At 63.5% G+C, this 56,783-nt stretch carries 52 protein-coding genes and 3 pseudogenes; 16 read left to right on the top strand and 39 right to left on the bottom strand.

The window, feature by feature from the left end:
* Positions 1 to 64 precede the first annotated feature (64 nt).
* Complete coding sequence (gene clpB / locus DXK93_RS02555; RefSeq protein WP_119449278.1) at positions 65 to 2,671, bottom strand: ATP-dependent chaperone ClpB; 2,607 nt, start codon at positions 2,669 to 2,671, stop codon at positions 65 to 67.
* A gap of 137 nt (positions 2,672 to 2,808) precedes the next feature.
* On the opposite strand from clpB, the gene DXK93_RS02550 reads away from it, so the two are divergent.
* The 8 genes from DXK93_RS02550 to DXK93_RS02515 all read left to right on the top strand — a co-directional run bounded on the left by DXK93_RS02550 (position 2,809) and on the right by DXK93_RS02515 (position 8,791).
* On the top strand, positions 2,809 to 3,243 hold the full coding sequence (locus tag DXK93_RS02550) for a gamma-glutamylcyclotransferase (protein ID WP_054452511.1): 435 nt from the start codon (positions 2,809 to 2,811) through the stop codon (positions 3,241 to 3,243).
* A gap of 97 nt (positions 3,244 to 3,340) precedes the next feature.
* Entirely contained in the window at positions 3,341 to 4,069 is a 729-nt protein-coding gene (locus tag DXK93_RS02545) for a helix-turn-helix domain-containing protein (RefSeq protein WP_013394848.1), read from the top strand.
* 14 nt (positions 4,070 to 4,083) lie between these two features.
* Positions 4,084 to 5,268, top strand: coding sequence for an alpha/beta fold hydrolase (locus DXK93_RS02540; protein ID WP_119449277.1), 1,185 nt, complete (start codon positions 4,084 to 4,086; stop codon positions 5,266 to 5,268).
* 162 nt (positions 5,269 to 5,430) lie between these two features.
* Entirely contained in the window at positions 5,431 to 6,735 is a 1,305-nt protein-coding gene (locus tag DXK93_RS02535) for an MFS transporter (RefSeq protein ID WP_119449276.1), read from the top strand.
* A 61-nt stretch (positions 6,736 to 6,796) separates the two neighbouring features.
* On the top strand, positions 6,797 to 7,249 hold the full coding sequence (locus DXK93_RS02530) for a helix-turn-helix transcriptional regulator (RefSeq protein WP_119449275.1): 453 nt from the start codon (positions 6,797 to 6,799) through the stop codon (positions 7,247 to 7,249).
* The gene (locus DXK93_RS02525; protein ID WP_119449274.1) at positions 7,135 to 7,599 is read left to right on the top strand and encodes an SRPBCC domain-containing protein; all 465 of its coding nucleotides are present in this window, start codon (positions 7,135 to 7,137) and stop codon (positions 7,597 to 7,599) included. The genes DXK93_RS02530 and DXK93_RS02525 overlap by 115 nt, the downstream gene beginning before the upstream one ends.
* Positions 7,600 to 7,653: 54 nt before the next feature.
* A complete protein-coding gene (locus tag DXK93_RS02520; RefSeq protein WP_119449273.1) occupies positions 7,654 to 8,355 on the top strand; it encodes a DUF899 domain-containing protein in 702 nt (233 codons plus the stop codon).
* A complete protein-coding gene (locus DXK93_RS02515; protein WP_225590300.1) occupies positions 8,306 to 8,791 on the top strand; it encodes a hypothetical protein in 486 nt (161 codons plus the stop codon). The genes DXK93_RS02520 and DXK93_RS02515 overlap by 50 nt, the downstream gene beginning before the upstream one ends.
* Here the strand turns inward: DXK93_RS02515 and DXK93_RS02510 are convergent.
* From DXK93_RS02510 to DXK93_RS02500, 3 genes are all read right to left on the bottom strand, one after another.
* Positions 8,772 to 9,107, bottom strand: coding sequence for a 2Fe-2S iron-sulfur cluster-binding protein (locus DXK93_RS02510; RefSeq protein WP_054452532.1), 336 nt, complete (start codon positions 9,105 to 9,107; stop codon positions 8,772 to 8,774). The two genes, DXK93_RS02515 and DXK93_RS02510, sit on opposite strands and share 20 nt — an antisense overlap.
* A 25-nt stretch (positions 9,108 to 9,132) precedes the next feature.
* Positions 9,133 to 9,720: an NUDIX domain-containing protein gene (locus tag DXK93_RS02505; protein WP_054452535.1), complete on the bottom strand. Its 588-nt coding sequence runs from the start codon at positions 9,718 to 9,720 to the stop codon at positions 9,133 to 9,135.
* Positions 9,721 to 9,813: 93 nt separating this feature from the next.
* The gene (locus DXK93_RS02500) at positions 9,814 to 10,833 is read right to left on the bottom strand and encodes an NAD(P)-dependent alcohol dehydrogenase (RefSeq protein ID WP_119449272.1); all 1,020 of its coding nucleotides are present in this window, start codon (positions 10,831 to 10,833) and stop codon (positions 9,814 to 9,816) included.
* Positions 10,834 to 11,069: 236 nt separating this feature from the next.
* Between DXK93_RS02500 and DXK93_RS02495 the strand changes: the two genes are divergently transcribed.
* Positions 11,070 to 11,990: a LysR substrate-binding domain-containing protein gene (locus DXK93_RS02495; RefSeq protein WP_119449362.1), complete on the top strand. Its 921-nt coding sequence runs from the start codon at positions 11,070 to 11,072 to the stop codon at positions 11,988 to 11,990.
* A 5-nt stretch (positions 11,991 to 11,995) separates the two neighbouring features.
* Here the strand turns inward: DXK93_RS02495 and DXK93_RS02490 are convergent, their stop codons facing one another.
* The 13 genes from DXK93_RS02490 to DXK93_RS02430 all read right to left on the bottom strand — a co-directional run bounded on the left by DXK93_RS02490 (position 11,996) and on the right by DXK93_RS02430 (position 22,688).
* Entirely contained in the window at positions 11,996 to 13,249 is a 1,254-nt protein-coding gene (locus DXK93_RS02490) for an Hsp70 family protein (protein ID WP_054452538.1), read from the bottom strand.
* Between the two features lie 65 nt (positions 13,250 to 13,314).
* Entirely contained in the window at positions 13,315 to 14,493 is a 1,179-nt protein-coding gene (locus tag DXK93_RS02485; RefSeq protein ID WP_054452541.1) for a RhtX/FptX family siderophore transporter, read from the bottom strand.
* A 25-nt stretch (positions 14,494 to 14,518) separates the two neighbouring features.
* On the bottom strand, positions 14,519 to 14,947 hold the full coding sequence (locus DXK93_RS02480; RefSeq protein ID WP_119449271.1) for a cupin domain-containing protein: 429 nt from the start codon (positions 14,945 to 14,947) through the stop codon (positions 14,519 to 14,521).
* Positions 14,948 to 15,003: 56 nt separating this feature from the next.
* On the bottom strand, positions 15,004 to 17,121 hold the full coding sequence (locus tag DXK93_RS02475) for a TonB-dependent siderophore receptor (protein WP_370126301.1): 2,118 nt from the start codon (positions 17,119 to 17,121) through the stop codon (positions 15,004 to 15,006).
* A gap of 115 nt (positions 17,122 to 17,236) precedes the next feature.
* Positions 17,237 to 18,115 carry an AraC family transcriptional regulator gene (locus DXK93_RS02470; RefSeq protein WP_175164269.1) on the bottom strand — a complete coding sequence of 293 codons (879 nt, stop codon included), beginning with the start codon at positions 18,113 to 18,115 and terminating at the stop codon, positions 17,237 to 17,239.
* Positions 18,116 to 18,215: 100 nt separating this feature from the next.
* A complete protein-coding gene (locus DXK93_RS02465; protein ID WP_054452546.1) occupies positions 18,216 to 18,545 on the bottom strand; it encodes a hypothetical protein in 330 nt (109 codons plus the stop codon).
* Between the two features lie 168 nt (positions 18,546 to 18,713).
* Complete coding sequence (locus DXK93_RS02460) at positions 18,714 to 18,938, bottom strand: DUF3820 family protein (RefSeq protein WP_041655832.1); 225 nt, start codon at positions 18,936 to 18,938, stop codon at positions 18,714 to 18,716.
* Positions 18,939 to 18,943: 5 nt separating this feature from the next.
* Positions 18,944 to 19,495, bottom strand: coding sequence for a cysteine hydrolase family protein (locus DXK93_RS02455; RefSeq protein WP_119449270.1), 552 nt, complete (start codon positions 19,493 to 19,495; stop codon positions 18,944 to 18,946).
* 23 nt (positions 19,496 to 19,518) lie between these two features.
* Positions 19,519 to 20,076, bottom strand: a complete 558-nt coding sequence (locus DXK93_RS02450; RefSeq protein ID WP_119449269.1) for a GNAT family N-acetyltransferase — start codon at positions 20,074 to 20,076, stop codon at positions 19,519 to 19,521.
* Positions 20,057 to 20,986: a sigma-70 family RNA polymerase sigma factor gene (locus tag DXK93_RS02445; RefSeq protein ID WP_119449268.1), complete on the bottom strand. Its 930-nt coding sequence runs from the start codon at positions 20,984 to 20,986 to the stop codon at positions 20,057 to 20,059. The genes DXK93_RS02450 and DXK93_RS02445 overlap by 20 nt, the downstream gene beginning before the upstream one ends.
* Positions 20,987 to 20,997: 11 nt before the next feature.
* Entirely contained in the window at positions 20,998 to 21,444 is a 447-nt protein-coding gene (locus DXK93_RS02440; protein WP_054452557.1) for a carboxymuconolactone decarboxylase family protein, read from the bottom strand.
* A 111-nt stretch (positions 21,445 to 21,555) separates the two neighbouring features.
* Positions 21,556 to 22,203, bottom strand: a complete 648-nt coding sequence (locus DXK93_RS02435; protein WP_119449267.1) for a glutathione S-transferase family protein — start codon at positions 22,201 to 22,203, stop codon at positions 21,556 to 21,558.
* An 11-nt stretch (positions 22,204 to 22,214) separates the two neighbouring features.
* A complete protein-coding gene (locus DXK93_RS02430) occupies positions 22,215 to 22,688 on the bottom strand; it encodes an OsmC family protein (RefSeq protein WP_054452562.1) in 474 nt (157 codons plus the stop codon).
* Between the two features lie 163 nt (positions 22,689 to 22,851).
* On the opposite strand from DXK93_RS02430, the gene DXK93_RS02425 reads away from it, so the two are divergent.
* On the top strand, positions 22,852 to 23,277 hold the full coding sequence (locus DXK93_RS02425) for a copper resistance protein NlpE (protein WP_054452565.1): 426 nt from the start codon (positions 22,852 to 22,854) through the stop codon (positions 23,275 to 23,277).
* Positions 23,278 to 23,357: 80 nt separating this feature from the next.
* On the top strand, positions 23,358 to 24,095 hold the full coding sequence (locus DXK93_RS02420; RefSeq protein WP_119449266.1) for an ABC transporter substrate-binding protein: 738 nt from the start codon (positions 23,358 to 23,360) through the stop codon (positions 24,093 to 24,095).
* Between the two features lie 74 nt (positions 24,096 to 24,169).
* Here the strand turns inward: DXK93_RS02420 and DXK93_RS02415 are convergent, their stop codons facing one another.
* Together DXK93_RS02415 and fmdA are read right to left on the bottom strand one after the other, a co-directional pair.
* On the bottom strand, positions 24,170 to 24,502 hold the full coding sequence (locus DXK93_RS02415; RefSeq protein ID WP_054452570.1) for an FmdB family zinc ribbon protein: 333 nt from the start codon (positions 24,500 to 24,502) through the stop codon (positions 24,170 to 24,172).
* A 10-nt stretch (positions 24,503 to 24,512) separates the two neighbouring features.
* Complete coding sequence (fmdA, locus tag DXK93_RS02410) at positions 24,513 to 25,742, bottom strand: formamidase (RefSeq protein ID WP_054452573.1); 1,230 nt, start codon at positions 25,740 to 25,742, stop codon at positions 24,513 to 24,515.
* Positions 25,743 to 26,110: 368 nt separating this feature from the next.
* Between fmdA and DXK93_RS02405 the strand changes: the two genes are divergently transcribed.
* Positions 26,111 to 27,157: a glycosyltransferase family 9 protein gene (locus tag DXK93_RS02405; protein ID WP_054452574.1), complete on the top strand. Its 1,047-nt coding sequence runs from the start codon at positions 26,111 to 26,113 to the stop codon at positions 27,155 to 27,157.
* Between the two features lie 55 nt (positions 27,158 to 27,212).
* Positions 27,213 to 27,572, top strand: coding sequence for a hypothetical protein (locus DXK93_RS02400; protein WP_054452577.1), 360 nt, complete (start codon positions 27,213 to 27,215; stop codon positions 27,570 to 27,572).
* 28 nt (positions 27,573 to 27,600) lie between these two features.
* Here DXK93_RS02400 and DXK93_RS02395 read toward each other — a convergent pair whose 3' ends face one another.
* Positions 27,601 to 29,085 carry an aminotransferase class V-fold PLP-dependent enzyme gene (locus DXK93_RS02395; RefSeq protein WP_119449265.1) on the bottom strand — a complete coding sequence of 495 codons (1,485 nt, stop codon included), beginning with the start codon at positions 29,083 to 29,085 and terminating at the stop codon, positions 27,601 to 27,603.
* 108 nt (positions 29,086 to 29,193) lie between these two features.
* Here DXK93_RS02395 and DXK93_RS02390 point away from each other — a divergent pair, with 108 nt between their 5' ends.
* Together DXK93_RS02390 and DXK93_RS02385 are read left to right on the top strand one after the other, a co-directional pair.
* A complete protein-coding gene (locus DXK93_RS02390; RefSeq protein WP_054452588.1) occupies positions 29,194 to 29,667 on the top strand; it encodes an Lrp/AsnC family transcriptional regulator in 474 nt (157 codons plus the stop codon).
* A gap of 191 nt (positions 29,668 to 29,858) precedes the next feature.
* Complete coding sequence (locus tag DXK93_RS02385; RefSeq protein WP_119449264.1) at positions 29,859 to 31,016, top strand: porin; 1,158 nt, start codon at positions 29,859 to 29,861, stop codon at positions 31,014 to 31,016.
* A gap of 149 nt (positions 31,017 to 31,165) precedes the next feature.
* Here the strand turns inward: DXK93_RS02385 and DXK93_RS02380 are convergent, their stop codons facing one another.
* The 12 genes and pseudogenes from DXK93_RS02380 to DXK93_RS02335 form a co-directional block, all read right to left on the bottom strand.
* Positions 31,166 to 31,528 carry a winged helix-turn-helix domain-containing protein gene (locus tag DXK93_RS02380; RefSeq protein WP_119449263.1) on the bottom strand — a complete coding sequence of 121 codons (363 nt, stop codon included), beginning with the start codon at positions 31,526 to 31,528 and terminating at the stop codon, positions 31,166 to 31,168.
* Between the two features lie 26 nt (positions 31,529 to 31,554).
* Positions 31,555 to 31,863 (bottom strand): DUF4148 domain-containing protein, encoded by a 309-nt coding sequence (locus tag DXK93_RS02375; RefSeq protein WP_119449262.1) that lies wholly within the window; start codon positions 31,861 to 31,863, stop codon positions 31,555 to 31,557.
* A 124-nt stretch (positions 31,864 to 31,987) separates the two neighbouring features.
* Positions 31,988 to 32,650, bottom strand: coding sequence for a class I SAM-dependent methyltransferase (locus DXK93_RS02370; protein ID WP_119449261.1), 663 nt, complete (start codon positions 32,648 to 32,650; stop codon positions 31,988 to 31,990).
* Positions 32,651 to 32,978: 328 nt separating this feature from the next.
* Positions 32,979 to 34,388 (bottom strand): energy transducer TonB, encoded by a 1,410-nt coding sequence (locus DXK93_RS02365; RefSeq protein WP_119449260.1) that lies wholly within the window; start codon positions 34,386 to 34,388, stop codon positions 32,979 to 32,981.
* 28 nt (positions 34,389 to 34,416) lie between these two features.
* A complete protein-coding gene (locus tag DXK93_RS02360; RefSeq protein ID WP_119449360.1) occupies positions 34,417 to 36,147 on the bottom strand; it encodes a molecular chaperone HscC in 1,731 nt (576 codons plus the stop codon).
* A 114-nt stretch (positions 36,148 to 36,261) separates the two neighbouring features.
* A complete protein-coding gene (locus DXK93_RS02355) occupies positions 36,262 to 36,936 on the bottom strand; it encodes a class I SAM-dependent methyltransferase (RefSeq protein ID WP_119449359.1) in 675 nt (224 codons plus the stop codon).
* Positions 36,937 to 37,562: 626 nt separating this feature from the next.
* A pseudogene (locus DXK93_RS32585) lies at positions 37,563 to 37,724 on the bottom strand (IS3 family transposase); the annotation flags it as partial.
* A gap of 22 nt (positions 37,725 to 37,746) precedes the next feature.
* Entirely contained in the window at positions 37,747 to 38,709 is a 963-nt protein-coding gene (locus tag DXK93_RS02345) for an IS3 family transposase (protein ID WP_119449259.1), read from the bottom strand.
* 192 nt (positions 38,710 to 38,901) lie between these two features.
* On the bottom strand, positions 38,902 to 39,360 hold the full coding sequence (locus DXK93_RS31790; RefSeq protein ID WP_147400215.1) for a hypothetical protein: 459 nt from the start codon (positions 39,358 to 39,360) through the stop codon (positions 38,902 to 38,904).
* A gap of 204 nt (positions 39,361 to 39,564) precedes the next feature.
* Entirely contained in the window at positions 39,565 to 40,392 is an 828-nt protein-coding gene (locus DXK93_RS31785) for a hypothetical protein (RefSeq protein WP_147400214.1), read from the bottom strand.
* A 331-nt stretch (positions 40,393 to 40,723) separates the two neighbouring features.
* Positions 40,724 to 40,978, bottom strand: a complete 255-nt coding sequence (locus DXK93_RS32580; RefSeq protein WP_119449258.1) for a MafI family immunity protein — start codon at positions 40,976 to 40,978, stop codon at positions 40,724 to 40,726.
* A 5-nt stretch (positions 40,979 to 40,983) separates the two neighbouring features.
* Positions 40,984 to 41,166: pseudogene (locus DXK93_RS02335) on the bottom strand (hypothetical protein); the annotation flags it as partial.
* Positions 41,167 to 41,716: 550 nt separating this feature from the next.
* Between DXK93_RS02335 and DXK93_RS02330 the strand changes: the two are divergent.
* Positions 41,717 to 41,911: pseudogene (locus DXK93_RS02330) on the top strand (IS110 family transposase); the annotation flags it as partial.
* 31 nt (positions 41,912 to 41,942) lie between these two features.
* Here DXK93_RS02330 and DXK93_RS31780 read toward each other — a convergent pair.
* The 7 genes from DXK93_RS31780 to DXK93_RS31980 form a co-directional block, all read right to left on the bottom strand.
* The gene (locus DXK93_RS31780) at positions 41,943 to 42,314 is read right to left on the bottom strand and encodes a hypothetical protein (protein ID WP_147400213.1); all 372 of its coding nucleotides are present in this window, start codon (positions 42,312 to 42,314) and stop codon (positions 41,943 to 41,945) included.
* 1 nt (position 42,315) lies between these two features.
* Positions 42,316 to 42,525 (bottom strand): deaminase domain-containing protein, encoded by a 210-nt coding sequence (locus tag DXK93_RS32575; RefSeq protein WP_119449257.1) that lies wholly within the window; start codon positions 42,523 to 42,525, stop codon positions 42,316 to 42,318.
* Between the two features lie 46 nt (positions 42,526 to 42,571).
* Positions 42,572 to 43,138, bottom strand: a complete 567-nt coding sequence (locus tag DXK93_RS02320; RefSeq protein ID WP_119449256.1) for a hypothetical protein — start codon at positions 43,136 to 43,138, stop codon at positions 42,572 to 42,574.
* A 767-nt stretch (positions 43,139 to 43,905) separates the two neighbouring features.
* A complete protein-coding gene (locus tag DXK93_RS31770) occupies positions 43,906 to 44,310 on the bottom strand; it encodes a hypothetical protein (RefSeq protein WP_147400211.1) in 405 nt (134 codons plus the stop codon).
* A gap of 115 nt (positions 44,311 to 44,425) precedes the next feature.
* Positions 44,426 to 44,989, bottom strand: a complete 564-nt coding sequence (locus tag DXK93_RS02315; RefSeq protein ID WP_119449255.1) for a hypothetical protein — start codon at positions 44,987 to 44,989, stop codon at positions 44,426 to 44,428.
* Positions 44,990 to 45,132: 143 nt separating this feature from the next.
* Entirely contained in the window at positions 45,133 to 45,906 is a 774-nt protein-coding gene (locus DXK93_RS31765; RefSeq protein ID WP_147400210.1) for a hypothetical protein, read from the bottom strand.
* A 15-nt stretch (positions 45,907 to 45,921) separates the two neighbouring features.
* Positions 45,922 to 56,649: a hemagglutinin repeat-containing protein gene (locus tag DXK93_RS31980; protein ID WP_370126300.1), complete on the bottom strand. Its 10,728-nt coding sequence runs from the start codon at positions 56,647 to 56,649 to the stop codon at positions 45,922 to 45,924.
* Positions 56,650 to 56,783 lie beyond the last annotated feature (134 nt).

Below are 56,783 nucleotides of genomic sequence, written 5' to 3'. Positions count from 1 at the left end.
ACGTCAGTCCAGCTTCCGGGGGTTGTTTTCATGCGCGGCCGGGATCTCGCCGCGCCGGACCCGTTTACTGCAAGGTCCGCGTAAAGACGAACTGCCCGTCCTGCCAGTCCACCGGCACCACGTCGCGCGGGCCGAAGCGGCCTTCCAGGATCAGGCGCGCCACCGGGTTTTCGATCTGCTGCTGGATCGCGCGCTTCAAGGGGCGCGCGCCGAACACCGGATCGAAGCCGGAGCGGGCCAGTTCCGCCAACGCGGGTTCGCTCACTTCGAGGCGCATCTCCTGCTTTTCCAGGCGCTCGCCCAGGCGGCGCAGCTGGATGCGGGCGATCGACTCGATGTGCTGCGCTTCCAGGCCATGGAACACGACCACTTCGTCGATACGGTTCAGGAATTCGGGGCGCAGGGTCTGCTTGAGCTCGTCCCACACCACTTCCTTGACCACTTCGTAAGGCTTGCCGGCCAGGCTCTGGATATGGTGCGAACCCAGGTTGGACGTCATCACGATCACCGTGTTGCGGAAGTCCACCGTGCGGCCCTGGCCGTCGGTCAGGCGGCCGTCGTCCAGCACCTGCAGCAACACGTTGAAGACGTCCGGATGGGCCTTTTCGACTTCATCCAGCAGCACCACGCTGTACGGCTTGCGGCGCACGGCTTCGGTCAGGTAGCCGCCTTCTTCGTAGCCCACGTATCCCGGCGGCGCGCCGATCAGGCGGGCCACCGAGTGCTTCTCCATGAATTCGCTCATGTCGATGCGGATCATGTGCTCTTCGGAATCGAACAGGAACTCGGCCAGCGCACGCGTCAGCTCGGTCTTGCCCACGCCCGTGGGGCCCAGGAACAGGAAGGAGCCGTAGGGGCGCGACGGGTCCGCCAGGCCGGCGCGCGAACGCCGGATGGCGTCGGACACCAGGCGCACAGCCTCGTCCTGGCCCACCACGCGCTTATGCAGGTATTCCTCCATGTGCAGCAGCTTCTCGCGTTCGCCCTGCATCATCTTGGACACCGGAATGCCGGTGGCGCGCGACACGACCTCGGCGATTTCCTCGGCGCCGACACGGGTGCGCAACAGGCGCGGACGCCCTTCGCCGCCCTCGGCTTCCTCGGCCGCTTCCGCGGCGCCCACTTCGGCCGCCTTCAGGCGCGCTTCCAGGTCCGGCAGCTTGCCGTACTGCAGCTCGGCCAGCTTGTCGAACTGGCCCTTGCGCTGCAGTTCCGCCATTTCGGCGCGCACGCTGTCGATTTCTTCCTTGATGGCCTGCGTGCCCTGCACCGCCGCTTTCTCGGCCTTCCAGATTTCCTCGAAGTCGTTGTACTCGCGTTGCAGCTTTTCGAGTTCGTCCTCGATCACGCCCAGGCGGCGCTTGGAAGCGTCGTCGGATTCCTTCTTGACGGCTTCGCGCTCGATCTTGAGCTGGATGATGCGGCGGTCCAGCTTGTCCATCACTTCCGGCTTGGAATCGATTTCCATGCGGATGCGCGCGCCGGCCTCGTCGATCAGGTCGATGGCCTTGTCAGGCAGGAAGCGGTCGGTGATGTAGCGGTGCGAGAGCTCGGCCGCGGCCACGATGGCCGGGTCGGTGATCTCGACGCCGTGGTGGATTTCATAGCGCTCCTGCAAACCGCGCAGGATGGCGATGGTGGATTCCACGTCGGGCTCGTCGACCAGCACCTTCTGGAAGCGACGCTCCAGCGCCGCGTCCTTCTCGATGTACTTGCGGTATTCGTCCAGCGTGGTCGCGCCGATGCAGTGCAGCTCGCCGCGCGCCAGCGCGGGCTTGAGCATGTTGCCCGCGTCCATCGCGCCTTCGGCCTTGCCCGCGCCCACCATGGTGTGGAGTTCGTCGATGAAGACGATGTTGCTGCCGTCGTCCAGCGACAGCTCTTTCAGCACGGCCTTCAGGCGTTCTTCGAATTCGCCGCGGAACTTCGCGCCGGCCAGCAGCGCGGCCAGATCCAGCGACAGCACACGCTTGCCGCGCAGCGTTTCGGGAACTTCGTCATTGACGATGCGCTGCGCCAGGCCTTCGACGATGGCGGTCTTGCCCACACCGGGTTCGCCGATCAGCACGGGGTTGTTCTTGGTGCGGCGCTGCAGGATCTGGATGGTGCGGCGGATTTCGTCGTCGCGGCCGATCACCGGGTCGAGCTTGCCTTGGCGGGCGCGCTCGGTCAGGTCCATGGTGTACTTGGACAGGGCTTCGCGGTTGGATTCGCCTTCCGCGCCGGAGACGTTCTCGCCGCCGCGCACGGCGTCGATCGCGGCCTCCAGGGCCTTTTTCTGCAGGCCCGCGTCGCGCAGGATGCGGCCGGCGTCGCCCTTGTCGTCCGCCAGCGCCAGCAGGAACAGTTCGCTGGCAATATAGGTGTCGCCACGGCGCGCGGCTTCCTTGTCGGTGCGGGTCAGCACCGCCTGCAGGTCGCGGCCGACCTGGACGTTGTCGTCGCCCTGCACCTGCGGCAGGGACTTCAGGGCGCTGTCGATGGCCGACTGCACCCGGTTGACGGCCACGCCGGAGCGCGCCAGCAGGCTGCCCGCGCCGCTGTCGGAATCCGACAGCAAGGCGGAGAGCACGTGGATGGGCTCGATGTAGGGATGGTCGTTGCGGGCGGCCAGACTCTGAGCGTCGGCCAGGGCTTGCTGGAACTTGGTAGTCAGTTTGTCGAATCGCATAATGGTCGTTTGGCTTGTTGGGGAGCCTGACCGATACGTGCCGGCTGGCTCGATATCCTGAATATGCGGCCAGATGCGAGAATTTCAACACCCTGCCCGCGCCATGGTTTTTTCGACGTGCAGCAACAACCTGACCTATGAGCATATACGTTTTTGTCTACGGCACCCTACGCGCGGGCGAAATCAATGACCTGGCTCAAGCCGCCGCCCGGCGCGGCCTGCCGGCGGCCCGCCATGTCGGTCCGGCCAGCGTGCCGGGCCGCCTGGTGGACTTCGGCGACTGGCCCGGCCTGATCCCGGTGGACGACGGCCGGCGCGTGCGCGGCGACGTTTTCCAGGTGGAGCCCGCCCTGGTGGCGCTGATGGACGAGATCGAGGAGTACGAATCCGGCAAGCCCTGCTGCTTCGTGCGGCGCGAGGTCGTGGCGCGCCTGGAACCGCCCGCGCAAGCCCCGGAACTGCGCTGCCAGTACTACCCGATAGACCCGGCCCTGCGCGGCGCGGCGGTCGATATAGCCGCCGACGACTGGGTCGCTTACCGCCTTGCGCGCCCCCTATCGGACGCCCCGTAAGACGCCCGTAGTAACAACGGACTACAATACAGCTTGTCTTAAGCTTTATACCCATGCCGGCATCCGTCCGCGCAATGGGCACTATAGAGGTCATCGTATGCAAAAACGGGTCCCCGTTGCCCCTGATGCCGCCCATTGCTCCACATGCATGCTGGGGCATGTGTGCGTGCCCGTGGGCATGGCAGCCGCGGAAGTGGAAAAGCTGGACGAACTGGTCAGGGAACGCGTGCGCCTTGAAAAAGGCAAGCCGCTCTATTCGCTGAATCACCCGCTGGACGCGGTCTACAGCGTGCGCTTCGGCAGCCTCAAGACGCAGCTGGAAGACGCGACCGGCCAGATCCAGGTCACCGGCTTTCATCTGCCCGGCGAAATCGTCGGCATGGACGGCATGCTGGACGGCAAGCACGTCTCGACCGCCGTGGCGCTGGAAGATTCCGAGGTCTGCGTCATCCGCCTGGCCGATATCGACCGGGTCGCGGCCCACCTGCCCTCGCTGCAGCAGCAATTCCGCCGCCTGATGAGCCGCGAAATCAACCGCTCGCACCAGATGCTGGCATCGCTGGGCTCCATGCGCTCCGAGCAGCGCCTGGCCGCGTTCCTGCTGAACTTGTCGCAGCGCTACGCTTCGCTGGGCTATTCCTCCACCGAATTCGTGCTGCGCATGAGCCGCGAGGAAATCGGCAACTACCTCGGCCTGACCCTGGAAACGGTCAGCCGGCTGTTCTCGCGCTTTGCGCGCGACGGCCTCATCAAGATCAACCAGCGCGAGGTCCGCATCCTGGACCTGCCCGCGCTCAAGCAGTTGCTGGGCCAAGAGAGCTGCTGAATTTCCGCCGCGCCATGCGCCGCGCACCCATCCTCCCCTTGCTTGTAGCGCGGCCGGACCGCATTCGCGGCCTGGCCGCGCTGTTCGCCCTGGCGGCGCTCGCGCCGCTGGCCGCGCGCGCGCAGACGCCCCTGCCCGACCCTTACGACTACAGCGAAACCGCGCCCGCGCCCAAGCGCGCGGCGCCCTTGCGCTGGCAGTCCGTGGAACTGGGCAAGCCCGGCCACCGCTACAAGATGCCGGTCTACGCCAACCGCGACCTGGCCAAGGACGACCTGCGCAACATCAAGCAGGTCGTGGTCGTGATCCACGGCGTCAAGCGCGACGCCGACCGCTATTACGAATCTGTCGCCGCGCTGCTGGCGCACAACCCCGAGCGGGCCCGCGACACCCTGATCCTGGCGCCGCGCTTCTCGGGCTCCATCGATTCGGGTTTCGGCGGCATGGCGGCCTGGCGCAAGGCCAGCTGGGAAGACGGGGAAGACAGCGTGCAGGCCGCGGGACGCCCCGCGCCCGTCAGCTCGTTCCAGGTGCTGGACGACCTGCTGCGCAGCCTGGACGACCGCAAGCGCCTGGCCTCGCTGGCCGGCATCGTGCTGGCCGGCCACTCGGCCGGCGGGCAGTTGGTACAACGCTACGCGGTGCTGAACAACATCGACGGCCCGCTGCGGCGCGACGGGCTGGCGCTGCGCTACGTCGTCGCCAATCCTTCGTCCTACCTGTACCTGAGCAACGAGCGCCCCCGCGCCGACGGCAAGGGCTATGCGCCCTACGAGCGCGGCATCTGCCCCACCTACAACCAGTACAAGTACGGCCCGGACAAGCTGCCCGCGTACTCGCGCGAGACCGACGAATCCAAGCTCTTCGTGCGCTACGCCGCGCGCGACGTCACCTATCTGCTGGGCGGCGCCGACAACAATCCCGAAGACCGCCTGCTGGACAAGACCTGCGGCGCGGAAGCCCAGGGCGCGACCCGGCTGGCCCGCGGCACAGGCTACGCACAATACGAACACGTGCTGGCCGCCCGCGGCGCCAAACCCGTGACGCTGCACCGGCGCGCCTTCGAAGTGGCCGGCATCGGCCACAACAGCAAAGGCATGTTCGGCTCGGTCTGCGGCACGCAGGCGCTGCTGGGCGACGAGGCCCAGGCGGCGGACGGCGCCGCGCCTTGCGAAGTCATCAAGCCACGCGGCAAGTGAGCCGGCGCGGCCAGGCCTGACAAAAAGCTGAACAAGAAGCGGTATTGATACGCGTGCATTTCCGCGCGCGCAGGCGCAACATAACGCAATGCATGTTCCATTCGCGGCCCACCCGCGATCGCGTGTCCGGCGTCCCCCGACAAACGCACCCGAAGGATGGATATGACACAAGCGTATCTCGACATCCCCGACGCGAAGCGCCGCATCAAGGCGATCTTCATCGGCTCCATGGGCAATCTGGTGGAGTGGTATGACTTCTACGCCTATACCGCTTTCGCCCTGTACTTCGCCCCCGCGTTTTTCCCGTCCCACGACCCGGTCGTCCAGCAACTGAACGCGGCCACGCTGTTCGCGGCCGGCTTCATCGTGCGTCCGCTCGGCGGCTGGCTGTTCGGCCATCTGGCCGACCGCCATGGGCGGCGCCTGTCGCTGATGGTGTCGGTGGGGATGATGTGCGTGGGCTCGCTGATCATCGCGGTCACGCCCACCTATGCCACCATCGGCCTGGCCGCGCCCGCGCTGCTGGCCCTGGCGCGCGTGATCGAGGGGCTGAGCCTGGGCGGCGAGTATGGCGCCAGCGCCACCTACCTGACCGAGATCGCGGACCCCGAGCATCGCGGCTTCTATTCCAGCTTCCAGTACGTCACGCTGATCGGCGGCCAGCTCTGCGCCATCCTGGTGCTGCTGCTGTTGCAGAACGTGTTCCTGACCCACGAGCAGTTGGTGGAATGGGGCTGGCGCATCCCCTTCGTGATCGGCGCCATGCTGGCCATCATCACGGCCCTGATGCGGCGCGACATGCCCGAGACGGATTCCTACAAGGAGGCGCAGAAAGCACCCAAGCCGCAGACCAGTTCGCTGCGCGGCCTGCTGAAATATCCGCGCGAGGTCGCGATCGTGGTGGGCCTGACCGCGGGCGGCACCGCGGCGTTCTATACCTTCACCACCTACATGCAGACCTTCGTGCGGCAGACCTCGGGCTTCTCCGACATCGTCACGACCTACATCATCGCCGGGTCGCTGATCTTCGCGCTGATCCTGCAGCCGGTGTATGGCGCGCTGTCCGACAAGATCGGGCGCAAGCCGCTGCTGGTGTTCTTCGGCGTGGCAGGCGCGGCGCTGACGGTGCCCATCCTGATGACGCTGTCGCATACGCATTCGCCCTTCATGGCCTTCCTGCTGATCTGCGGCGCCTGGGTGTTCACGGCCGGCTACACCTCCATCAACGCGGTGGTGAAGGCGGAGCTCTTCCCCACCAACATCCGCGCCATCGGCGTGGCCGTGCCCTACGCCGTGACGGTGTCGATCTTCGGCGGCACGGCGCCGGCCATTGCCCTGTTCTTCAAACAGCAGGGGCACGAGGAGTGGTTCTACTACTACCTCGCCGGCATCATCTTCCTGTCGCTGCTGGTGTACGCCACCATGCGCGACACCAAGCACCGGTCGGCCATGCACCAGCACGCCTGATTCCTTTCGCGCCAACTTTGTTGCTTGACAGTCCCGCGGCTTCGGCTTAATACTTAACCCTATGGTTAAGTTTAAAGACGACACACTGGACAGCATCTTTTCGGCCCTGGCAGACGGCACGCGGCGCCGGGTGCTGGCCGACCTGGAACAAGGCGCGGCCTCGGTCAGCGAGCTGGCCCGGCCGCACGCCATGTCCCTGCCCGCTTTCATGAAGCATCTGCGCGTGCTGGAAGACGCCGGCCTGATCGCCCGCGCCAAGGACGGCCGCGTCGTGAACTGCACGCTATCGCCCGAACCCATGCGGGCGGCATCCGACTGGCTGGCCCGCTACGAGAAGTTCTGGAACGGGCAGCTGGATTCGCTGGCGCGCTACCTGTACCACGAGGAAGAGGTCCATCCATGGAAAAACGAAGCACCCGAGGCGAAACAGCCCCCATCGAACTCCGCCTCAAACGCCGCTTCGACGCCCCCGTCGAACGCGTCTGGCGCGCCTGGACGGACCCGCAAGCGCTGATGCGCTGGTTCGGTCCCGCCGAAACCCGCAAGGTGCTGCGGGCGGAAACCGACGTGCGCGTGGGCGGCGCCTATCAGGTGGGATTCGCCACCGAGGACGGGCTGGAGCACCACGCCAGCGGCCACTACCGCGAAGTCGAACCGCAGCGCCGCCTGGTGTTTACCTGGGCCTGGCGCGATACGCCCGCGGAAGTCTCGCTGATCACCCTGGAATTCACCCCTGCCGGCGGCGGCACCGAGCTTGCCTTCCTGCAAACCCCGTTCGTCGACCAGGCCACCCGCGACAGCCACCAGCATGGCTGGCTGGGCGCGCTGGAACGGCTGGCGGCCCATCTGGCGAAGCCGGCCTGAATCCCCGCCGTTCGCCCTACCCGGGCCTGCCGGCCCGTTCCAAGGAGACACACGATGCAGACCGATCACCCCGTCGTATCCCGAGCGCAATGGGACATCGCGCGCGAGGCGCTGCTGCGCCGCGAAAAAGAACTGACTCGTGCCCAGGACGCGCTGGCCCGCGAGCGCATGGCCCTGCCCTGGGTCAAAGTGGACAAGCCCTATCGCTTCCAGGGCGCGGCCGGCTCCGTGGACCTGGCCGCGCTGTTCCAGGGCAGGAGCCAGCTCATCGTCTACCACTTCATGTTCGGCCCGGACTGGGAGGAAGGCTGCGTGGGCTGCTCGTTCCTGGCCGACCACATGGACAGCGCGCTCATGCACCTGCGCCAGCATGACGTGACGGTGGTCGCCGTGTCGCGAGCCCCCTACGCCAAGCTGGAGGCCTTCAAGCGCCGCATGGGCTGGCAGTTCCCCTGGTACTCGTCCGAAGGCTGCGACTTCAATTTCGACCTGCTGGCCTCCGTGCCCAAGGCCGACGGCAGCATGGAGGAAAACTCCGGCGCCAGCGCGTTCTTCCGCGACCCGGACGGCGAGATCTTTCATACCTATTCAAGCTTCTCGCGCGGCGTGGAAAGGCTGGCCGGGGCCTACAACTACCTGGAATTGGCGCCCCTGGGCCGCAACGAGAACGGCCCGCACTTCAACCTGGGCGACTGGGTACGCCATCATGACCGCTACGACGACGCGCGGCCGCACGCCTGCCACGCCTGCGGCTAGGCGCAAGCCCGGCGATGCAGTCCGCGTGGCCTCCGACGCCGCCGTCCTGTGGCTGGCCTGCACCGCAGCCATGGCCGCGGGGCTGTGGGCAGACACACTGCGCACGCCGGCGGCGCTGCTGGCCAGCCTGTGCGGGGCGTCCGGCGGGCTGCTGGACCAAGCCTGGCGCCATGCGGCCCTGATGCCCGCCAGCAGCGCAGCCATGCTGATTGCCGCGCTATTGCCGCTGCCGGGCGCGCCGCGCATGGCAGCGCGGCTGGCCTGCGCGCTGGCGATGGGGCTGGGCATGCTGGCAGGGGCTCAATGGGGCATGGCGGCGGCGCTGGCCGCGAGCGTCGCGCCATTCGGCGGAATGGCGGCCGGCATGGCGCTGGGAATGGGCGTCGCCATGGCCGCCGCGGCGCTGATTGCAGGCGCTAGCGCCGCGCCCCGGTAAGCGGGCGCGGTGGCGCAACGGGCGCGGCCTCGATCGGCGCGGCCAGGGGCGCCTGGATTTCCAGGGCGGACTCGGCCTGCGCCACGCAGGGCAGGATCCAGCCTTCTTCCTTCTCGTCGCGCGACAGCCCCGGCCACTCGATGCGGTACGAGATCTCGCCTTCCAGCAGCAGACACATGCAGGCGCGGCATGTGCCGTTACGGCACGAACTGGGCAGCTTGATGCCGGCCGCCTGCGCCGCCAGCAGCACGGAGGTATCGGCCGGCGCGTCAAAGCGCAGGCCGGCGGGCTGCACCAGAACGGGAAATGCGGACATGTCTGGACAGATTCCGGACCGGGCTTCAGCCCGCGTTGTCCTGCCAGTCCAGCTGCCAGGCGCCGGACAGCACGTTCTGCATCCACAACACGCAGGTCAGCGTCTTGGCGTCGGTGACCTCGCCCTTGGCGCAAGCCTCGATCAGCTCGGCGGGATCCGCGCTGATCACATCCAGGAATTCGTCCTGGTCCAATTGGCGAGGCCCGGCGCGCAGGCCGCGGGCGAAGTAGATATGGATGATCTCGGTGGAATACGCGATGGCCAGGTGCAGCGCTCCCGCATGCGCCCACTGATCCGCGGTATAGCCGGTTTCCTCCAGCAGCTCGCGCTTGCCGCAGGCCAGCGGATCCTCGCCCGGATCCAGCTTCCCGGCCGGGAACTCGGTCATCACGCGTCCGATGGGATAACGGAACTGACGCTCCAGCAGGACCCGGCCATCGTCCAGCAGCGGGATCACCACCACCGCGCCCGGATGCACCACGTACTCGCGCGTGGCCGTGTTGCCGTTGGGCAGGCTGACCGTGTCGCGGCGGATCTTCAGGAAGGCGCCGTTGTATGGCGCCTCGCTGGCGACGAGTTTTTCTTCGAGATGGGAATCGGGCTTGCGGGTCATGGCGGGTCGGATACCTCAAGGGACGCGCGGATGATGGCCAGTCCGCGCGGGCAGCACGAGCTTACCATCGCCGCCCGCCTTCCCCGATGACGCCTACTCCGCGACGCGGATGACGAGCTTGCCGAAGTGCCGGCCCGACGCCAGGTGCTCGAACGCCTCGCGCGCTTCGGCAAACGAGTAGACGCGGTCGATGACCGGCGCGATGCGCGCCACGTCGACGAAACGCGCCACGTCCTCGAGCATCTTGCGGCTGCCGACGAAGATGCCTTCCAGCCGCTTGACGCCCGCGATCAACGCCAGGGGCGCGACCGGCACGGCCGCGAAGCCGCTGACGCCGCCGATGACCGCAATGGTGCCGCCCATGCGCGCGGCCGCGACGGAACGTTCGAGCGTGCCTTCGCCGCCGACTTCCACCACCACGTGGGCGCCCTCGCCGCCGGTCAGGCGCAGCACTTCGTCCTGCCATTGCGGCGTTTCACGGTAGTTGATCGTAAGGTCCGCGCCCAGCTCGCGCGCGCGGGCCAGCTTGTCCGCGCTGGACGAGGTGATGATGGTGCGCATGCCGGCTGCCTTGGCCAGTTGCAGGCCCCAGATGGAAACCCCGCCCGTGCCCAGGAACAAAGCCGTCTGGCCCGCCTTGGCGCGTCCGGCGACGAACAGCGCGTTCCATGCGGTGACGGCGGCGCAAGGCAGGGTCGAGGCCTGCTCGTCGCTCAAGGATGCCGGCGTTGCGACCAGGGCGTGCTCGGCAAACACGCTCTCGGTGGACAGCAGGCCGTCGGTGGCGGCGCCCGGCGCCAGCGCCACCGTGGCGGGCGTGGGCTCGCCATCGATCCAGTCCGGCATGAATGCGCCCATGACGCGGTCGCCGACCTTGAACCGGCTCACGCCCGCACCCACCTCGATCACCTCGCCCGCGGCGTCGGAGGCGGGTATGACCGGATCGCCCGAACCCTTCAGATACTCGCCGCGCGCCACCATCAGGTCGCGGTAGTTCAGCGACACGGCCTTGATGCGCACGCGCAGCTCCAACGGCCCCAGGCTGCGAGGCTGGCGCGTGACGCGCTCCAGCGAAGCGATGTCCTTGCCGCTGGTGACGGTGTATGCCTGCATGTTGTTTCTCCTATCGATTCAAAAAAGGCCCCCACGCTGCGCCTTCGGCTTGCTGCCCCCAAGGGGGCTTTTTTGCCTTGGGGCGGCCCGGCGGCAAAAAAGACCGCCGCCCGCCATTGGCGGCTATCCGTGACGGTCAAGTACCGATAAGATATATGGGAACCAATTTCCCTAGTGGCGAATGTTTTTCATTTCATCGAATCCTATTAGGAACCAATAAATGCAGGGAGTCCATGATGGCTACAGCGATCACCTATGACCGGCTGAGCGGCATCGAAGTCTTCGTTCAGGCCGTGGAAGCAGGCAGCTTCGCGCTCGCGGCGCAACGCCTGAACCTCACGCGCTCCGCGGTGGGCAAGTCCATCGCGCGGCTGGAGGCGCGGCTGGGCGCCAGGCTGTTCCACCGCACCACCCGCCAGCAAAGCCTGACCGACGATGGCCAGGCCTATTACGACCGTTGCGTGCGCGCGCTGGCCGAACTGCAGACCGCCGAGGCCGAGCTGGACAGCGGCCGGCGCGAGCCCCAGGGTCGCTTGCGCGTCAGCGCGCCGCTGGTGTTCGGCCGCCATTGCGTCGCGCCCGTGCTGCGCGAACTGGCACAGCAGCATCCGCAACTGCAGGTGGAGGTTTCATTCAACGACCGGGTGGTCGATCTGATCGAGGAAGGCTACGACCTGGGCATCCGCGTGGGCGAGCTGCCCGACAGCGCCAGCCTGGCCGCGCGGCGGCTGGGCATGCAGACCATGGGCATCGGGGCTTCTCCCGCATACATCCAGGCACATGGCCGCCCGGTCACCGTGGATGAGATGCAGCGGCATGCCGCCATCGTCTACACGCGCAACGGCGTGGACAAGGCCTGGGCGCTGCATGGGCCCGACGGCCAGGTACTGCAGCTGCGCCCGCGTCCGTGCCTGCGCCTGGACGACCTGCAAGCCATCGCGGACGCCGCCATCGCCGGCGCGGGGCTCGCCTGGCTGCCCTGCTGGATGCTGACGCACTATGTGCGCACCGGCGAGCTGGACGTGCTGATGCACGGTGATCGCCTGGCCGCGCAAGAGGTGCACGCCGTCTGGCCGCAAGCGCGCTACCTGCCGTCCAAGACGCGGGCCGCCATCGACGCGCTGGCGGCCCGCGTACCCTCGATGCTGGCCGCCTGAGCGGCTCAGCCGAACTTGCGGCGGGCGTCCAGCGCCAGGCCGGCGCCGATGCTGCCGAACAGGTCGCCTTCGACGCTGCGCGCGCCCGGCACCAGGGCTGACACCGATTCGCGCAAACGCGGCACGCGGCTGGAACCGCCGGTGAAGAACACCGTATCCACGTCCGCGGTCGATACGCCGGCGTCGCGCAGCAACGCGCCCACCGTGGTCTCGACCTTTTCGATCAGGCGGCCCACGCAGGCGTCGAACGAGGGGCGCGTCACGTCCACGCCCAGCTCCGGCGCGATGCGCGACAGGTCGATGCGCGCGGCGGGCGTCTCCGACAGTGCGATCTTGGCCTCTTCGACCTGCACCGCCACCCAGTGGCCGGCGCGCTGCTTGACCAGGTTCAGCAGCAGGTCGATCTTCTCGCGGTCGCCGGCCTCGGCGCGGATGTAGGCGAAATGTTCGGCGGCCTTGCGCGTATAGGCCTGGTTGATGGTGTGCCAGCAGGCCAGGTTGCCATATTGCGTGGAGGGCACATCCTTGCCGCTGCGCAGCTGGCTGCCCAGGCCCAGCATGGGCATCACGTGCGCCAGGCTGAGCTGCTTGTCGAAGTCCACCCCGCCGATGTGCACGCCGCCGTAGGCCAGGATGTCTTCGCGGCGGTCGGCCTTGGTGGCGCGGCCGGGCCCCAGGCGGATCAGCGAGAAATCGGAAGTACCACCGCCGATGTCGATGACCAGCACCAGTTCTTCGCGGTCGATCTGCGATTCATAATCGAATGCGGCGGCCAGCGGCTCGAACTGGAACTCGATATCGGTGAAGCCGACGCTGCGCGCGATCTCGCCCAGCGTGTCCTGGGCGGTCTGGTCGGCGGCCGGATTGTCATCCACGAAGAACACCGGCCGGCCCAGCACGGCGCGCGTGAAGCCGCGCCCCGCTGCGGTTTCCGCGCGGCGCTTGAGTTCGGCGATGAAGCGCGTGAGCAGGACGCGGAACGGAATCGAACGGCCCTGCACTTCCGTCGAGCCGTCGATCAGCGAGCTGCCCAGCAGGCTCTTCATCGAGCGCATCAGGCGCCCGTCGTAGCCCGCCAGGTAGTCGGAGATGGCGGCCCGGCCATAGCTGACTTCGGCGTCTTCGTCATGGAAGAAAATGGCCGAGGGCAAGGTGGTCTTGCCGTCTTCCAGGGCGAGGAGCGCGCGCTGATCGGGGCGGCTCCAGCCCACGGTGGAATTGGACGTGCCGAAGTCGACGCCGCATGCGGTGGAAATCATGGGGAATTCTGGGGCTGAAAGCAAAACGGCGCATAAGTGTAGCCGCAACCGCCAGAATCGCCATATCAGCCCGTGCGCGCCAGCGCCCTGGCCGTGAACGCCAGCGTCGCGGCCGCCACCAGCAAGCCGCTGGCAAAGCCCCCCGCGTAGCCGACCTGGGCCGCCAGCCCGGTCATGAGGGACGAGGTCAGGATCTCGCCCAGGTCGCGCGCGCTCTGCACCGCCGTCATGTCGGTGCCGGCCTGCTCGCCACGGCTGGCAAAGCGCATGGCCAGCGTCATCAGGGCCACGGACGCGGCGCCCGCGCCGAACGCGCCCAGCGCCTGCGCGCCCAGGGCGCTACCCGCCTGCGACGGCATCCAGCCCTGGGCCTGCGCCATCCAGGCCAGCGCGGCCGCGCCCGAGGCAGCCAGGCCCAGCGCCAGAACCGCGCGCGCGCCCAGCCGGCCGATCAGCCATGCACCACCGCCGCAACCCAGCAGCACCGTCACCACGCCTCCCGCCATGCCGACGCGCCCCACGGCCTCGACCGCCCAGCCCGCATCCACCAGGAACAGCTTGGACAGGCCATAGCCCGCCACCGCCGTCATGGCCGACAGGAAGGCGGCCGCGGCCAGGGCCCAGGCGCCGGGGCGGCGCACGAAGGCGCCCAGCGTGGCGCGGCGCCTGGCCGCGGGCATGGCCAGTTCGGTTTCACGCCAGGCGGCCGCCAGCAGCAGGCTGAACGCCACCACGGCCGCCAGGGTCAGCAACGCGCCGGTCTGTCCGATATGGCCGGCCAGTACCAGGCAACCCGGTCCGCCGAAGAAGAAGCCCACCATGGTGCCGCCCACCTGCACGGCATTGGCGCGCGCCAGATCCTGCCCCTGGAAGCGCTCCGCCGTCAGGCCGTCGGTGGCGATATCCTGCGTCGCACTGGCCAACGAAGCCAGCGCCATCAAAGCGACCACCCACGCCGCCCCCGCGGCATCGATGCCGAGCAAGGACAGCGCCAGCAGGCAGGCCAGCACCACGGCCTGCATCGGCAGGATCCAGCTGCGCCGCCGGCCCATGGCGCGGGTCCAGCGGTTGTCGACCACGGGCGCCCACAGGAACTTCAGCACCCAAGGCAGGCCGACCAGCGGCAGCCAGGCCAGCGCGTGCAGGTCCGCGCCGTCGCGGCGCAGCAGCGTGGGCAAAGCCTCCATGGCCACGCCCAGCGGTATGCCTTGGGAAAAATACAAGGCGCCTATCATCACGAACATGCGTGCGTCTGCAATACGGTTCACTTCAGATTTCCTTCAACAAGGGGCTGCGGGATTGCGGCGCATCCGCGCGACGGTGTTCGCTGCCCTGCCCCGGCGTCACGAACAGGATCTTGCCGGGACAGGCCACGTGCAGCCTGTGCCACACGCCGCGCGGCACGATGGCGCTGCGCCGGGTATCCAGCAGCATGTCGGTCTGGACGCCGTCCTCCGCCATCAGCGTGACCACCACGCGCCCTTCCAGCACGCAGAGCATTTCATCGCCGGCCGGGTGGCGCTCCCACACATCGCCATGCACGTCGGCGTCGCTGGCCACGGCCTTGATGCCGACCAGCCATTCGTCCTGCGGCGCGAGGCGGCGCAGACGGCCCACGTCGCGCATGGCGCCGTCGCGCCCCAGCGCCACGAAGTGGTCCAGCCAGTCGAACACCGGCCCGGTATCGGGTGCACTCATCGATCTCTCCTTCTGGTTGCCGGCGGACGCGCGCGGTGGGCGTCCGCCGCGGGTCATCAGTATTCGGCGCGCAGGGTCAGCATGACGTTGCGGGGCTCGCCGTATCGGTTGTTCCAGGCCGTGCCCGACAGGCTCTGGTAATAGCCGCGGTCGAACAGGTTGTTGACGTTGAGCGCCGCGGTCACGTGCTTGTCCACGCGATAGGCCATGCGCAGATCCACCAGCGCATAGCCGCCCTGGCGCAGCGTGACGGGACCGGACACCGTGGAATAGCCCGACTGCACCTGCAGCCCGCCGCCCACGCTCAGCCGCCGCTCCATGCCGGGCAAGGCATAGTTGGTCCACAGGCGGAAGATGTGCTTGGGCGTGAAGCGCGCGAACGGCTGTCCGCCGGATTCCGAATCCGTCAGGTACTTGCTGGTGTTGAAGGTGTAGCCGGCGGCCACCGTCCAGTAGGGCGTGATGCTGCCGGAGGCTTCAGCCTCGATCCCACGGCTGCGCACTTCCCCACCCGAGATGTAGTAGCAGTTGCGGCCCACGCATGGCCATGCCGGGTCCTCCTGCGCGCGGTTCTTCTGCTGTATCTGGAACACGGCCAGCGACAGGTTCAAGGCGCCGTCCGCCAGTTCGCCTTTGACGCCGGCCTCGTAGTTGGTGCCGGTAATGGGATCCAGCGGCTGGCCGTCGCGCGTCAGCTCGCCCTGCGGCTGGAAGACCTGTGCATAGCTGCCATACAGCGACCATTGGCGGTCGAGGTCGACGATCAGCCCGCCATAGGGCGTGAACTCCGGATCGATGCGCTGGCGCGCGCGGGGCGCGCTCTGGTTCCACCAGCTCATGCGTCCGCCCAGCACCAGCGTCACCGGATCGGCCAGCGAAAAGCGGCCCATGCCGTAGACGCCCTGTTGCTTGAGCCGGGTCTCCCCGGGCGAGGTGTACGGCCCCACGCCAGGCTCGGGCACGCTGTGCGGATCCCAGTCGAAGACATTGACCGGCACGTTCGGATAGGGCGTCAGGTCCGCGCTGTACTGCTCGGACGTGGTGCGTTGGGCATTGCCGCCCAGCAGCAGTTCATGGCGCCGGCCGAACAGTTGCACCGGGCCGCCGACATAGGCGTCCACGCTGGCCTGGGTGTTGTCGAACTTGTAGGCCGCGCCCATCAAGGAGGAACCCAACCCGGTCTGGCGGTCTATCGCGCCATAAGCGCCGGCGTACTTCAGGTTGCTGTCCGCGGTCAGGTAATTGGCGCTGATCTTGGCGCTCCAGCCTTGGCCGAAGCGATGCTCCAGGTCCGCGAACACGCGCGTCGTATCCCAGTTGAAGCGGTCCCAGGCCACGTCCAGGTAGGTCGAGCGCTTCAGGCCGATATCGCCGCCGTCCTTGTAGCGCGGCACGCCGGCCATGTTGGTGGTGGAGCGGATGCGTTGAGTCTGCAGGCCGGCGGACAGCACCGTGTCCGGCCCCAGGTCCACCTCGCCTATTGCGTAGAGCAGCGCCGACTGCTGATCCGCGACGTCATAGAAATAACCACGGTCTTCCACGGCGCCGACGATGCGGCCGCGCACGCTGCCGCTGTCGTTCAAGGGGCCGCCCAGGTCGGCCTCCGCACGGTAGCGATCCCAGCTGCCGGCGCTGAGGGAGCCGTTGAACGAGAACTCGCGTTGCGGCCGCTTGCGCACCAGGTTCACCGTGGCGGCGGGATTGCCCGCGCCATGCATCAGGCCGTTGGCGCCGCGCAGGATCTCCACGCGTTCGTACACCGCCATGTCCTGCGGCGATGCCGCCATGTTGCCCATCAGCACGGGCACGCCGTCCTGCTCGAACGAATCTACTTTGAAGCCGCGCGCGTAGTACGCGGTGGTCAGCAGCTGATAGGGCTGCACCGTGATGCCGGTGGCGTGCTGCATCACCTCATCCAGGCTTTGCAGGTTCTGCTCGCGCATCCGCTCCTGCCCGATCACCGTCACCGACTGCGGAATCTCGCGCAGCGTCAGCGGCAGTTTGCCGAGGGTCGCCATGTCCTGCGCCACGCCCTCGCCGCTGACCGTCACCGCCGGCAGCGACGCGGCCTCCTGCGCCAGCGCCGGCCCCGCCGCCACCGCCAGCCACAGCGGCCAATGCCGCGCCCGCGCCGCGTTCCTGCGCGGCGCCCCCGTATTCACCTGTTTTCGCACTGCCTGTCCTCTTAGAATTTTATTGAGAATAATTCTCAAGTAATTCTAGGAACGACAGCGGCCGCGCGTTGGCGATTGCGGAAGTCTTGCTGGCGATTGCGGAAGTTTCGACGCCTTAGCGGCCCGGCGCGACACTGCTGGGCAGCACGCCGTAGCGGCGCAGGAACGCCTTGGTGAAGTGCGAATCGGTATAGCCGCAGGCGTAGGCCGCCTCGGACACGGTATAGGCGCCTTCGGCCAGCAGCGCCTGGGCCTGCTCCATGCGCCGCTCGCGCACGTAGGCGTAGACGCTCTGGCCGAACAGCTTGCGAAAGCCGGTGGTGAGCTTGTTGACGTTCACGCCCACGCGTCGCGCCAGTTCGGGCAGCGAGGGCGGGTCCTGCAGGTTCGCCGCAACCAGGTCGCGCGCGTGATGCAGGCGTTCCACGTCGGCGCGCGTCAGGCCGCGCACGGGAGCGCCCTGCTCCGCCGGCTGCAGCGCGCCCAAGGCAAGCGCGGTCAGTTCCAGCGCCTTGGCCGAGAGGTACATGCGCCTGAGCGCGCCCTGCACCGGGCAGGCCAGCATCTGGTGGCCCAGGGCCTCCAGCTTGCGGTCCGCCCGCATATTGGCCTCGGCGTATGCGCCAACGGCCCGCGGCGCGCGCAGCAGGCCCGCCAATTGGGCCGGGTCCATGGCAAAGGCATCGCGCAGATGGTCCAGTCCCGTGCGCAAGGACACGAAGCGCAAGGACTGATGGGCGCCAAACTCGTGCTCCATGCCCATGGCGTCCTGGCACACGCTCAGGTGCAGCGCGGGCCCGCTCACGCGGGTGGACGCGGCGCCGCGCACGCTATAGCGCAGGTCCCCGTCCAGCACGAGCACCAGCTTCAGGCCCGGCTCCAGGCGCTCCTGCACGCGCTCGTCGCGGCCAAAGCGCAGCGTGCCGCCCGCCAGCGAAATAGCGGGCGTGGCGGCCGATACGGTCCAATCAGGTTCGGGATGGGCGGCGGTCAAGATGGCGGCTCCGTCGCGGCGGGCAGCGCTGTTGATGAGATTGAATATTATTACCGTTTGACCAGAACGGAAAGCCGCCCGTTGGGCGGCGGCGCGCGCCCTATTGCTGGCGACGCTGCTCCAGCTCTTTCAGGCACTGCGCCACGCCGGCCTGCATCTGCGCGTTCGACACGGCGGCGCGGTCCGACACTTCGCGGCAGCGCACGTACTGGGCCTGGCTTTCCGGCGTATCGCGGATGACCGCGGGCGCGGAGCCGGCTTCGGGCGTGACCGTCATGCGCAACGTGGAAGGCGGCGACAGGCTGCCGTCCTTGGAGCGCACGCTGGGGTACTGGTATTCCTGCGTGACGGGCGCCGCATTCTGCGCCTGTACGGCGCCGGCCGCGCACAAGGCGGCAAGCAGGAAGGCGGAAATGTGGAGTTTCTTCATGACGACCTCTCTTCAATGGACTGACGTCCAGGGCGCGCTCCGGGGCCCCTGGACATGCCGCACTATGGTATCCCCGGCCGCTGGCGCGCGGCGTGCCAAGACGCTACACAATCCGCCACAGTTGTTTCCCGGGGTTTCTCTGGCGGGCCGCCCTACGCGGGCCGCGCCCTACTTCTTCGGCGCGGACTGGCGCAGCGGCGCCAGCAAGGAAGACAAGCCGTTGTGGTCCAGCTCGTGCATCAGGGCCAGCAGACGTCCCAATTCACCCGGCGGAAAGCCCTTGCGCGCGAACCAGGCCAGGTAGGGCCCGGGCAAATCCGCGATCAGGCGTCCCTGGTACTTGCCGAAGGGCATGGTGCGCGTGACCAGCAAGGACAGCAGTTCAGGATCCATGGCGGTCACCGGGCAGCCGCGGCGGCGAAGACAATGTCCGCCGCAGGCACGGCGGCGATCTTCACGCCAAAACTGGAGATCGATGACAAGGTCGCGTTGTGATGCGCGCGGATCTGCGCGCCCGGCGCATGTGGCTTGTCCTGGGTGGTGTGGGCGTCGGCAGCCAGCGTGACGGGATATCCAAGCGCGGCCGCGCGGCGCACGGTCGTGTCCACACAGAACTCGCTGGCGTAGCCGCACACGACCAGTTGCGATGCGCCGGCTTGCGCCAGCGCATCGGCCAGACCGGTGCGCAAAAAGGAATCGGGCGTGGTCTTGCGCACGCGGACGTCCCCGTCCTCCGGTTGCAGCCGCGAGTCCAACTGCCAGCCCGGCTGGCCGTGATCCATGGCGCTGCCGGGGCTCTCGTGCTGCACGTAGATGACGGGCGCGCCGGCCGCGCGCGCACGCCCGGCCAGCGCATTGATGCGGGCCAGCACGGCCTCGGCATCGGCTGGCGCGGGATTCGTCTCGAACAACGCGCGCTGCACGTCTATCACGATCAAAGCAGAGGTCATGGCTTTCTCAAATTGGTTGGGCGTCAGTCCTGCGCGGCAGTGATCCGCGCGTACATCCAGAAATCGCGAGGCACGCCGCGCACCAGGCGGTAGCGCCGCAGCAACCCTTCGCGCTGAAAGCCGCAGCGCTCCAGCACGCCGGCCGACGCCACGTTGGTATCCAGCACGGTAGCCTGGATGCGTGCGAAGCCCAGCTCGCGCAAGGCCCACTCGGTCACGGACACACAGGCGCGCGTGGCGATGCCACGCCGCCAGTACGGCGGCGCGACGTCATAGGCGATCTCCGCGCGCCGCGCGGACGCAGCGATCTCGTTCAAGCCTATGGTGCCCGCCAAGACGCCGTCCAGCGTGACGATGGCCAGGCGCAGGCTGTGCGATACCGCTGGCTGACCATAACCGCGGATCAGGCGCACCAGCGTATCCGGTCCGTCCAACTGCCAGCTGGTATGGCGCGTGACCGCCTCGTCGCGCAGATATGCGTGCCAATCGGCCGCGTCTGCTTCCCGCAATGGGCGCAGACGCAAGCCTTCCAGCCCCAGTACGGGCAGGTCCTGCGGATAGTCAGTGAGGTGCGGAATCATCCTGGGGCGCGGTCGGCTGCGGCGGCGGCGCCGCGACATGGCGCAGCTTATCAGGGTTGCGCACGATGTAGATGGCGGCGATCCTGCCGTCGCGCACCTCCAGCGTGGTGGACCGGGGCAAACCGTCCAGTTCGGTCGCCAGCACCCCCGGCATGCCGTTCAATTGCGTCACCACGGCGTCCAGGAACTGGCCGCTGGGCTTTTTCGCCAGACCGGCAAAAAAACGCGCGATCTTGTCGCTGCCCAGAATGGGCCTGAACACGGCCAGCTTTTTGCCGCCGCCGTCCGCATGCAGCACGGCGTCATGCGCCAACAGGCTGCGCAGGGCATCCACATCGCCCGCGCGCGATGCCTGCCAGAAGGCATCGGCGATGCGCGCGCCTTCCTGCTCCGTCACTGCGAACCGCGGACGCGCGTCGCGCACGCGGCTGCGCGCCCGCGCGGCCAACTGGCGGCAGGCTGCCTCGTTCCGGCCCAGCGTCGCCGCGATCTCCGCGAACGGCATGTCGAACACGTCGTGCAGCAGGAAAGCGGCCCGTTCCAATGCGGACAGGCGCTCCAGCGCCAGCATCAGCGCCACCGACAGATCGTGCGCAATCTCCCCCGCACCCGCCGCCTCATAGCTGCCCGCGTCGGGCAAGGGTTCGGGCAGCCATGGCCCCACGTACTCCTCGCGCCGCGCGCGCGCCGATTTCAACTGGTCCAGGCACAGCCGCGTGACCGTCCGCGACAGGAAGGCGCGCGGCGTCTCGACCCGGCCGCGGTCCGCGTCGCGCCAGCGCAGCCACGCGTCCTGCACGATGTCCTCGGCCTCCGCCCATGACCCCAGCATGCGGTAGGCCAGGCCCTGCAAATGCCTGCGATGGGGCTCGAAGTCGGCAACGGCATCGGGAATGGCGGACGCGCTCATACGGCCTGGCCTCAGTGCTTGGGATGCTGCGAGCGGAACCCGACTGCGATGCGGTTCCAGCTATTGATCATGTTGATGGCGACGGTCAGGTTGACCTGCTCTTCCTCGTTGAAATGCCTTGCCATTTCGGCGTAGTCCGCGTCCGGCGCACGAGTATCTGCAAGTCTGGTCAACGACTCCGTCCACGCCAGCGCGGCGCGCTCACGCTCGCTGTACAGCGAAGATTCGCGCCAGGCATCCAGCAGGTACAGGCGCATTTCGGTTTCGCCCTGTTTACGGGCATCGGTGGAATGCATGTGCAGGCAGTAGGCGCAACCATTGATCTGCGAAGCGCGCATCTTCACCAGTTCGAGCAGGCTGTGTTCCAGGCCGCAGCTTTCGACGAAGTCGTTCAGGGCGATCATGGCTTTCATGGCCTTGGGCGAGGCGGTGTAGGCGTTCAGGCGGGCGGTGCTCATGGCGGGTCTCCGGCAAGGTAGGCATGCGCCGCAGGATGCGGCGCCATTACCCGTAGGACGAGACAGCCTGCCATGACGTGACATCGCCCGCCGGAAAATTTGTAAATCCGGCTAGAAAGCCAGCCGCCCGCGCAGCTCCCCGAACGGCACCATCACATGTTCGCGATAGGCGGGACGGGCATGCAGGCGCTCGTACCAGGCCTGCAGATGGGGCATGGACGGATGCGGGATGTCCAGTTCGAAGTAGCGGTAGAGCGTGGTGCCCGCCGGAATGTCGGCCAGGCCCAGGGTTTCGCCGCCCAGATACGGACGGTCCGCCAGCGCGCGGTCCAGTTGCCGCAGGCAGGCATGCGTGGCGGCGATGGAGCGCTCGATGGCCGCCGTGTCGCGCTGCGCCTCGGGGGTGCGGTAACAGCCCCAGAACACGCCCGTCAGAAAGGCTGGCTGCAAGGCGGTCTGGGCCCAGTCCATCCAGCCGTCGGCGCCGGCCCGCTGCGCGGGGTCGTCCGCCCAGAAGCGGCCGGCGCCGTCGCGCGCGGCCAGATAGCGCAGGATGGCATGGGACTCCCAGACCGTCGTCGCGCCATCGCGCAGCAGCGGCACCTTGCCGTGCGGATTCATGGCGCGGAACTCGGCCGTGTCCAGCAGCCCGTGCTCGCCGCCAGCCAGCACATGTTCGTACTCCAGGCCCAGCTCTCCCGCCAGCCAAAGCACCTTCTGCACATTGAATGAACTGCGGCGTCCCCAAATGGTCAGCATGGCGATGGTCCTCAGGCAGCTTGCACGATGCGCGGCTCGCAACGCACCGGGAAGTTGACCGAATTGGCGATGAAGCAGAAATGATGCGCGCGCTCGTGCAGTTCGGCCGCCAGCGCAGCGTCGTCGCCAGCGCGGATGGTCACTTCGGGGCGCAAGGTGACGGCGCTGAAGAAGCCGCCACGCTCGCGGTCCTCGACCATGACGCCTTCGGCCTCGTCGCGGTAGGCCTCCACCGTCACCCCTTCGACCGCGCAGAAGTGCAGATACCAGAGCTTGTGGCACGCGGACAGCGACGCCACCAGCATGTCCTCGGGATTCCAGCGCGCGGGATCGCCGCGGAAGGCCGGATCGGACGATCCCGGCACATCGGGCTTGCCCGCCGCACGGATCACGTGGTCGCGGGAATAGGCCGCGTAGCTGGACGTGCCGGAGCCGGTGTTGCCGGTCCAGTCGACGGTGACGTTGTAACGGTGTTCGCCTTTCATCGGAATCGTCCTGTTCAAGAGGGAAGGCCCGGGCCGGTGCGCCTGGAAAATAAGGTAGCGTAGCGCATGCACGGCCGCTGCCGGCCCCCGCGCTTTACATCCCGTTTCAGCACCGCCCCGTTACTGTCCGTATCGTGACCGGTTTGCCAAACAGGAGCTCGCCATGATGAAAACCACCCTGACCTGCGCCCTGACGCTAGCCCTGCTCGCCGGCTGCGCGCCCTCCCGGCCCGGCGCCGGCGGTTCCGCCCCCGTCGACAGCCACACCGCCCGCGATTCGCTGGACTGGGCCGGCAGCTACGAAGGCACCCTGCCCTGCGCCGACTGCCCGGGCATCCGAACCCGCCTGACCTTGGAACAGGATGGCCGCTACGAAAGACAGACCCAGTACCTGGACCGCCAGCCGCAGCCCGAGGTGGTAACCGGCACATTCAGCTGGGAGTCCGACGGCAGCACCATCCGCCTGGACGCGTCCGGCGACAGCCAGCGCTACTTCGTGGGCGAAAACCAGGTGACCATGCTGTACCGCGACGGCACCCGACCTACAGGTCCGCTGGCCCCGCACTACGTACTGCGCCGCGCACAATAAGGCATCGCGCAACGCGCGCGCTTGCGGCTATGCTTGCCGCATCGTGCGCGCCAGCGCGCGCCCCTACGCCCAAGGAAACCATGAAGACCGACCACGAGCTGCTTTCCGCCTTCGCCCCCACCGGCGCGTTGCGCGCGTCCATCAACCTGGGCAATCCCATCCTCGCCCACGCCGATCCCGTCACCGGCCAGGCCGGCGGCGTCTCGGTCGACCTGGCAACTGAACTGGCGCGGCGCCTGGACGTGCAGTTGGAACTGGTGGTCTTCAAGTCGGCCGGCGAATCCGTCAATGCCGTGGCCGCAGAAGAGGCCGACGTGGGCTTCTTCGCCATCGATCCGCTGCGCGGCGCGCAGATCGCATTCACCGCGCCCTACGTGGTCATCGAAGGCGCGTACCTGGTGCGCCAGGACTCGCCCATCGCCAGCATGGACCAGGTGGACCGCAAGGGCCAGCGCGTGGTGGTCGGCAAGGGCAGCGCCTACGACCTGCACCTCACGCGGGAACTCAAGCAGGCGGAGATCTTCCGCGCGCCAACCTCGCCCGCCGTCGTCGACACCTTCATGCAGGAAAACATGGAAGTCGCCGCAGGCGTGAAGCAGCAGCTTGAAGCCGACGCGCAGCGCCTGGGCGGCCTGCGCCTGCTGGACGGCCACTTCATGCTGATCCGGCAGGCCATGGGCGTGCCCAAGAGCCGCGGCGACAAGGCCAGCGCCTACCTGGCTGCCTTCGTCGAGGCCATGAAGAAATCGGGCTTCGTCGCCGAAGCCCTGGCCCGCCACAAGATCCAGGGCGCCGCGGTGGCGCCACTGGAGGCCTGAGCCCGTTGCTCGCGCCTCGCAAGAACAAGGCCCCGCTCGAGCGGGGCCTTGTTTTATGCGCCATCGGCGCGTCCTCAGTGGCTGATCATCCAGGGCCTGGCGCCCGCAAACGATTTCGCCCCATCCGGCGTGGTGCGCGTCTTGCCCGCCGCCTTGCCGCCTGAACAGCATCCGCAATTCATCCCGTGGCCGGAACGCGAACTGCGCGGCTCGTGGGCGCTGCGCTCATTGACCGCGCGCGCCCGGTTCACCGCGGACGATAGCGCCGATATCGCCGGCGCTCCGCCCAGGATGCGGCCGCACATCGCGCCGCACTGCGGGCAGGCCGCGGGATCGCGCCACTGGGCCAGGGGCACCAGCGCCGCGAACTCGCCGCAATCGCCGCAGGCATAGTCATACATGGGCATGGGATGGCTCCTAGCGGTCGCGCGACAGCGGCATGTCCACGCCGCCCTGGATGTGCTTGACGGGGCCGGACGCCGACGGTTGGATGTCGAAGTCGAAAATCTCCGTCGGCAGCCACAGCGTGGCGCAGGAGTTGGGGATGTCCACCACCCCGCTGATATGCCCCTGCACCGGCGCGCAGCCCAGCAATGAATACGCCTGGGCGCCCGAATAGCCGAACTTCTTCAGGTACTCGATGGCGTTCAGGCAGGCCTGCCGGTACGCGACGTTCACGTCCAGGTAGTGCTGCTTGCCGGATTCGTCCACCGAAATGCCTTCGAAGATCAGGAAGTCCTTGTAGGCCGGCGTGATCGGGCTGGGCTTGAAGATCGGATTCCTGATCGCGTACTTGTCCATGCCGCCCTTGATCAGCGACACGCGCATGTGCACCCAGCCCGCCATTTCAATGGCGCCGCAGAACGTGATCTCGCCGTCGCCCTGCGAAAAATGCAGGTCGCCCACCGACAGGCCGCCGCCCTTCACATAGACCGGAAAGAACACGCGCGCGCCGCGCGAAAGGTCCTTGATGTCGCAGTTGCCGCCGTGCTCGCGCGGCGGCACCGTGCGCGCGCCCTCGCCCGCCGCCTTGTCGCGCTCCGCTCCCTGCATGGCGCCCATGTGCGCCGTCTTCGGCGCGGGCGGATTGGCCAGCGGCGGCACGCGGTTGGGATTGGTGTCGATCAGCGCCTGCTCGCGCCGGTTCCAGGTATCCAGAAGCTTCTTGTCCGGCAGGCAGCCGATCAGCCCGGGATGGATCAACCCGGCGAAGTTCACGCCCGGGATATGGCGGGACGAGGTGAACATGCCATGGAAATCCCAGATGGATTTCTGCGCGTGCGGAAAATGCTCGGTCAGGAAGCCGCCGCCGTTATTGCGGCTGAAGAAGCCGTTGAACCCCCACAGGCTGTCCGGCTTGGCGCCGATGTCCAGCAGGTCCACCACCAGCAGGTCGCCAGGCTCGGCCCCTTCCACGCCCACCGGCCCCGAAAGAAAGTGCACCGTGGACAGGTCCACGTCGCGGACGTCGTCGGCGCTGTCGTCGTTCTTGATTGCGCCGCCGGTCCAGTCATAGGTTTCCAGCACGAAGTCATCCCCGGGCTTGACCCACACGGCCATCGGAATGTCCGGATGCCAGCGATTGTGGATCTGTGCGTTCTCGTAGGGGGATTGGGCCAGGTCGACCTTGATGAGGGTATCGGTCATTCTCTTTCATCTCCAACGTAACTTGTTGATAAAACAGAAATTTCTATCTCAGACTGTCTCGCGAGCGCGCCAGGCGGCGTTGCAAGTCGTTGATATGTAAAGAACAGTAGGCGAGTTTCAGGCAACCGTAAACTGGGTTTTCGACCAGTAACCAGGGGATAAATTGGAGTAGAACTTAAGAGGCATGGGATGCGTCATGCGCCCGCTGCACCCCCACCTGCCATCACCTGATCCAGGGCCATCGCACAACACTCTTTCCATATATTCAATACAAAAAACTACACACGCAGGAAACATACCTCCGCCAGACTAATGGATCCGAAATTCAGTTCCTTTTCAAAGGGCAGTGAGCGTATCTATTGGATGCCATGTCGACCGCCCCCTCCGTCTCGTGCAGCACTGCGCGAAATTGTGCGATTTATATTTCCGGCGGCATCGGCGACGGAGTGCTCAGCATGGTTTTTGCCCGGGCATTGGCCGAACAAACCGGAGGGACGGTCTCATTGCTCATGACTCAAAATGAGTCCGCGCAAGAACTGTTCCGCGCTCAGCCCTATGTAGGGGAAGTCATCTCGCTGCGATCGGAAAACCGGCTGCAAGGCTGGGAACGAATCACACGGGTGAAGCAGGTCCTGGCGGATCGCGCCTACGACAGCCTGTTTCTCTTTACCTTCCGTACTCACATTGCGCTGGCGGCCCGCTTGGCAGGAATTCCACGGCGCATCGGTTTCGTACGCATGCATCATCCGCATCTCGCGGCACTGCTCACGCATCGTCTCTGGGTACGCCGCAAAGGAACCCCGCACCCCGACATCTATACATGGCTGCCGTTGCTGTATGCCAAGGCTGGCTATCAGTATGAGCCACGTTATCCGTCGCTATTCTGTACGGATTCGGCGAGCAGCAAGGCCATCCAGTTCTGCCAAGCGCAATCGCGGACGGTTGGCTTCGGCTTGAATGGATCGATACCCTGCAAACGCTATAGCGGCAGAGCATTTGCGGAGGTCGCGCGCATCTTGCATGCGCAAGATAGCGGACTGCGTTTTGCATTGGTGGGCGGCAGCGATGTCCAGGAGATCGCCCAAGAAATTCGCAGCTTGCTGCCCGAGTCCATTGTTTTGTTGGACGCAACGCAACAGGCCACGGACATATGCGATAGCCAGGCGCTGATCGCGCGCTGTTCGGTGTTTGTTTCCAACGACAGCATGGGCATGCACATTGCGGCGGCCCACGGAATACCGACCATAGGTCTGTTCGGCGCCACTCCTGCGTTGCGGTATGTGCCCTGGCTGCATCCGATTGAAGCCGCCGTAAAGGGCGACATGGCCAGCATTGCGCCGCAGACAGTGGCCGAGGCGATCTGGAAGCATCTGGCGGCAGCGGGTTCGGACGGATCTGCCCATCCGGCGCACTGATGCTCGTGGCAGTTATGATGCTGCCCATTCAGTCGCATTCCCAAGGTATCCCCGCATGGCCGCTCTTGACCGACGCTCCCTCGCCGTCCTGCTCCTCTGCGCCGCCAGCGCCCCCGCCGTCGCGCAAGACTGCGTTGCGCAGGTCCAGGCAGAGCAGGCGCGCATCGACCGCGCGCAGGACGTGCAGCGCACGCGCGAAGCATCCAACGATCTGCAATTGAATCGCGAGCTGTGCCAGGGCCGGCTGGACCTGCTGGATGCGCGCTACGCCCTGGTCGACGACTTCGAGGCCTGCCGCCGCAAGGGGGTCGAGTTTCCGGCGAAGATGGCGCGCGCGCTGAGCGACGCGTCCGAGGAACTGGCCGACAAAAAGGCCGCATGGATCAGAACCTGCGGCCTGCAGATGAAGGATTGAGCGGCCCGCCAGCCGGCGGGCGCGCGGCTCAGGCGGCCTGCTTCTCAGCGCTGTGCGGGAAGAAGATGGCCCGGCTTGGATCGAAGCCGTAGCGGTGCTCGAACTCGGTCGCATCCGCGGCCAGCGCCAGCACCGAATCCAGGATGAAATCGGCCTTCTCGTCTGGCAGCAGCACGCTGAAGTTCAGGCGGATGAAGCCCGGCTTTTCCATCTCGCGGCCGTCCAGGATGGCCTGGCGCATCTGCTGCGATTCTTCAGCGTCGATCTCCAGCAGGCGATGCACGTAGGGTCCCGCGCAGGCGCAACCGCCGCGCGCCTGGATGCCGAAGCGGTCGCTCAGCATGCGCGTCACCAGTTGCTGGTGCACGAAGCCGCCGCGTCCATTGCGCACCCGGAACGAGAAAATCGGCAGGCGCGCCGCCGTCAGCGAACCCAGCAGCTCCAGCTGCGCGACGCCTTGCCATCTGGCCAGCGCACGCTCCACGAAGTGTTGATTGCGCTGGCGCATGAAGTCGGCGCCCAGGGCTTCCTTCACCAGCAGCACCAGCGCGGCGCGGATATCGCCCACCACATTGGGCGTGCCCGCTTCCTCGCGCGCTTCCAGGCTGCCGCTGTAGTCGTGGCCCGCGGGCGAAACGAAGCGCACCGTACCGCCGCCGGGCCAGGTGGGCTTGGTGTCCAGCACCGCGTCGCGGCGCACGATCAGCACCCCAGACGCGCCCGGACCGCCGATGAATTTGTGCGGCGAAAAAACAATCGCGTCGATCGCCGCGTCGGCGGCGGGCGTCATCCGGATCGGCAGATAGGGCGCGCCGCCTGCGTAGTCCCACAGCATCTTGGCGCCCGCGGCCTTGACGCGCCGGGTCACTGCCGCCACGTCCGCCACGATGCCCGTCACGTTCGAAGCCGCCGACAGCGCGCAGACGACCAGCGCGCCCTTCCCGGCTTGCAGCGCCGCGTCCAGCTGGGCCAGCTCGGGGCCGCCTTCCGGGCTTTCCGCCAGCTCGACGACTTCAGCGCCGCATTCGCGCCACGGCAGGATGTTGGAATGGTGTTCGTAGGGGCCGATGATGATGCGCACCTTGCGGCCCGCGGCGATGGCCTCGCGCACGCCGAACAGATGCACCAGCCGGTTGATCCCCGCCGTCGCGCCAGACCCCGCAAAAATCACGGCATGCTCATCGCTCGCGCCGCAGCACCGCGCAATCGCCGCGCGCGCCTCGCGGCGCAGGCGGGTAATGAAACCGCCGCAGTATGACGCCTCGGTATGCGAGTTGGCGTAGTACGGCAGCACCTGCTCAAGAATGAAACGCTCGACCTGCATCAGCGCCCGGCCGGACGCAACGTAGTCGGCGTACACCAGCGGCTTGATGCCATAGGGCCCCTCGACCACCGCATCCTTGCCGATCAGCCCCTCGGCCAGCGCCGCGGCCACGTCGTCCGTCTTCAGGCTTTCCTGGAATTGCTGCAACGGAGTGATCTTGGCGGGGGTCGTTTTGGTAGGCGTATTCATGTCGGGGATGTTCCTGGGCACACCGAAATATCATACGATGGAAAGAAATTTGAAACCTCACCTAAATTTTGCCAAAAACCTCATAAATTGGGTCACTTGATCTTTTAAATGGAAAAAATAGATAAATTTGATCTGAATATCATCTCCTGCCTGCAAAAGGACGGCGCGCTGTCGCAACGCGAGCTGGCCGATCGCGTCGGCCTGTCGCAAAACGCCTGCTGGCGCAGGCTGCAGCGCTTGAACGCCTGCGGCATCATTCGCGGCACCCGGGCCGAGGTCAATCTGGTCGAACTGGGACTGGACCTGACGGTCTTCGTGATGATCCGCACCAGCCATCACGCCAAGGCCTGGGCTGACGGCTTTCGCCAACATGTGGAACGCCTGCCAGAAGTCACGGAGTTCTATCGCATCGGCGGGGACTGGGATTACCTGATCAAGGTGGTCTGCCGCGGCATGGCCGGGTACGACCGCTTCTACCAGAAGCTGATCACGGATTTCGAGCTTTCCACGGTGACCGGGTTCTTCAGCATGGAGGCCATCATCGAGAACCGGCCTCCGGATCTGGGGGGATTGGAGGGATAAGGCAGGCGGGGTACGACCCATGCGGACATGACAGAACCGTGACGCCGGGACGATCGGATTTGTAATTCCAATGACTGCGGATTGTCGGGCGACGGCCTGCACACTGGCCCTGCCAATCCGCCAGAAGACATGGTTTCCGTGGCTTCCGGTCGGTATGACGCATATCGATCTTCCCCGCTCACGGAGTCCCCATGAAAAAGCTATACGCCGCGGCGGCCGCCACGGCACTGTCTGGCGCCGCCTATGCGCAGCCCTCTTCCGTCACGCTCTATGGCCTTATCGACACCGGCATCGGCTACGCCAACGTCGATGGCGCCTACACCGATCCCGCCACCGGCAGCCGCACCCGCGTCGACAGCAGCCGCATCGGATCCACCACCGGCACCACAGCGGGTTCGCGCTGGGGCCTGCGCGGCAAGGAAGACTTGGGCGACGGCCTGTATGCGCTCTTCCAGCTGGAGTCCGGCTACGACAGCCGCAACGGCAACTCGCTGCAAAGCGGCCGCCTGTTCGGCCGCGAAGCCACCGTGGGCCTGGGCAGCGCCGACTGGGGCGAAGTCCGCCTGGGCCGGCAATACAACGTCGCCGCGCGCTACTTCACCGGCATGTTCGGCTCGTCGTTCGGCGGCGGCTTCAATCAGTTGAACACCGGCGCTGGCCTGGGCTTCAGCTCGGCCTACTTCGTGCGCTACGACAACCTGGTCGTCTATGAAACCCCGTCGATGGGCGGCTTCAAGGGCGCCGTCGGCTACGCCTTCAATGCCGACGACCGCCGCCTCGCCCAGACCGGCTTCGCCACCGCCGACAACACCCGCGCCATCACCGCCGGCCTGCGCTACGACAGCGGCCCCATCATGGGCTTTGCCACCTACGACCAGCTCAATGCCTCGAACAAGCTGAGCCCAAGCCAGACCGACGCCACGCCGCGCTCCTACATCGTCGGCGGCTCCTACGACTTCGAGGTCGTCAAGCTGGCCCTGGCCTATAACCGCACGACCGACGGCTGGTTCGCCGGCAAAGGCTTCCCCAATGGCGGCAGCATCGGCGGCTTCACCGGCACGCCGTCCTACGCCTTCGTCAAGGGCTTCCGCTCCAACGCCTACATGCTGGCGCTGGCCGCCCCGGTCGGCAAATCCGGCGGCGCGTTCGCATCGTGGCAGCGCGCCGACGCCAACAACAAGCTGCTCACGGGCGGCGATGCCACCAGCAACACCTACAGCCTGGGCTACAACTACAACCTGTCCAAGCGGACCGACCTGTACGCAGTGGCGTCCTACACCACCAACTGGGCGTTCCTGGACAACGTCAAGGCGACCGAAGTGAACATGGGCATCCGCCACCGGTTCTAGCGCACGCTTTCACAAGACGCTGTATGCAGGGAGTCCCTTGATCGCGCCCTCCTCCGCGAAGGGAAGGCCAGATGATCGCCGCGCGCCTTTCCGGCGCGCGTTTTTTTGACACCGCGCAGTTGCCGGCCGCGCATGAAGGCTTGTGCCGATCACAAAGGACCCGCCGCCAGCATATAGCTGCCGCCCCGTATCGTATGCAGCAGCTTGGGCCCCGGGCCTGCGTCCACTTTCTTGCGCAGCCTGCGCATGGCGACCGCAACCGCATGCGACTTGAAATTGCGCTTGTCGTGGATATGCAGCTTCATTTTCCAGACCTGCTCGGCCAGCTCCCATCCCAAGCACACGACCCCGGGCCGCTGCATCAGAAAGGCCAGCAAGCCGAATTCCTTGGGCGTGAGCGGCAGGAACTGCCGGTCGCGGTAGGCGCGGCAACGCAACAAGTCCAGCTCCAGGTCGGCAAGCTGCAACCTGGGGCTGGACTCGGGGGGATTGATCACGGAGGATTCGGCCACGCCGGGCGCTCCTGCCGCGCCGGCGGCTATCGCCGCGACGCGTTCTGGCGTTGTACTTCAGCCTGGTACTCCGGCCCCGAACGCAGGCGGAAGTATTCGGTGAATGCCGCCTTGTACTCCGGGCTATAGATGTCCGGCGTCTCTTCGCCGCGCCAGAACCGGTCCACCCCCGCGCGCTTCCAGAGCGCCAGGTCGGCCAGCACTTCGGCGCGCGTCAACGAGGGGCCATAAGGATTGGCCAAACCAGCGGGCGGCGGCGCGGACTGCGCCAGCGCCGCGCCGGTAGCGGCGGCCGACAGTGCCAGGATGAATGCGGCTTTGCGGATGATCTGCATGCTTGTTTCCTATGTATCGTGGAGGGGACTGCACGATCAAATTCTAGGAAAGCGATGCGGACAGAAAGCGGATAGCGGGATTACGTTTTTGACATGGCGGGCCGCTTTGCGCTTTGCGATGCCCCTACCAAGCCACGCCCTGCTGCGCCAGTCCAAGGCGCCGCGGCCTCAAGAACACATAACAATGCTGAAACCCGTCCGCCACGACGTGGCGCGCGCCCGTCATTCCCACTATTCCGGGCTCGAATGTCTTGAAGACCTGAAATCCCTTCGCCTGCTCGACCTTGAATTTCAGCCGATCGGGCTTGTCGTTATAGCCAAGCACCAGCATCCCGTCGTCGGCCAGCACGTGATGGCATTCAAACATCAACTGATTGAATGCGTCTTCCGTATCCAGGCCGAAGCCGATCAGTCCGTTGGCGAACACCACGTCAAAGCCATGCGGCGGATAGTACGAAGACAGTTCAGTCGCCGAACCCACCACGTGCCTGTTGGGTGGGCCGTAGGCGGCGTTGCGCGGATTCAGGTCGATCGAATAGAAGTCCAGATCCAGCAGCCGGTCGTAATGCCAGTTGTGCTTGTCCAGGCCAATGAAAAGGCACCTGGCCGCCGGCGCCGCCGCGCCGCGGCGGAAATGTTCATTGACGTAGTCGAAGACCTCCTGCTCCATGAACATCCGGCTAGGCACACGCAGCCGGAAATCGACGCCTAGCGATTTGGCAAGAGCCGGAGAAGCCCTAAAAGCCGCGCGTTTCAGGGCATACGATATTTTTTTAATGAACTTCATGATCCCTAAAACCCCGAATAGCGCCTATATCCGAGTGGCCTTCCAGCAGGCCATCAGCGTCATTTTTTTGAATTCTAGGTTGAGGCTTTTTCTTCTATTCTGAGTTTTTCTGGACTCGTATTTACCTATTCTTGTAGCGGCAGCAGACCGCAGGTCCGGACCTGCAAGACAAGGCTCAAGGCGTCCATGATTCCTGGCGTCCGGCATTCACGTTGCGAACTGACTTGGCGTCGCGGGTCGTGAAATGGCCGTTCCGGGATCGATGAGAATGATGCTGTCAATCTCCTTTTTTTATCATCGCGGGCGGAGCTGCACGTCAACACCGGATTCACGGAACGTCCATCTCATAACTGAACACAAGCAGCGCCTGGCTCGGCACTGCGTTGCCATCCTGGATCGCGGGCATCATGCGCACCGCGCCCGAGGCTTCGACGGCAGCCTGATCCAAGGTGCGGTTCCCTGATGGGAACATCAGCGCGCTACGCAGCACCTTGCCCTGCGCATCCAGCATCACACGTACCCAGACTGTGCCCTTGGCCCCAGCCGACTTGGCCTGCGGTGGATAGGACAGCGCGGGAACGCCGGTAATGACCAGCGTCTTGGGCATGGCCGTCGGCCATGGCTCAGGCGACGCCTGATCCGCCTGCGCCACGGGACAACCCAACGGCGGCGAAAGCGGAGATCGAACCTGGCAGGGTTGAACTTCGGGTGCCGCGCGTTGCGCATGCACGGTCACCAGGCCATTCGCCAGTTGCTCCCGGGTCGGCCCTGGCTTCTCGTAGGTCGTGCCGTCGCGCGCGTCCCGGTACATCAAAACCAATCCCATGACGCAAATCGCCGCAAGCACCATCTTCAGCTTGTTGGCCGCCAACCACCGCAACGCGTTCCGGCCGCGGTCAAAGCGTGCGGAAGCCGCGCGCCATGCCTCGATGCGCGCCCATCCCAGGTCCAGCACCGACAGATCAGGCGCAATGCCCAACAACTGTGCGAAATCCCTTCCATGCCAGTACGCTTGTACAAGATTGGGTTCAGCCCACCTGTGCGCCAACCTCAGGACTGCATCCAGGCGCACACGCAAGGGCGGCGGCAGCTGGCTGTACTGCTCCATCTGGTCCAACAGCATGTCGACCCAATCGGATAGGTCCTGGTCATGCGGAAATGGCGCACTCAGGCCGTTCCAGCCGAACGCCCGGCGCGCGCCATTGAAGAGCGCCAGGCGGCCGTCCGGCTGCAGGCGCATCGCCCGGGCCAGGCTCCAGGCCAGAGCGTCCCTGGCCTCCAGATGGTCTAGCCGGCGGTCAGCCAGGGCGCTAGCGAGCATCTGCGCAACCTCGTCATCGGGCGCCTGCATCAGGCGGCCGGTCCAGTGCTCGATATCTGCTTCCAGTTCCTCTCGGGATGGCGGAAACCATTCTGCTTGAACCGCTGGCCCTGGCTCCTGCGCATGCGCTGGCGGTGCTTGCCTCGGGACCGCTTCCATCCCGGACTCGGGCGCGAACTCGGGCGTGTCCCCCGGCGCTGCGTCAGGTCCCGCTTGCGGCGCGTCGGACAAAGGCAACGCACTGCAAGCGGCGGATTCCCCTTCCTCGATCTGTATCTCGGCCCAGGATCGCGCATGCTCGTATGCGCCGCGCAGGTTGGCAAAGCCTTCCGGGTCAGCGGCCTGGTCGATCCGCTTGAGCGCCGCCGCATAGGCGCGGCGGATGACCTTCTGGTCGCTGGTGGGCTCGATGCCCAATCTGGTAAAGCTCGCTGCTGCCACCGTACTAGTCCTGTTGTGTGGGATCAAAACCTGGAGCAAACACGGCGGCCCGTTCAAGGACGTCGACCACGCGACGTAGCCGCTCTGCGGCACGCACGGCAAGCCGCTCCTCCTGGGTTTCCAGCGCCTGTTCAAACAGCACTATTTCGTGGGCGAGCAGTTCACGGTCATTGCCGCGCGCCACCTGGTAGACACGCTCGGCCCGCGCCACCAAGGCGCGGTTGACCGCCAGCTCCCGGGGATGGATCTTCAACTCGGCCAATACACCCAGGCGGCGCTGGATATCGGCGTCGCTCATCTGCGTGCCGCCGCCCTGAATCACCAGACGTTGTGCCGCGCCGCCCTGCGCCAGCGCAGCCTCGACCTCCAACAATCCGTTCACGTCATAGGTAAAACGCACATTGATGGCGCTTTCCAACCGCGACAAGCGCGGCAACGGCATGTTCAGGGTGCCTAGCAGGATGTTGTCGCGGACAAGGCGGGACTCTCCCTGGTAGATGTGCAGCTCGACCTCGCCCTGGCCGTCTTCCATCGGCATGTATGTTTCCTGGCGGCTGACCGGCACGATGGTGTTGCGTTCGATGATGGGCGAAAACTGGCCCGGCAAACGCTGTCCAGACGAGGTGGTGCGCGTGGTGCTGATGCCCAGCGTGTAGGGACATACGTCGGTCATCACGACCTCTTCCAGCGCCTGGTCCTTCATCTTTAGCCCCGCCATCACCGCAGCGCCTGCCGCCACCACTTGATCGGGATCCATCTCGGCATTCGGAAAGCGGCCGAACATGCGCGTGACCAGCTGGCGCACCAGCGGCATGCGCGTGGCGCCGCCCGCCAGCACCACGGTGGCGATGTCATGGCTCTTGATGTTGGCATCGCGCAATGAGCGCTCAACCGGCATGCGCAAACGCGTCAGCAGCGGCGTGCACAACTGCCCAAGCAGTTCCTGGCTCAATTCGAACGCATATTCTTCGCCGCGCCAGTCCAGCGCAATGCGGGCTGCAGCTTGCGTCGACAACTGGCGCTTGGCGCTTTCAGCCTGCGCCAGCAGCCGTTGCATGAAGCGCCGGTCCTCGCGCGCAGCCGCCGCCCGCGCATGGGTATCGAAGAATTTCTGAACGATCTCATTGACGAAATCCTCGCCGCCAAGGAAGTTGTCGCCGGCGGTGGCGCGCACCTCCATCACGCCTTCAAACAGTTCCAGCACCGACACATCGAACGTGCCGCCACCAAGGTCAAAAACCAGGAACTGAGTCTCGTCCTCGCTCTGGTGCAGACCATAGGCCAGGGCGGCCGCGGTGGGTTCGTTGACCAGACGTTCGACGGTCAGGCCCGCCAACATCCCCGCGTTGCGCGTTGCCTTGCGCTGCGAGTCGGAAAAGTAGGCCGGTACGCTGATCACGGCCTCGGTAACCGGGTGGCCCAGCACGGCTTCGGCGTCTGCCTTCAGCGCGCGCAGCACCAGCGACGATAGTTCTTCGGCGCGGAACTCCTTGTCGCCCAACTGGAACAGCTTGTCGCTGCCCATGTGCCGCTTGAACAACGCGGCGGTGCGCTCGGGATGCGTTTGAAGGCGCTCTTGGGCGGCCTGCCCCACCAGCACACGGCCATCTTCATCCAGGCTTACGCAGGAGGGTGTCAGAAAGCTCCCCAACGGATTGGGCACCAGGCGCGCCCGGCCGTCCTGCCACAGGGCCGCCAAGCTATTTGTCGTACCCAGGTCGATACCGATGATCATGAGAAAAGCCTGTTCCGGTTCCATAAATACGGGCGCTCCGCACAAGCGCGGAACGCCCCAAAGGACCTACGATTAACGGCCAGAAATGGGAAAAATGTAGCGGCCGCGACCCGGTCAGGCCGCAGCAACCAGATCCATCTGGCCCGCCGCATGACCCAAGCGCCGTGGACGAAGGAACACATAACAATGCCGGAACCCGTCCGCCACGATGTGACGCGCGCCAGTCATTCCTGTTATGCCGGGTTCAAAAGTCTTGAAGGCCTCAAAGCCTGCAGCCTGTTCAACCTTGAAGCTCAGACGGTCGGGCTTGTCGTTATAGCCCAGCACCAGCATCCCGTCGCTGGCCAGGACGCGATGGCATTCGAACATCAGCTGATTGAACGCTTCCTCGGTATCCAAACCGAAACCGATAAGCCCATTTGCAAAAATCACATCGAAGCTGTTCGGCGGATAGTACGAAGACAATTCGGTCGCCGAACCTACCACGTGCCTGCCGGGCGGGCCGTAGGCCGCATTGCGCGGATTCAGGTCTATCGAATAGAAGTCTAGGTCCAGCAGACGGTCGTAGTGCCAGTTGTGCTTATCCAAGCCGATGAACAAGCACCTCGCAGCCGGAGCGGTCGCCGCGCGGCGGAACTGCTGATTGACGTACTTGAAGACTTCTTGCTCCATGAACATCCGGCTAGGCACCCGCAAGCGGAAATCCAGGCCTAGTGTTCTGGCAAGGGCCGGAGACGCGCGAAAAACGGCGCGCTTCAGCCCGTAAGGTATTTTTTTTACGAACTTCATGATCCTCCAGAACTTCAAAAACAAACCCGTATGGCACCAAGTACCAAAGCAGCCCTCCGCAGGGTGCCAGCCTCACCTTTTTTGTGAGGTCTATTATTTATTCGAATTCTTCCTTGACTTTGGGGATAGCTGACGAATCGTAGCTATCTCAAGCTGGAATATTATTTATTCGAAGATTTGTCATTCCGATACCACTTCGGCAGTCGCAGGCCACGCCCCATTCGTCCAAAACCTTGGACATGAACAGGTTGCGTGGAGGGGAATCCTGGCTGGACCGTCCGATGGACGGTTATTTATTGATTCAATCTATCCAGCGTTCCCCCTATGCATCGCCCCGCAGCGCTGCATTGAGACAGGATTTCTACGCCCTACCGTTCCAGATGGAAGCCAAAAACCATGCTTCCTCTACTTATTCCTAACGGCAAGGCACGGCTATTCTTAATGCCGTTCTGATTTTTTATTTTTGGCCGAATGGCGCCAAAAAAAAATAAACATCGTTTTATTAATTCTCAAGCATACCCAACGCCACGCCCACTAACCGGCGTTGACAAGGCCGTCCGCCACCCCGCCTATTTAATTTAAAAAGGTGTCAGACTGAGCTGACCCGGATTTCTCGGACAGTTTGGTTAAGGCACGGAGGCCTCGACCTGGGCAGGGGTTCGATAACCTAGCCCCTGGTGGATTCGCTGGCGGTTATAGAAAACCTCAATGTAGTTAAAGATCGCCAGCCGCGCATGCTCCCTGCTGTGGAAGACCTTGTGATGCGTTAATTCTTTCTTTAAGTTGCTGAAGAAGCTCTCTGCGACGGCATTATCGTAGGGATCCCCCCTTGGCGCTCATGCTGATGATGATGCCGTGGTCCTTAAGCATGCCTCGGTACTCTGCCGAACTGTACTGCGCACCGCGATCGCTGTGGTGCAACAGTCCAGGATCGGGACGGCGCCGGGCTAGGGCCATTTGAAGTGCATGAACCAACAACCTGCGGTCGGCCTTCTCCGCCATGCTCCAGCCGATCACCGACCGAGAGTAGAGATCCAGCAGTACGGCCAGATATAGCCAGCCTGTCCGTGTTGGTACAACCGTTATGTCGCCCACCCAGACTTTATTGGGACATTGCACGGTGAACTGACGTTGCAGGCGGTTCGGGGCTGGCCCCAGCAGCGAATGCTTCTCCAGCCGACGAAACCGCTGCTTGCGCAGCGCCTCGATGCCGGCCTGGCGTCGCAGTCTTGCGACGCGATGCTTGCCGCACGCCACGCCGTTGGCGTTAAGCGCGCGCCAGGTCTTTTCCGCGCCATACACTTGCCGGCAGGTCTGATGGGTCTGCTCGATGGCCGCGAGCAGCTTGACGTCCTCTTGCTGCCTTGCCGAGGGTTCACGACGTTGCCAGTCGTAATATCCGCTGCGGCTGACGTGCAAGGCCCGGCATAACCGAGCGACCCGGAACTGCTGCTGATGAGCCTGCACAAAGGCGTACCTCACGGCAGTTCCCGCTTCGGTGACCTCGGCCAACTGACGCTTGAGGCGCTGAATCTCGGTCTGCTCGTCGGTGCGAGCCTTGCCTTTACCGGGAAATGAGACGTCTGGGCCGTGTGTAGCCAGCTCTTTCTTCCATCGGTAAATAATCGACCGCTTCAGGCCCAGCATCAGCGATAGTTGCGTGCCGCTGACCTTGCCTTCCTCCAGTTGTCTGACCGCCTCGATCTTGAACTCTCGACTGTGATACGGGCGTTTGGCTTCAAGCGGCTTGCCTTCGGGTTTGGATTTATCCATGGGACACCTCCTTCAAGTATTGTCTACTTCTTCGGGTGTCCGGAAAACCCGGGTTAGCTCAGACTACATTTTCAGATTTGGAAAATGTAGTCTGACACCTTTTCTCACGCCTAATATCTCGACGGACAAGACGGCATATTTTTCCCATCCTGACACCATACTCCCTGGCAATTCCAGCCTGACGCCTTAATCTCATATCTTATATTTTTTCTCAAGCTCTTTGCGAACATGTTCAGCCAATCCCAACATATCTTTATACGCTTTCAACGCAAAGTCAGGATAATGCTCCGACATAAAATCTTGTGAATTCCCTACATCCCCTCCCGCCATTGCAACCGCTTCGTCAACAAAAGCAGGACGAATCACCCAATTGACATCCGGAAACATCAATCTTTGGTGCGGAAACATCTTCCAAACCATATCTCCCTCGTAGCCTTCTACTGCCTTTCGCAGTTCTTCGACAAATTCTCGATTTTCAACCCTAAATCTAATTGTGGTAAACGGAGGGGCTTTGGAATTATCTCTCTGATAGACCCCTCCCCCTTTCAATCTAACCATTACCATTCTCGTCTGGAACTTTCTCCATTCCAAATCGGAAAATTCTTCTATTACTTTATATAGTTCATCACCATCAGCCAGACTCTTATTCATGCCGCCCCCTACTTAATCTTTGAAATTGAAATTCCGTCAGGATTGGTCCCTTTCATCAATTGAAGCCAATCACCTTGCGGCACCGGTCGTGACGACACTCGTGGATCGTATACGTACTGCCCATCGGAGTAAACTTGATGGTAAGTTTGCCTTTTTTCTAATACTCCATTTTCCAGAACGTTCAGGTTATTTCGCAGAGCGGGTTTAACATTCAATATTGCCCCCTTTTGTCCCGCCGCCCTTATACAAGTAGGCCGCAATGTCCGAGCAATCTGCGCACGTAACATCCTTCACCATCTTCTGCACCCGCGGATCACTCATCGCTTCCACAACATCATGGTTAGGTGGAAAATCAGGATTTGGCTCACGAAATGGTCGACCGATCCCCGGTAGCGCTCGTTCTTCATACTCTGAGCCACCAAGATCGCCTTTATCAAATATTAACCATGGCCCCGGCTCATCCGGCAACGGCGTAGTGGTCGTGACCCCCACCCACGGCCCCTTATTCTCCTGTCCTGGCACCCCACCACTCTCAGGCACATCCCCCGACTTACCAGGCAACTGCGTATCCGGCACCGTTCCCACACCACCACCCGGCGGCACTCCCACCGGTGGCACCGGGTCTCCGGGTTTCCCTGGAATGTTCTGTGGCTCGCCACCGGTGGCGATGTACTGAACAACCGCCAACAACAGCGCTTGGTCCTCCGATAAGCCAGGCGTCTTGCCCATCAAGTCTGCGGTCATCGCTGTGATCACTGCGAATGCAACTGGCCCGATCACCTTCTCTTCGCATGTTGGTGACCGGAAGCAAGCCCCTAGCGCCGCCATACCACCGCGCTTGAGCAGGGTCGCTACCGCGTTGTTCTCCGTTTCCAGTCTGCCGCTGTTGACCACCGCCCTCGCATCTGCTCCCAGCCCGACTGCGACGCCTGCCAACAGCGAGGACACCAGATTGCTACGAGCCTCCTTGTCTTCCGGTGACAACGCCGAACCAGACTTGCCGCTGGCTGCATCCAACAAGGCGTTCACCACGGAGGCAGCTCCCGCGCCTAGCGCGGAAGCCCCGCAACCCTCACCGCGCGCCGAGCCTCCAGCACATCCCACCAACGTGTGCAGCGCGGCGCGTGCAGCTTGTGCTTCCGCACTGTCGCCCAACGCATCCGAGTAAAGCTTGACCTGTTGTGTAAAAAAGGTGTCAGACTACATTTTCAGATTTGGAAAATGTAATCTGACACCTTTTTTTCCGACACTGCAATGAGAAAGCGTGCTCATCTCTGCTTCGGCGTGCTCAAAACGCGTTCATCCTATCGCCCGGATTACGCCTAATCTCTTGACGGACAAGACGGTCTCTTTTTCTCACTGCTTATTTTCTTAGTCCTGCCAAGTGCTTGAAAGGTCCTTCTTCCAAACTTAATCCCATGTCAGAAGCCAATTTAATAGCCTCCACATACTCCTCATCCGTTATCAAGATATCGTACTCACAAAGATGATCACATAGAATTTCGAAGGCCAAGCCCTCTTCATTGTATGAGATATAGTCCAACGTGTCCTGAAGCAGGAAGGAACTAATTCTTCCTTTGAATCTATTTCCAAATTTTATAATGCGATCCGAGTACATAGAAATCAATTTATATGTTTATAGGGTGGAATTGGTGCATTATCAGGGAAAGCGGTAATTACCTCCCCTGTTGCTGGCTGATACACGACGCGCATACGTACTCCATCACGAACCTCATATGCCACCCATTTTGCGGGATCTCCCTTCGCGGTGTAGATCCCGCCGGTTCCAGTTTGGGCGTACCATTTAAAAAATGTCAAAAAAAGGTGTCAGACTACATTTTCAGATTTGGAAAATGTAGTCTGACACCTTTTTTATTCTTCCGGCAAGAAAATTTCAAACAGACGGCAAATCAGCGAAAAATTCCGAAATGGTTCCCACGCGGGAGGGGATCGCCCACCAACAATTGAAACAACATGCCACCAGACCTTAATATAAAAAATTAAATTAATTAACACCCACTTTCTAAGTATGCATCATGCCAGCCTGAGATCGGCATAGATTCATAAATCCTGCAAATCCAAAAGAAAACAAAGAGGAATAAAAAACATTCCAAGTCGGCTCACTATATAAAAACCACAACATAAGAGCAAAAGCTGTGATTGCGGTCGATTTTAGCCAGTACAGGAATTTTTCCCGTTTTCCATGACGTTCCACTCGACCAAACAAACACCACGTTATAAACATGAATACTAAACAAACGACCAACACTCCAATACCCGTACTCATAATTCGCTCAAAAAAGGTGTCAGACTAAATTTTCAGGTTTGAAAAATGTAGTCTGACACCTTATTTCTCAGAGTGAGAGCAACGCTGTACATGGCCGCGATTGTGACCACGCGCTATAACCCGCATGTTCAAGCCCTCTACGCCCGACTGCTAGACGCCGGTAAAAGCAAGATGTCCGCGCTCGGCGCTGCAATGAGAAAGCTTGCTCATCTCTGCTTCGGTGTGCTCAAAACGCGTTCATCCTATCGCCCGGATTACGCCTAATCTCTTGACGGGCAAGACGCTATCTTATTTACTATATAAATCCTAAGATGCTTAGATCGTGCCTAAACTCATCATTCTCGTCCTGATGCACCAATTGAAGCAAATTATCTAGAGCATGCTCCGAAAGCAAACGACAGATTTGCGCTCTATGATATTCGGCTTGTGCCGGATACCAGCAAGCCAAAACCAAACAAACAACCTCAAGCATCAAGTACTCCAGGGGAGAATCAAAGCTACCCTCTCCCCCCGCATATCCATCGTAAACGTCAGACGCTATCTGCTCTAGTGTCCATCCTCTTTGTCCCTTGCCCGTGGGGAACGGCCCATGATCCCGGCAGCCGTCCCAGTAGTTCTCCAAAATCCAGCTCTTAATTTGAAAATAGGAAACACGATCTTGTTCCACATTAATTTCCTTTCGGAGGTCGCATGACCACACCATTGTTATCCAAAATATTAACCTGAATATTCGGATACTTAGCTTTGAACTGCTCAGCCACCCCCAAACAACTACTGCACGCAGCCCGCTCCGTAAATATCGTAACAGTATAAAAAGGCGTCAGACTACATTTTCGGCTGAGATAAAAACTCCAACTATCGAAAATGTAGTCTGACACCTTTTTTCACAGCTAAAAAAAATCCGACGCTCTACTAATTTACAGATTATTTCCCGAACGCATCGCGAGGTTCCGCGAAACGCAGCAGACCGGTCTTGTGGCATTGGTAAGGGTACTTTTCGGTGCACCGCTGTATCATGGAGCGCGCCAGTTTATTCGCGACATCCGCCGCGATCCGCTGTCCCTCGGCATTCGGCCCACGATTTGAAAAATCACGCAGAGAGATCCCATACGTATCCTCCGCCACGCCACGGTACTCGCCCGACTCTGCGTCATACAGACGGATACCCACCGACACACTGGCAGGATACTGTTGGGAACCCTCGAATGCGCCTGGCTCGCTCACCGCAACCACATATTTGACACTAGCCGCCAACGCATCCTCGTTCATCGTTTCCGGTCTGGCCGTCTTGAGATCGAACTTGCGCAACTTGAATACAGCCTTAACTCCCGCTGCGTCCATGGCACCTGGCAGTTCGGCATTCAATGCGTTGCATACTGATTCGGCAGCGTAGGTCGCAGGATAGGCTGTCCTGGCACCTATGAAACCGACGCTATCAATCTTCTTTCTGAAATCGCAATCGGTGGTGTAGATCAGCACCGGACTGATCATTTCGCGAGGTTCCGGGTTCGTTGCCAAGGCTGCCGGCGGCGAGCCCATGATGAAGGAGCAGCCTGCGGAAGCGAATAGCGAGGAGAGTGTCAATATAAATCTACAGAAAAGCATAGTTCTTCTAATTCTCTGATTTCTAAGAAATCCACCTGAAAGAGCTTCCGACTGCCCTTGGAGCAATGCGGGACAAAGTGCTCACTCAACCGGAAGTCCCGCATCGAGAGTCCATCTTCGCCCCATATATCTTTTAAAATATTCTCCAGATAAAAATCTCAACTATCGAAAACGTAGTCTGACACCTTTTTCAGGACCTGAAATTACTGTCAAATTAGGTACTGCCATTTTAATTTACGCAGCTATGTTTTCAAGAATACACTCACCGCAGCGGCGCATATTGGAGATACGAGAATTAAAAATTTTGCCATAAAGAAAAACCTTTCCATAGTTGGGAATTGGTAACCGGCACCAGATGAGATCATAACTAGAGCAGGAATCAACAAAAACTCAAAAACCACCCCGCCGATAGAAAAAATAATAGAAAAAAATAAAACAAGGAAAAAATATTTCTTAAGAAATCTAAAAATTTTTCTTTTCATTTTTCCTTTTTTACCGCAGCTTTTCAAAATATCATTTACCGCTGCGTTCGTAGATTCTGACCCCAAGGCTCCCAGACTTGCCCCCGCCACCTACGAAAAAAAGGTGTCAGACGACATTTTCTAGCTATTCAGATTTTTAAAATTCATCCCAACACCTTTTTTTCATGATATTTAGGCCAAAATCTTATTTTTTATTTTCTCTTCAAGCCGACTCAATGCCTCTGCCCGCCCAATCAATCTTGCCGAAATTCCATTTATGGATATCTTCATAGATAAATCACCTTTCACGTATGATTTATCAATTTTCAAGTCAGAATAAGCATAAGAATTCGATAAAATGCAGCACCAAATAAACTTGTTTTCATATGCAGTTATCCGGCAAAAAAATTGAGATGAAAATATCCATCCATTATAAAAAATGGCTATCGCCCGTATTGTTAGAAGCTCACTGCCCGGCATATCCCCCTTTCTTCGCATAGAGGGAACAACCCAAGCCAATAAAAATGACAGAATAAAAATTGCCAAAAGAAAACCCAACCCCTGTTCATCAGTCAATTCAATACGATAACTATTCATTTATTCCCACCATTCGAAATATAAGTCGGATCCACCGTCACATTAATGGGAGCAACCTAAAAAAAGGTGTCAGACTACATTTTCGGGTGTGGAAAATGTAGTCTGACACCTTTTTTTACGTGCCCCAGGTGCTGCCGAAGTTCTCGGACGCCGCAGTGGACGTCAGGGCGATGTCGTTCCCGGCCTTCAGGGCGACGTTGTCGCCCTTGATCAGCGACACCAGGTTGGTCAGGTCCTCGCGCGCGGCGAGGTCGACGGTGGAACCCTGGATCAGCCCGCCGCCCTGGTTGACGATGTTGCCGGCGGTCATGACGGTGGCTTCGCGCGCGCCGATGGTGCCGCTGTTGACGATATCGCCTTCGGCCTCCAGCTTGACGTTGCGGCCGGCCATGAGGGTGCCGTCGCCCTTCAGGTCGCCTTCGCGCACCAGCAGGTAGACCTGCGGGACCAGCACGGTCTCGGTGGTGCCGTCGGGCAGCGTGACGGTCTGTTCGACCAGCCAGACCAGGTCGGTGGTCAGCTGGCGCTGTTGCGCCTCGGTCAGCGCGACGCCGAGCTGGATGCCGTTGTCGCGGGCGAATTGCGCGCCGGCGGCGAGCAGGGCCTTGTACTGGCTGTCGTTATCGCTGTACTTGTCGAGGAAGCGCTGGCCGGTGGTGACAAGGATCTGGTCGGACACGAGCTTCTGTTCATAGAAGCCGTCGCCCGAACCGGCGCCGTGAAGAAACGTGTCAGACTAAATTCTCAGCTATGGAAAATTTAGTCCAGTAAAAATTTTACGGAAAATTCAGATTGAAGTTTTTTTGTCTATTTACATAAAAATCACTCTACAAACTGGAACTGCGGAACTCTGTAGGCATGATTCGTCGATTTTTTTGGATCAAAAAAAACATTGTCGTCCAAATGACTCTTGACGCGCTTTCGCACCACATCCACCTCATAAAACCGCTCATGCAAGTCAAATATAGATTCTGACAACTGTATGTAAACCGACTCGTCTCCCCAAGCTTCAACCTTGTACGCTGGCGCCGAAAGCAGTCTTTCTCGTCCAATAAGTTTCACATAGGCAGGTCCAAACACTTGAGACCATGCAACATCTGGAACGCATTTCATCAATCTATGAGTTGGAATCATAAAGTGAGATGCAAAAGGCAAAAATCCGTTTGCCAATCCCACAGCCTTGTACGCCTCGGTCGTGCTATCGCAGATAGCATATTCAACCCCAAAGCGACCTACCATATGTCGGAAATAATCAACCAAGTTTTTTACTTGATCAGCGTGATTAACTGAGACCTCCAACGCATGGCTGGCGAACTGGGGGCCACGCAGTGGATATGTACGTTTCCGAAATACCCCCCAGCCCTTCGGTATCGCTTTACGCTTCCACATTATGCTATTCACATCTTGACTAAGAAACTCACGCAACTCTGCTGCCGTCAACTCCAGATTGATTGGCTCTACAACTCCCCAATGGGAAGGAGAAAAACTCGGGACCGCAACGCTAAAATCTTCAATAAGATTTACAAAATCGGCCGCACCACTAAACGACGGTGTCAACAATATCTGCCCGTCTACGCCAATGTACTTTTTTTTCAAATCTCCACTCCTCGACTAAGGCACCCACGGGTTAAGCGTTTTCTTTTCCAAGTCGAAAACGCGAATCGATCCGCCGCTATCATCAATCAACCGGGCTAGAGGTTCAGATATCTTCGTCCGTGGAGAAACTATAAGATCAATCCCCTCAAACTGTTTGAACGCACCGTTGCCGGAACCCAGCCCTTTGGTAACCACCCCTCCCTCTTCTACCAACTTGGCATATGCTCGAAATTGGGCACTATTACTTAGCTTGGCCACATCCTTAATTTCCAGAATTCTAACGGTTTTCTCCGTACCATCCGGAATCACAGTAACTAACCTTCCATTCACACTGGCAGTAAAAGAGGTAGTGTTTTTTTCCAACGACACATATCCCAGAACCGCCTCTTCAAATGTCTTACCCTGCGCCTGATTCGCTGCGATTTGCTTCGCCGCCGCCACGGCAGGCCCATTCTTCAAGACCCGAGCCAGATCGCCAAGCTTATCTACCGCCTTGCCCAGTTGTGCGCCTGGTACGACTCCCAAAGCTGCAAAGAAATAACTGGCTTCCTCTTTGCTGGCGGCAGTCTCGCCGGTGGACAACTCATAGGCAGACATTGCCATTCCAGGGAATGTCAACAGCCCACCTACGGCCTCGGCGAACATTGTCACATGGACGTCCGACATCAGAGCTAACTGCTCCGATATACTTGCCCCGCTCTGAATGTTATAGATCGTCAGTAGCGCATCAATCTTGCTCGATGACACGTCCAGCGTTCTAAGCGCTTGTTCGTATGCCGCAGGGCTAAGCCTTCCTTCATCCCATTCCTGTTCCAACGCTGCGCGTTGACTAGCGGTCGCCTGCGCGACCGAGGCCGGATTTCGGTAAAAGGAGTTGTTTTCGGATTCAATCCGCGCAGCTGCGTTCGCTGTCGCTGCTTGCCCTCCTAGTCCACCAACGACACTCGCGACAATCCCACTTAAGAGGTTGTTCTTCGCTTCGTTTTCTTCGGCGCTGCCATCCGCCGAGGTCGCAAGCAGATAACCCAGGACACTGCTCAAACCCGCCCCGGCTGCGCCGCTGGAGCACGCAGATCCTTGTACTGCGGCGGAACCGCATGCCAGCACACCATGCAGTGCGGCGCGCACGCCTTCCGATTGCGCGCCGGCTGGCAGAGAATCCGCCCATTCCTTTACCAATTTGGAGCCCTGCGCTTGCAGATATCCGACTGCCGCGTTGACAGCGAAATCGCCAACACTACCGGTCACATTGCCTGAGGCCGCTGCCATTACCACTGTGACCGCATTCCTGGCATCCCCCCCGAATGCCCACTTCCGCGTTCTGGCAAACTCCGCATTTAGGAATTGCAGCCGTTCTGGGTCGGCGGCCTCGCCTTTCTGCAACTCTGAATGAAGTTTCGCCTTGATGGCGTCAGCCTCCTTCGCGCGATTTGTCAGGAATTGACCCGCCTGGCGACTTGCCTCCGCCACGATTTCAAATCCCGCCTCAATCTTCTCCTTGTCGAAGATTGGCGTCAGCGCATTCAGCGTGTCCGATGTATCCCGATTCAATGACGCGATTGTCTCCGCGGCCGACTTTCCGGTGAGGGCGAGTTGGCCAGCAGTGTCGCGAATGATCACGCTACCCTCGCCAATCGCACTCTGTGTCGTCGAATTGGCATTACCTGAGGCGCCCGCGACAACCGGCATCCCGACGGAGGTGCCGTTATCATTGGTTGGCAGGCTACTGCCCGGCACCTTATCTGCCCCACCCGCTGCTTGACCCTTGGGATTCGTGCCTACATCACCCTTCTTGGCCTCTCCACCGCCGCTACCTCCCCAGCTGTATCCTCCGCTGAGCGCAATCTGATCCCCCTTGTACCGGGCCGTGTTCTTCACATCCTGAACGACCAACGTGCCGGTGCCGAGACGATTTAGCCCTTCGAGCTCTGCACCATCGTTGCTGGATATCACACCGCCGATCAACGTCGTATTCCGCTCGACTTCCACCTGGAACCCACCGCCACCGGCAGTCAAGCCGGCCTGCTCCCTAGCAGACTTGAAATTGCTATCAATTCGGCCTTGAGCGACATTGCCCGAAACTGAACTCTTGCAGTAGCCATAAATGCAGATGTTCGCCTGAACACCGATACTCTGCTGCTTGGAATCGTAGGTACTGACATCCTGCAAGGTTTCTATGCGCAAGTCCTTGCCTATCGATGCAATGATCTGATCTGCTCGTCCAGCTGCGCCAATCAAGGATGTATCGCCGCCGGATTTCAAGGCAAGCACATTGCCGGCGACCACGCCGGTATAGGTCCAACCCGTATCCTTGCCATCGGCACGGCCGCGGGCGCCGCCAGCTCCAATGTTGAGCATGATGCCGACGCCGTTCTCGCTATCGGCCGACACGCCGATACCTATACTTGCGTTAGAACTCTTGTTCTTTGTGTTTTGCTCATATGTGTTTTGTGCAGCCTGCAGCAGGATGTCTCCATCCGCCTTGAACACGGCGTTGTTGCCGGCCGACAAGCGCGAGCCTGTGACCGTAATGTCTGAATCGCCCCCCGCCCCTTTGGCGATGATCGTGAGATCCTTGCCCGCCGCCACCGTAGATCCGACCGCCGATGAAGAGGCGCGATCCGTTGTACTTTGGCTCTTGCTGGTGCCGAAGTTGATACTCAAGCTCACGCCGCCTGCACTCTTGGGATCGGCCATCACGGAGTCGTAAGCGTTTAGTGCGGCAATACCTGTCGTTGCCAGCGCCAACCCTTGCATGACCTTGTTATCGGTCTTTCCGGCTGCGTCTCCCATTCTTCCTGCGGTCTGCATCGCATCAACCAGAGGTGTTCTGGCATTGATGCTGAGGCCCGTTTGCTTGATCTCATGAAACTCCTTCTCGCGTGCAGTATCGAGTGCCGCACCGATATTCACCTCCTTGCCGATCAGCGTTATGTCGCCCTGGCGCGCCAAGGCGTTACTGCCGATTATGTTCAACGCATTACCCGCGTTGATTAGGACATCACCCTCGACGCTACCAACCGTGCTGGCGGTATTGAAGACTTTCTTGCCGTCGATCCAGTCGGTCTGCTTGCTGCTGCCGTAGCTGAAGCCGCCCATTGCACCCAAACCGGACTTCTTGACCATCTTGTAGTCGTAGCTGTCCTCGGCGTTCTGGCCAGGCAGGATGTTCACGTCGCGCTCGGCGGACATGACCAAATCCTTCTGCGCGGCTGCATTCGACCCCACCACATTCAAATCCCGCCCAGCCATCAACACCGCCGTGTCGCCGGTAAAGGTCGACCCCTTGGCCTGTTCCCAGTCGCTGGAAGTAATGGTGTGCGTGGTCTTGGAAGACAGGAAGCTCTTGGTCTTGTAGCGAACCTCGTCATAAGCCGAGCCGGTTTCCACCCCGGCGACCAGATTGATGTCGCGTCCCGCGCCCACCGCCAGCTGCTTGCCAGCAGTGACTTCCGCCGCACGCGCATTGACGTCCTGGCCCGCGACCAACGTAAGGTTGCCGCCCGCCGCGATGGTCGCGCCGACTTCGGAGCTGGTGCTCAGGTCGTGGCGATTGTTCTTCTTCAGGACCAGCGATTCGCCGTGGCTCTCCGTAAGCGTTTCCAGCGCGATATCGCGCCCGGCCTGCAGACGTGCGTCGTCCTTGACCGAGACTTGCGCCGCGGTCAGCGTGATATCGCGGCCAGCCTGCATGTTGAGGTTGCCGGCGTCGACGCGGGCCACGCCGCTGACGTGCGTGCCCCAGGTGCTGCCGAAGTTCTCGGAGGCCGCGGTGGATGTCAGGGCGATGTCTCGTCCTGCCTTCAGGGCGACGTTGTCGCCCTTGATCAGCGACACCAGGTTGGTCAGGTCCTCGCGCGCGGCGAGGTCGACGGTGGCGCCCTGGATCAGGCCGCCGCCCTGGTTGACGATGTTGCCGGCGGTCATGACGGTGGCTTCGCGCGCGCCGATGGTGCCGCTGTTGACGATGTCGCCTTCGGCTTCCAGCTTGACGTTGCGGCCGGCCATGAGGGTGCCGTCGCCCTTCAGGTCGCCTTCGCGCACCAGCAGGTAGACCTGCGGGACCAGCACGGTCTCGGTGGTGCCGTCGGGCAGCGTGACGGTCTGTTCGACCAGCCAGACCAGATCGGTGGTCAGCTGGCGCTGTTGCGCCTCGGTCAGCGCGACACCGAGCTGGACGCCGTTGTCGCGGGCGAATTGCGCGCCAGCGGCGAGCAGGGCCTTGTACTGGCTGTCGTTGTCGCTGTACTTATCGAGAAAGCGCTGGCCGGTGGTGGCCAGGATCTGGTCGGACACGAGCTTCTGTTCATAGAAGCCGTCGCCCAGGCGCTTGGGCTGGCCCGAGGGCGTCAGGAACTTGGCGCCTGCGGGTACCAGGGAATCCCAGCTGCCCAGGCGCGCGCCGGACAGGTTCTGGCCGTCGACCGCGGCGGTGGCGCCGCTGGCAGAGAGCGAGCCGCCCGTGCCGAGCGCGGCGCCGGCGGGTCCGGATGCGCCTTGCGCGTCCAGGCGCTGGCCATCCAGGCCGCCGCTGGCGCCGACGGTGGCGCCGGCTTGGCCCGCATTCGAAACTGAACCCGCGCCGACGCCGGCGTTGACGGGGTCGGAGCCGCCTTGGCCGTCCATACGCTGGCCTTCAAGGCCGCTGCTGGCGCCAACGGACGCGCCGCCTTGGCCCGGGGTCGAGATCGAACCGGTGCCCACGCCGGCATTTACCGTACCGGCCGTGCCGGGCTGGTCGTTGCGTTGGCCTGCCAGGCCGCCGCCCGAGCCGGCGCCGTTGCCGATGGTGGTGCCGGGCAGCGCGCCCGGCTGGCTCAGCAGGTCCAGCAGGTAGTCACTGGAGACGGTCGGACGCTGGCCGACGAAGCGCGGATCGGTGGCGACGACGTAGGGCGCATCCGGCCTGCCGTTGACGGTGTAGAGCTGGCTGTCCGGAATGCCGGCGGGATTGGACACGGTGCGCACCACCGTGCCGCCAGGCAGGCCGACGCTGGCGACCAGCACTGGTCCAGGCGCGGCGCCGCCATTGCTGGCGCCGGGCTTGGAGCCGTTGAGCTGGACGGCGACGTTGCCGCCGGACGTGCCGACTGGCAGTTCGATGGGCTGGCCCGCGAGGGTGGCGTTGTAAGCCTCGGAGTATTCCTTGCGGTCGCGCGAACGCGCCTGGGTAACCGTCATGGTCCCCGTCCGCGTGATGGTACGCTCGCCGCCCGCACCGATGTTGTTGATGGCGGGACCGGCCACCGTGAGCGCGCCGCCTGCGGCGATCTGGCTCTTGTCATTGGTGACTGAGCCCGTGAGCGTCATGGCCCCGCCCGACAGGATCTTGCCGGGATCGGAGGACAGGGTGCGGGTCTCGGTGACGGTCTCCTGCACCCGGTAGTAGGTGAAGGTGCCGACCAGGCGGTTGTTGAAGTCGGCGTTGAACTCCCGGATGCGCGCTTCCAGCTCCATGTGCGGCGCCTTGTACGCGGCGTAGGCATCTTCGTAGGCCTTGCGACGCGCTTTCTCGGCAGCGCATTCATTGAGGATCGCGCAGTTCTCGTAGCGCGGCGGCACCCAGACCGGCATCGGGCCGGACGGCGGCGTGACACCGAAGACAGCCCAGATGCGCTCTCCGGAACCGTAGAGGAACTTCTCCGGCGTGTCCCAGCAAAGATCGGCCGCATCGCCGCCGGAACAACCGGATTCAGGCGGGGTATAGGTCGGCGTGATAGGCGACGTCTCGCCACCCCTGCCCTTCTTGCTAGGCGCGTAGTCAAACGGCGGCCCATAACGCGACGCCGGATACTTGGTCGACGGCAACAGGAACATGCGTTCCGGATCATCGTCCAGCCACGCCGGATCCTTGCTGCACATAGGCGTCACTTCGTCGCACAGCCAATTGGTCTCGGCGTCGTACATGTCGGTGGTGCCGGCCGGGGTGAAGTACACCTTGGACGTGCTGGACACCTGCACTGTTTCGTTGGTGTAGCGGTCGTTCTGGTTGCGGATGGACGCGGCCGAGATGTTGGCATTGCCGGCCGCTTCAATGGTCGCGGAGGCGTTCAGGAGCGAGCCGGCCTGGCCGATGGCACGGCCGGCGGCATCCAGCGCGCCGCCGATGCGCAGGTCGGCGCCCGCGTAGATCAGCGCGTGGTCGCGGTTGATGAGCGATCCCACGCCCAGGTCCATGTTCCCGCGCGACGCAATGACGGCGCCGCCGCCTGCGCCCGCGCCGTTGACCAGCGTGCCAGCCTGGATCGACACGGCATCGCCGTAGATGCGGCCGGTGTTGTCGACGCGGCCTGCGGTGATGCGGGTGGAACCGCCGTCGATGAGGCCGGCGTTGGTCAGGCCCTGCGTCACCGTGATGCGGTTCTGGCCTCCGGCCAGCAATTGGCCGGAGGCCTGGTTATTCAGCGAGTCCGCCGAGATGCTCAGGTCGCGGCCGGCGCTGATCTTGGCGCGGTTGTCCATCGCGCCGCCGACCGACAGGTTGAGGTCGCGGCCGCTGGAGATGTCGCCCTGCTGGTTCAGCGGGCCGGCATAGGCGAACGACAGGTCGCCCGCGGATTGCAGCACGCCCAGCCCTTGCAGCGCCTGCGCGATGACGGTCAGGCTCTTGCCCGCCTGCAGCGTGCCTTGGGTGTTCTTGAGCGTGTCCGCGACGATGCGCGCGTTGCCTTGGGAAGCGACGGCGCCGCCCGTGTTGTCCAGTTCCTTGGTGGTAAGGGTCAGGTCCTCGATCGCTTCGATGGAGCCGCCCTGGTTGTTGACGCGGTCCGCCATGATGGAGACGACCTTGCCCAGCACGCCCTTGGGCGGCGTGCCGGCCGCGGTCAGCGTGCCGCTGTTGTCCAGGCTGGCGGCGTTCAGCGTCAGCACGTTGTCGGCCTGGATCAGGCCGCCGCGGTTGTCCACCGCACCCGGGGCGGTGATGGTCAGGTCGCGAGCGGCCAGCGTGCCGTCGCGGTTGACGACGCTTGCAGCTTCGATGCTCGCATTGCCTGCGGCTGCGATCACCCCGCCGGTGTTGTTCAGGCCGCCGCCCAGCTTGATCGCGGCATCGCCCGTCGACGTCAGTTTGCCGCCCTGGTTGTAGAGATTGGCGGCGCTGATGTCCAGTGCGCCGCCCTGCACGACCGCGTTGCGGCTGTCGACGTCGCCCGCCGTGGCCAGCGTGACCTTGCCGATGGCAGACAGTTTGCCGCCCGCCAGGTTCAGGCTGCCTGCCGACAGGCTCAGATCGCGGCCGGCGAGACTGGTGCCGCCATGAACGATGGAACCCCCGGTCAATCTGATGCTGCCCGGCTGGCTGAGCGAGCCGTCGGCGCCCACGCCCGCCACGAAGCGGCCGGCATTGGAAAGCTGGCCCAAGGCGGTGGCGATGAGATCGCCGCCAGCCAGCACTGAGCCGGTGTTGTCCAGCGTGGATCCCGCCCACAGTTTGGCATTCGTACCCGCGGACGCGATGCCCGCGTTGAGCAGCGCGCCGCCCGCGCTAAGGTCCAGCGCCGCGCCGGACTGCAAGCGGCCGTCCGCCAGGATGGTGAGTTTGCCGCCGGCGCTGGCGACCAGGTCGCCGGCCTGCGTGGCGGCGATGCCGCCCAGCGTCGCGTCCGTGCCGGCCCGCAAGGTCATGCCTTGTTCCGCGGCGGCCGAGCCGAGCGCGGTAAGCGCGCCCCCCGCCTGCGCGGTCAGCGCGCTCCCTGCCTGCAGGCGCGACGCCGCGCCCAGCGCGATATCGCCGCGCTGGGCGATAAGCGACAAGTTTCCTTGCAAGGCGGCCACCGTGCCATCGACCGAGATCTTGTCGCCCGCGGTCAAGATCTGCGAGGCGCCGGCCAGCATGCGTCCGGCGGCCTGCAGCGCGCCTTGCGCGGTGGCGGTCAACGTGCGGCCGGCCTGCACCAGCCCGGCCCCGCCGACGGTCACGTCGCGGCCCGTCAGCGTCAGATCGGCATCGGTGGCGGCAGTGCCGTCCACTCGCGCGTCGCGCGCGGCGGCCAGCAGCATGTTACCCACCGAACTCAGGGCGCCCGTTGCGTACAGGTCACGATCCGCGCGGGCAGTCAGCGTGCCAGCGGCTTGCAGTTGGCCGTTCTGTTTGACGACGAGATCGCGTCCCGCCTTGATCGAGGCATTGCCCGCCGCGCGTTCGCCCAGGGCGGCAGCAAGGCCACCCAACAGGACGTCTCCACTTGCGGCGAGCGTCAGGCCGCCGCCCGCGGCAATGACGCCGTCTGATCCCAGGTTGCCGCCTGCGCGCGCGCTCAGCCCGTCGGATGCCTGCATCCTGCCGCCCGCGCCGACCAGCAGGTTCGCGCCCGCATCGGCCGTCAGGCCGCCTTCCAGCGCGGTGGCGATGCCGTCGATGCGGATGTCGCGCTGCGCGCCCAGGACGATGGGGGAACCGGCGGTCGCCGTGCCCGTGATGAAGAGGTCGCGGCCCGCCTGCGCCTGCAAGACGCCGCCCGCGGCGCCCGCGCCCGTGGCGGTGCCCGCCGTGCCTGCGATGCGCAGGTCCTGGCCCGCGCCCAGCAGCAGCTTGCTGCTGCCCTGGGCCAGGCCGGCCTGGCCGATGCTCAGGTTCCCGGCCGCGTCCGCGCGCAGCGTGCCGTTGGCGACGGTCTTGCCGTTCAGTTCGGCGTCCGTGCCGGCCTTCAGCGTGATGTCCTGCTCGCCCGAAATCGTGCCGTTTGCCAGCAGCTTGCCGCCGGCCTGTGCTTGCAGCAGTCCGCCTGCTTGCAGCGCGCTTGAGGCGCCCAGCGTCATGGCGCCGCCGCTGTCCACCTTGAGCGCGCCCGCATCGGCCAGGACCGTGCCGTCCACCGCCAGATCCTTGTCGATCCGCAGCGTCGCCGCTTGCCCGGCCACCAGCGTGCCCGCCAAGGCGGCGCTGTCGGCCTGCACATCGACCGAGCCATCGGCCTGCAGGCGCACGTTCGCGCCGGTGGCCAGCGCGCCGCCGGTCTGTAGCGCCAGATTGCCGGCCGCCAGGTTCTGGCCGTCGAGGCTGATGTTGCCAACCGACTCCAGGATCAGATCGGCCAGCGAGGAAATCGTACCTGCCGCCGTCAGCGAACCGCCCGCCCGCGCTTGCAGCGCGCCGCCGGACAGCGCCCGGCTGCCGGCCGTCAAGACCAGGTCTTCACCCGCTTTCAGATTCAGGGCGCCGTTGGCGGATGCCGCCGTGCCGGACATATCCAGTCGCCCCCCGGCGTCCAGGCTTGCCCCCTTGTCGCCACGCACGACGCCGGCCATCTCCAGATTGCCCGCAGCCGCGATCCGCGCCTGGTCCGCGGCGTCCAGTTGCGCCGCCGCGCCGATGCGCAGATTGCCCCCTGCGCCGAGATCCAGCGCGCCGTCGGCGCCCAGCTTGCCGTCCACGCGCGCATCGCGCACCGCCTGGAGTTCCGCGTCCGCGGTGGACACCAGAACGCCGCCCAGCGCCAGGTCGCGCCCGGCGTCAGCCTGCACGCCCTTGCCTTGCAGCTGGCTACCCGCGCCCAGCAGCAGGTCATTGCCGCTCTTGAGCTGCAGCGCCCCGCCATAGGCGAGCGCATTGCCGTCCACGCGCAGGTCGCGCGACGCGTCCAGCGACATGCCGCCTTCGGCCAGCGCCGTGCCGGCGAGGTTCAGATCCTGCCCGGCCGCAAGCGTCATCGATGCGTCGGATTGCAGGTGCGAGCCGCCCGCCGCCGTCAGCGTCTGGCCCGCCTTCAGGTCCAGGCCGCGTGCCGCGTAGACCTGTCCCGCCACTGCCGCGTTGCGCGCGGCCTGTAGCGTCAGGGCGTCCAGCGAACTGAGCGCGCCCGCCACGCGGAGATCGCCCAGCGTCGTGACGTTGACCGCGCCCTTGGCCGCGACCCGCGCCAGCTCGCCCATCGACAGGTCGCCGCCGGCGTTCAAGCTCAGGCCGCCGGCGCTGGCGGCAAGCGTCCCGTCCACGGACAGCTTGCCCGCGGCATCGATGTTCATGTCGCCGTTGCCGCGCCAGACGCCGGCCAGCGTCATGTCCTGGCCGGCCTGGGCGCGCGACGCGCCTTCGGCGTCCCATTGCGCCGTCTTGCCCATGGCAAGGTCACGCACTGCAATCAGCGACGTGTTGCCGGTGGCTGCAGCCTTGCTATCGATGCGCGCATCGCGTCCCGCGTTCAAGAGGATGTCGCCACGCGCGGCCATCACGCCGCCCGCCAGCAGATCGCCCATGGCGCGCGCCTCCACGCCCACGCCCTGCGTGCGGCTGGCGTCGCCCAAGCGGAGGTCCTTGCCCGCGTTCATGGCCAGTTGGCCGCCGTAGGCCAGCGCCGCCCCGTCCACCTGTACGTCGCGCCCGGCATCCAGCGTCAGGCCCTTGTTGGTCTCCGCCTCTCCGGCGAGCACCAGATCCTGGCCCGCGCGCAAGGCCATGGCGCCTTCCGATTGCAGGCGCGCATCCGCGCCGGCCTGCAACCGTCCTATCGCCTCCAGCAGCAGCGGGCCGCCGGCCAGCAGCTTGCCCGTGACCGTTGCATCGGTTCCTGCTTGCGCCGTCAAACCGGCTAGCGAGGACACTGTGCCCGCCACGTTCAGCGCGCCCTTCGCGACCATGGACAAAGGACCACCGGATTGAGCGCTGCCGCCGACCGTCATGTCGCCGTCCGAGGCCAAGGTCAATGCGCCCGAAGCCGCGCCGGCCGTGCCGCTGAGGTCCAGCGCGCCTCCCGCCCGCAGTTCCGTGCCCTGGTTGCTGAGCAGGCTGCCCGACAACGCCACGTCGCCGCCGGCTTGCAGGCTTGCAGCGCCCGTCGTTTGCAGTTCGCCCGTAATCTTCGCCGACTCCTGCGCGCGCAGCGTCAGGTCGCCGTCGGCGCCGAGCTTGGCGCCGAACCTGTCTCTTATACACATCT

Origin of the sequence: Achromobacter sp. K91, from assembly GCF_003576205.1 — a bacterium.
Taxonomy (GTDB): domain Bacteria; phylum Pseudomonadota; class Gammaproteobacteria; order Burkholderiales; family Burkholderiaceae_B; genus Achromobacter; species Achromobacter aegrifaciens.
The sequence above is the reverse complement of the archived record's forward strand: the minus strand, read 5'-3'. Positions and strand labels throughout refer to the sequence as shown.

Excerpts from the sequence above, each read along its gene's own strand:
- clpB (WP_119449278.1), bottom strand. The coding sequence starts at position 2,671 with ATGCGATTCGACAAACTGACTACCAAGTTCCAGCAAGCCCTGGCCGAC.
- DXK93_RS02550 (WP_054452511.1), top strand. The coding sequence starts at position 2,809 with ATGAGCATATACGTTTTTGTCTACGGCACCCTACGCGCGGGCGAAATC.
- DXK93_RS02545 (WP_013394848.1), top strand. The coding sequence starts at position 3,341 with ATGCAAAAACGGGTCCCCGTTGCCCCTGATGCCGCCCATTGCTCCACA.
- DXK93_RS02540 (WP_119449277.1), top strand. The coding sequence starts at position 4,084 with ATGCGCCGCGCACCCATCCTCCCCTTGCTTGTAGCGCGGCCGGACCGC.
- DXK93_RS02535 (WP_119449276.1), top strand. The coding sequence starts at position 5,431 with ATGACACAAGCGTATCTCGACATCCCCGACGCGAAGCGCCGCATCAAG.
- DXK93_RS02530 (WP_119449275.1), top strand. The coding sequence starts at position 6,797 with ATGGTTAAGTTTAAAGACGACACACTGGACAGCATCTTTTCGGCCCTG.
- DXK93_RS02525 (WP_119449274.1), top strand. The coding sequence starts at position 7,135 with ATGGAAAAACGAAGCACCCGAGGCGAAACAGCCCCCATCGAACTCCGC.
- DXK93_RS02520 (WP_119449273.1), top strand. The coding sequence starts at position 7,654 with ATGCAGACCGATCACCCCGTCGTATCCCGAGCGCAATGGGACATCGCG.
- DXK93_RS02515 (WP_225590300.1), top strand. The coding sequence starts at position 8,306 with ATGACCGCTACGACGACGCGCGGCCGCACGCCTGCCACGCCTGCGGCT.
- DXK93_RS02510 (WP_054452532.1), bottom strand. The coding sequence starts at position 9,107 with ATGTCCGCATTTCCCGTTCTGGTGCAGCCCGCCGGCCTGCGCTTTGAC.
- DXK93_RS02505 (WP_054452535.1), bottom strand. The coding sequence starts at position 9,720 with ATGACCCGCAAGCCCGATTCCCATCTCGAAGAAAAACTCGTCGCCAGC.
- DXK93_RS02500 (WP_119449272.1), bottom strand. The coding sequence starts at position 10,833 with ATGCAGGCATACACCGTCACCAGCGGCAAGGACATCGCTTCGCTGGAG.
- DXK93_RS02495 (WP_119449362.1), top strand. The coding sequence starts at position 11,070 with ATGGCTACAGCGATCACCTATGACCGGCTGAGCGGCATCGAAGTCTTC.
- DXK93_RS02490 (WP_054452538.1), bottom strand. The coding sequence starts at position 13,249 with ATGATTTCCACCGCATGCGGCGTCGACTTCGGCACGTCCAATTCCACC.
- DXK93_RS02485 (WP_054452541.1), bottom strand. The coding sequence starts at position 14,493 with ATGTTCGTGATGATAGGCGCCTTGTATTTTTCCCAAGGCATACCGCTG.
- DXK93_RS02480 (WP_119449271.1), bottom strand. The coding sequence starts at position 14,947 with ATGAGTGCACCCGATACCGGGCCGGTGTTCGACTGGCTGGACCACTTC.
- DXK93_RS02465 (WP_054452546.1), bottom strand. The coding sequence starts at position 18,545 with ATGAAGAAACTCCACATTTCCGCCTTCCTGCTTGCCGCCTTGTGCGCG.
- DXK93_RS02460 (WP_041655832.1), bottom strand. The coding sequence starts at position 18,938 with ATGGATCCTGAACTGCTGTCCTTGCTGGTCACGCGCACCATGCCCTTC.
- DXK93_RS02455 (WP_119449270.1), bottom strand. The coding sequence starts at position 19,495 with ATGACCTCTGCTTTGATCGTGATAGACGTGCAGCGCGCGTTGTTCGAG.
- DXK93_RS02450 (WP_119449269.1), bottom strand. The coding sequence starts at position 20,076 with ATGATTCCGCACCTCACTGACTATCCGCAGGACCTGCCCGTACTGGGG.
- DXK93_RS02445 (WP_119449268.1), bottom strand. The coding sequence starts at position 20,986 with ATGAGCGCGTCCGCCATTCCCGATGCCGTTGCCGACTTCGAGCCCCAT.
- DXK93_RS02440 (WP_054452557.1), bottom strand. The coding sequence starts at position 21,444 with ATGAGCACCGCCCGCCTGAACGCCTACACCGCCTCGCCCAAGGCCATG.
- DXK93_RS02435 (WP_119449267.1), bottom strand. The coding sequence starts at position 22,203 with ATGCTGACCATTTGGGGACGCCGCAGTTCATTCAATGTGCAGAAGGTG.
- DXK93_RS02430 (WP_054452562.1), bottom strand. The coding sequence starts at position 22,688 with ATGAAAGGCGAACACCGTTACAACGTCACCGTCGACTGGACCGGCAAC.
- DXK93_RS02425 (WP_054452565.1), top strand. The coding sequence starts at position 22,852 with ATGATGAAAACCACCCTGACCTGCGCCCTGACGCTAGCCCTGCTCGCC.
- DXK93_RS02420 (WP_119449266.1), top strand. The coding sequence starts at position 23,358 with ATGAAGACCGACCACGAGCTGCTTTCCGCCTTCGCCCCCACCGGCGCG.
- DXK93_RS02415 (WP_054452570.1), bottom strand. The coding sequence starts at position 24,502 with ATGCCCATGTATGACTATGCCTGCGGCGATTGCGGCGAGTTCGCGGCG.
- fmdA (WP_054452573.1), bottom strand. The coding sequence starts at position 25,742 with ATGACCGATACCCTCATCAAGGTCGACCTGGCCCAATCCCCCTACGAG.
- DXK93_RS02405 (WP_054452574.1), top strand. The coding sequence starts at position 26,111 with ATGTCGACCGCCCCCTCCGTCTCGTGCAGCACTGCGCGAAATTGTGCG.
- DXK93_RS02400 (WP_054452577.1), top strand. The coding sequence starts at position 27,213 with ATGGCCGCTCTTGACCGACGCTCCCTCGCCGTCCTGCTCCTCTGCGCC.
- DXK93_RS02395 (WP_119449265.1), bottom strand. The coding sequence starts at position 29,085 with ATGAATACGCCTACCAAAACGACCCCCGCCAAGATCACTCCGTTGCAG.
- DXK93_RS02390 (WP_054452588.1), top strand. The coding sequence starts at position 29,194 with ATGGAAAAAATAGATAAATTTGATCTGAATATCATCTCCTGCCTGCAA.
- DXK93_RS02385 (WP_119449264.1), top strand. The coding sequence starts at position 29,859 with ATGAAAAAGCTATACGCCGCGGCGGCCGCCACGGCACTGTCTGGCGCC.
- DXK93_RS02375 (WP_119449262.1), bottom strand. The coding sequence starts at position 31,863 with ATGCAGATCATCCGCAAAGCCGCATTCATCCTGGCACTGTCGGCCGCC.
- DXK93_RS02370 (WP_119449261.1), bottom strand. The coding sequence starts at position 32,650 with ATGAAGTTCATTAAAAAAATATCGTATGCCCTGAAACGCGCGGCTTTT.
- DXK93_RS02360 (WP_119449360.1), bottom strand. The coding sequence starts at position 36,147 with ATGATCATCGGTATCGACCTGGGTACGACAAATAGCTTGGCGGCCCTG.
- DXK93_RS02355 (WP_119449359.1), bottom strand. The coding sequence starts at position 36,936 with ATGAAGTTCGTAAAAAAAATACCTTACGGGCTGAAGCGCGCCGTTTTT.
- DXK93_RS02345 (WP_119449259.1), bottom strand. The coding sequence starts at position 38,709 with ATGGATAAATCCAAACCCGAAGGCAAGCCGCTTGAAGCCAAACGCCCG.
- DXK93_RS31790 (WP_147400215.1), bottom strand. The coding sequence starts at position 39,360 with ATGAATAAGAGTCTGGCTGATGGTGATGAACTATATAAAGTAATAGAA.
- DXK93_RS32580 (WP_119449258.1), bottom strand. The coding sequence starts at position 40,978 with ATGTACTCGGATCGCATTATAAAATTTGGAAATAGATTCAAAGGAAGA.
- DXK93_RS02320 (WP_119449256.1), bottom strand. The coding sequence starts at position 43,138 with ATGATCAGTCCGGTGCTGATCTACACCACCGATTGCGATTTCAGAAAG.
- DXK93_RS31770 (WP_147400211.1), bottom strand. The coding sequence starts at position 44,310 with ATGAATAGTTATCGTATTGAATTGACTGATGAACAGGGGTTGGGTTTT.